Raw genomic sequence first — 43479 nt, forward strand, 5'->3', positions numbered from 1 at the left:
CTGTTGCGCCAGGCGGAGGCGCGCGTCGACAAGATCACCATCGATGCCAGCGGCCAAGCCAACGGCACTGCACCGCTCGACGTGCAGTAAGCGCCGCCGCACAAAAGCCGCCCGTTTTGGGCAATGGCCGCCTGCAATTTTTCATGATCGCACGCTGCTCTTCCCTTCAAGGGCCAAATGGCTGGGCCCATGAAGATTGGGGAACTGCCCCGCGAGGGAACCTCCGGCCTCTCGAATCCATCCGAAAAAGCCTCGCGCTTGCCCAAAATCCTGCCAAGGAACTGGGCAAGGCTGGAACCGTCCGCCGGCGCCAGGATTAACCACCCTGGCCCACGGGTTGCACGGGCATGCCCGTAATCGGTCGGGCCGGGTTGGCTTTGGCCCAAGCTTTGGTGTAAAGCTGCGCAGAGTGTGGCTTTTTGTTAGCTTTGACGTGGGGACCGATTTCCGACGACAAGCGCTTCAAATCGCTAATGAAATTGGCTGGGACGGACGAAGCCGATCTACGTGACAAGGATCACAGAGACTGAACCGGAGCGCACTTAAGCTCACCTAAGCTTGAAGACGGGGCTTTTGCCCCATGCAGGTGGCTCCGACGGTTTAAGGACTCGCGCTGCGCCGACATTGTGCAAACCCATCGCGCACCGGAACGATCTTCCGGCGCTGACAAATTGGAAATCGCCGTGAACGCATATAGTAAAACGCCGCTTCTCGACACCATCCGGACGCCGGACGACCTTCGCAAGCTCAAGGTGGAACAGGTTCGCCAGGTTGCCGACGAGCTGCGTCAGGAGACCATCGACGCCGTCTCGGTGACCGGCGGTCACTTCGGCGCGGGCCTCGGCGTGGTCGAGCTCACCACCGCGATCCACTACGTCTTCGACACGCCGCGCGATCGGCTGATCTGGGACGTCGGCCATCAGGCCTATCCGCACAAGATCCTCACCGGACGCCGCGACCGCATCCGCACGCTGCGCACCGGCGGCGGCCTCTCCGGCTTCACCAAGCGCAGCGAGAGCGATTACGATCCGTTCGGCGCCGCGCATTCCTCGACCTCGATTTCCGCCGGCCTCGGCATGGCCGTCGCACGCGACCTCGCCGGCGGCAAGAACAACGTCATCGCAGTGATCGGTGACGGCGCGATGTCGGCGGGCATGGCCTACGAGGCCATGAACAACGCAGGCGCCATGAACTCGCGCCTGATCGTCATCCTCAACGACAACGACATGTCGATTGCGCCGCCGGTCGGCGCCATGAGCGCCTATCTGTCGCGGCTCTACTCCGGCAAGACCTATCGCACGCTGCGCGAGGCGGCCAAGCAGATCAACAAGCGCCTGCCGAAGATCCTCGCCAACCGTGCCAACCGCGTCGAGGAATATTCCCGTGGCTTCATGATGGATGGCGGCACGCTTTTCGAGGAGCTCGGCTTCTATTACGTCGGCCCGATCGACGGTCATAACCTCGATCACCTGCTGCCCGTACTGAAGAACGTGCGCGACATGGAGACCGGCCCGATCCTGGTCCACGTCGTGACGCAAAAGGGCAAGGGCTACGGCCCGGCGGAAGCTTCCGCCGACAAGTACCACGCCGTCGTCAAGTTCGACGTCGCGACTGGCACCCAGGCGAAAGCCAAGCCGAACGCGCCGGCCTACCAGAACGTGTTCGGCCAGAGCCTGGTCAAGGAAGCCGAGAAGGACGACAAGATCGTCGCCATCACCGCGGCGATGCCGTCCGGCACCGGCGTCGACATCTTCAACAAGGCTTTCCCCGACCGCACCTTCGACGTCGGCATCGCCGAGCAGCACGCGGTGACGTTTGCCGCCGGTCTTGCGACGGAAGGCTACAAGCCGTTCTGCGCGATCTACTCGACCTTCCTGCAGCGCGGCTACGATCAGATCGTCCATGACGTCGCAATCCAGAACCTGCCCGTCCGCTTCGCCATCGACCGTGCGGGCCTCGTCGGCGCCGACGGCGCGACGCATGCCGGCTCGTTCGACAATGCCTATCTCGGCTGTCTGCCGAACATGGTGATCATGGCGGCGGCAGATGAAGCCGAGCTGGTGCACATGGTCGCCACTCAGGTTGCGATCAACGACCGCCCGAGCGCGCTGCGCTATCCGCGCGGTGAAGGCCGCGGCATCGAGATGCCCGAAATTGGCGTTCCCCTCGAGATCGGCAAGGGCCGCATGATCCGCCAGGGCAGCAAGATCGCTCTGCTCTCCTTCGGCACGCGTCTGGCCGAGTGCGAGAAGGCAGCCGACGAGCTCGCCGCGCATGGCCTCTCGACCTCGATCGCGGATGCGCGCTTCATGAAGCCGCTCGACACCGAGCTGGTGCTCAAGCTCGCCCGTGACCACGACGTCCTGATCACGGTCGAGGAAGGCTCGGTCGGCGGCTTCGGCTCGCATGTCGCGCAGTTCCTGACCGACCAGGGCGTGCTCGACACCGGGATGGTCAAGTTCCGCACGATGGTCCTGCCCGACGTGTTCCTGGACCACGACACGCCGAACGCGATGTACGCCCGCGCCGGTCTCGACGCCAAGGGCATCGTCGCCAAGGTGTTCGAGGCGCTCGGCAAGGACGTCAAGACCGAGACGGTCAAGCTCGCCTGAGGGCGAGCTTCGGCCTGACGCGAAGCAGTGCGACGTTCATGAAAATCTATCTGGCAGGTCCCGACGTGTTCCTGCCGGATGCGGTCGAGATCGGCCGGCAGAAGGCCGCGATCTGCGCTGCCCATGGCCTCACCGGCCTGTATCCGCTCGACAACGCCATCGACCTCGCCACGCCTGACGCTTCGCGGCAGATCTTTGCCGGCAACGAGGCCATGATGGACGATGCCGACGCTATCATTGCCAATCTGACGCCGTTCCGCGGCGCCGGCGCCGATCCGGGCACTGTCTACGAGCTCGGCTACATGGCCGGCCGCCGCAAGTTTTGCATGGCCTATTCCAACGATGGCACCACCTACGCCGACCGTGTCGGCCGCTTCATGCACGTCGCCTCCGAGGACGGGCGGCTGGTCGACGCACAGGGGCTGACGGTCGAGGATTTTGGCCTCGTCGACAATCTCATGATGATCCATGCGCTGGAGCTGCACGGCTGCCCGCTGGTGACGCCGGCCAAGCAGCCCGTCGACGTTTGGCACGATCTCGCCACGTTCGAGACTTGCGTCCGGATGGCAGCCGCGCGATTGATCGCTAGATAAGCGCTTCAGTCGTCTTTGGAGAACCGATGTCCCCTGCCCGCAAGCGCGCGGATGTTCTGCTGGTCGAGCGCGGCCTGTTCGAGAGCCGGGCGCGGGCGCGCGCGGCGATCGAGGCCGGCCTCGTCAGGGCTAACGACAAGCAGGTCGCAAAGCCCTCGGAGACGATCGCCGAGGACGCGGTGATCCAGGCCGAGCCTGCGCACCCTTACGTCTCGCGCGGCGGCGTCAAGCTCGCGGGCGCACTGGAGCGCTACCCAATCGACATCGAGGACCATGTCTGCCTCGACGTCGGCGCCTCCACCGGCGGCTTTACCGAGGTGCTACTGGCCAACGGCGCGAGCCTGGTGTTCGCCATCGACGTCGGCACCAGCCAGCTGCATGCCTCGCTGCGCGATCATCCCAAGATCGTGTCGATAGAGGGGACCGATATCCGCAGCTATGAGGGCAAGCGACTACCGGCGCGGCCCGATGTCGTCGTCATCGACGTCAGCTTTATTTCGCTCAAGGCGGTGCTGCCCGTGGCGCTGTCGCTCGCGGCTGCGCCGATGAGCCTGCTCGCCCTGATCAAGCCGCAGTTCGAGGCGGATCGGAAGCACAACAAGAAAGGCATCATCCGCCACGCCGCGGTGCATCAGGAGATCTGCGACGACATCGCGGCCTTTGCCGCGTCGCTCGGCTGCACCGACATCGAGGTGTTTCCCTCCCCGATTGCGGGCGGGGACGGCAACATCGAATTCTTCCTGGGCGCGCGCCGTGGTTGAACGCGTCACGATCGATCATGTCGGCCATCGCGGCGATGGCGTCTCGCTGACGACCGGCGATGCGGTCTACGTGCCCTACACGCTTGGCGGCGAGAGTGTCGAGGCAGACCATGTCGCGGGCCATCCTGACCGCCGCAAGCTGCTCGCGGTCGACGTCGCAAGTCCCGAGCGTGTTGAGCCGTTCTGCCCGCATTTCGGCATCTGCGGCGGCTGCGCGATCCAGCATTGGGCGGCCGAGCCCTATCATGCCTGGAAGCGCAACATCGTGATCGAGACGCTGGCGCAGGCCGGCATCGATTGCGAGGTGGCGCCGCTGGTCGATGCCCATGGCGTTGGCCGCCGGCGCGTGACGCTGCACGGAAGGTTCGGCACGCATGACGTGCTGAAGGTCGGGTTCTCGGCGGCAAGCTCGCACGACGTGATCCCGATCCATCGCTGCCCGATCCTCGATCCCGCGCTCGATGGCGCGCTCGATGCCGCCTGGGCGCTCGCGGAACCGCTGACGTCAAAAATGCCAGTGACGAAGCCGCTCGATATCCAGGTCACCGCGACCGCCAGCGGCCTCGATGTCGACGTGCGCGGCTCCGGCCCGCTGCCGACGCCGCTGGTCACGGCGCTGTCGCGCGTCGCCGAGCAGCATCGCCTGGCGCGGCTGACGCGGCATGGCGAGCTGGTGCTGCAACGCGTGCCGCCGACATTGCAGATGGGCCGCGCCGAGGTGACGCTGCCGCCGGGCTCGTTCCTGCAGGCGACGGTGGCGGGGGAAGAGACCCTCGCTGCACTCGTTGCCGAGCGCGTTGGCAAGGCAAAGGAGGTTCTCGACCTCTTCTGCGGCGTCGGCCCGTTCGCTCTGAGGCTCGCCGAGAAGGCGCGTGTCACGGCTTACGACAACGACGCCGGCGCGATTGCCGCGCTCGCGAAGGCCGCGCGCACGCCGGGGCTCAAGCCGATCAAGGCCGAGCCACGCGACCTGTTCCGCCGTCCGCTGGTGCCGCCGGAGCTGCGCGATTTCGATGCCGTGGTGTTCGATCCGCCGCGCCAGGGCGCACAGGCGCAGGCGCTCAAGCTTGCCGCGAGCAAGGTGCCCGTCGTGATTGCGGTATCCTGCAATGCCGCAACCTTTGGCCGCGACGCGCGGCTCTTGATCGACGGCGGCTACAGGATCGACACGGTGGTGCCCGTCGACCAATTCCGCCACACGCCCCATGTGGAGCTAGTGGCGAAGTTTACGCGTTAGCGCCGAAGCGCGCCCAACGCCGGGGACTCGCCCGGCAGCATGTTCGACCTGATGTCGCTATCCATGCGGCCCGAGTCCCGCTGGGTGAACCCGGCCCCGAACGACAGGCTTAGGTTGGATGTCGGCTTGAATTCGACACCCCCGAATGCGCCATAACCGGGTGCAGCGCTGGAGGTCAGCGGCGCAACCGAACTGCCAATGCCGTTGCCATATTTCAGCGTGTCGAAACCGGCAAAGAACGTCACGGGCATATCGCCCGCGCTCTTCGTGTTGTAGCCGAACTGCGTGCTGTCGTAGGACAGCGCGCTGAGATTGCCGGCCAGTCCCGCCTGGCTGAAACCGCTCAGACCGAGATTGCCGCTCTGGCTTCCGATAAAGAAACCGGGGCGAAAGCCATAGTCCCCACGGGCATCGCCGGCACCGAAGCTTGGAAAGTTGCCGTAGCTGTCGGCGCTGCTGCCAACGCCGAAAGCCCCGCCCGGAATCCAATACTGCAGGGGTGCGACCTGCGCATGAGCGGGCACCCCGCCAAGGCAAAGCACGGCGAACAAGGCTGCAAAACCACAGGAGCGAGCGAGGCTGGACATTCCGGCTACCGTCAAAAGTTCTCCGGTTATATCCTCCAAACATCGCGAATGCCAGCGGAGCGGCGCCGGCTGTCGCGTCATCAAGTTCCGGGATTACGTCTTGCCGACACGTTGAACCTCGCCCTCGCCGGATTGACCCACATAGAGGACGCACATGCTCAGGCCGCGGCTTTGACCGCGAAAGCCTGCGCAGTCTTGCAGCGCGCAATTGCGCAGACCCTTGAAAATGCCCAACGTTGGTATGGAGGCTGTCATGGAGGTCAATTCCGACAGGTTGAATGCCTTTATGGGAAAGATGATCACCGAGGTTGGGGCCGCGATCAACGCGTCGCTGGTCCTGCTGGGCGACAAGCTCGGTCTCTACCGCGTCCTTGCCGCCAAGGGACCTATGAATTCCGCTGAGCTGGCAAGCGCCACCGGAACGAACGAACGCTACGTCCGCGAGTGGCTGGCGAGCCAGGCGGCTTCCGGTTACGTGGAATACGACTCCGTTTCCGGCAAGTTCTCGATGCTGCCGGAACAAGCAATGGCGCTTGCCGACGAGGACAGCCCGGTGTTTCTCGGCGCAGTCGGCAATGTCATCGCCGCGGCGTTTCTCGACGAGCCGAAGATTACGGATGCATTCAAGTCCGGTAAGGGCGTCGGCTGGAACCGGCGCAGCGAGTGCCTGTTCTGCGGCACCGCCCGCTTCTTCCGCACCGGCTACATGCATCATCTGGTGCAAGAATGGTTGCCCGCGCTCGACGGTGTCGTGGACAAACTGAAGCGCGGCGCCAAGGTCGCCGATGTCGGCTGCGGCCACGGCGTCTCGACGCGGCTGATGGCGGAAGCCTTTCCGAACTCGCGCTTCTATGGCTTCGACTATCACGAGGGCTCGATCGAGGCGGCGCGCAAGGCGGCAGCCGAGGCCAAGCTCGGCGATCGCGTCAACTTCGCGGTTCACTCGGCCAAGACCTATCCGGCCGAGGGCTACGATCTCGTCTGCTTCTTCGATTGCCTGCACGACATGGGCGATCCCGTCGGCGCCATCAGCCACGTGCGTCAAACCATGGCGAAGGACGGCACCTGCATGCTGGTCGAGCCGTTCGCGGGCGACCGCCTCGAGGATAATCTCAACCCGGTCGGGCGCGTCTACTATGCGGCGTCGACCATGATCTGCACGCCGGCCTCGCTCGATCAGGAGGTGGGCCTCGCGCTCGGCGCGCAAGCCGGCGAGGCAAGGCTGCGCAAGGTCGCCAGCGAAGGCGGCCTGTCGCGCTTCCGTCGCGCCGCCGAAACACCCTTCAACCTGATCCTGGAGGCACGGATCTGATCCGGGCGCCGCGGTCGACCTTGTCAGGCCGCGGCGTCCGTCCCCATCCCACGCAACCTAGCATGCGCACCAAGGCCTTGAATGGGTCACGCCGCGCCGTAAGCTGACGATCGAACAGGGCGGCGCTGATCACGATGCAGGCGGAAGCCCCAAATGATAGCGTCTCGCCGCTACCGTCGCTTGCGGCGAAATAGAAGCAGTACACGTCGTTCATGACGCAAGATCCCTTGCTCACGCGCCTGACATCCGCTTTTGCCGAAGTGCCGGGCGTCGAGGCCATTGTGCTCGGCGGCTCGCGTGCGCGGGGCAGCGCGCATACGACGTCCGACTACGATATCGGCCTCTATTTCACGGCGGCCGCTCCGCTGGATATGGAACGGCTGCTGGCCGCCGCGAAGGCGGTCGCCGAAAACCCGGCGGCCGCTTCAGTGACGCCGATCGGCGAGTGGGGACCGTGGATCGTCGGCGGCGCGTGGCTGTCGGTTGAGGGATACAAGGTCGATCTGCTCTACCGTAACGCCGATGCCGTCGAAGCTGTGATGGAAGCCTGCCGCGCCGGGACCGTCACCATGGACTACCAGCCCGGTCATCCGCACGGCTTCTGCTCGGCCATCTGGATGGGCGAGATCGCCTATTGCCAGCCGATGCACGATCCGCGAGCCCTGATCGCGCGACTGAAATCTATTGCGCTGCCCTATCCGCGATCCCTGCGCGATGCTTTGATCCGGCGCTTTCAATGGGAGGTGCTGTTTGGCGTCGAAAATGCCGAGCTTGCCATCGCGCGCGACGAGCGGACCCACATTGCCGGATGCATCTACCGATCGCTCGTCTGCGTCGCACAGGTCCTGTTCGCGCTGAACGAGCGCTATCTCATCAATGAAAAGGGCGCGCTGCCGGAAGCAGCGCACTTGCCGCTGACGATTCCGCATCTGGCCGAACAGGCAAAGGAGGTCTGGCAGCTGATTGGCGACGGCGTCCTCGCGCCCGCCTGCAATGTTGTGCGGGAAATCGACCGGCAATTGCAGGCGCTGACGCCGTCGAGCGGCAAGCAACCGTGAGAGCGGCTACGCCGTCACATCGACCGAGGACGATGAATCCGCCGGCGGATATTTGGTCACCGGCACCATGAAGGACTTCATGCCGACCTGTTAGATGATCTTGCCATTCTTCCCGTCATCCGTCGCGATCTGGGATTGCCCGAACATGATGACGTTCTTGTAGACGATGCCGGTGCCCTGGCGGGTGATGCCGTCGGTGGTGACGCTGACCTGCGCTTCGTTGCCGTTGGCGCCTCCCGCGGAGAACAACAGCACGAGGTTCTTGCCGTCCTTGGTGCCGACCGTCACCGAGCCGAAGGTGATAAGCGAGCCGGTGATCTGGGCAAAACCACGCTCGGTGTGCCCGTTATGGGTGTACTCGACCTGTGCACGGCTGCCGCGGATGTTCACGACCTTGAAGCCGACGGGCTGGTTATTGCCTGCCCAATTGCCCTTCCATTCACCGAGCAGAGCGCTCTGGTGATACATCCGCTCATTGGCGGGCGAAATCTGGCTGGTGCTTTGCGTGACGATGGCCATGAATCTGCTCGGAAGCAGCGTCAGAAACATTCAGAAACACATCGAATAGGCCACGCCGCAGTCAACCAACGGTTAATCCAACCGTCGCGCGCGGCGAGACAATTGGCCTCACCGGGGGTGGGACTTTAGCGGCCCCAGCGGTCCGACCAGATTTTCTCGCCGATCAGGCAGTTCACGCGCGGCTCCTTGTCCTTCTCCGCAACGTGCACGACCGGATGCTCGGGTGTGCGGCCTGCAACTTCCATCAGCAGCTTGGTGCGGATCGCTTCCTTGAACTTTTCGCGATCCTTGATCGAGATCACGAAGGAGCCGGGACCGCCAATGACGCAATCCTCGTAATAGTAATCGAGGTTGTCGATATCCATGGTCGAATAGGATGGCTCCTTCACCATGATCGGCAGGCCGTTGATGATGATGCCTTTCTCGAGCGCAGCATCCCGCGCCAAGGTGACCGGGCTGCCATTGTTGTTGGGGCCGTCGCCGGAGATGTCGATGACGCGGCGAATTCCGCGATAGGGATCCTCATCGAACAGCGGCATCGCAAATCCGATCGCGCCGGAGATCGAGGTGCGTGAGGCGCGCCGGATTGGCGTCTTCATGATCTCGGTTGCGACCGCGTCCGCCGTCTCCGGTCCGTCGATGAGACGCCACGGGATGATGATCTTCTGATCGGAGGACGCGGCCCATTCGAAATAGGTCACCGCGATCCTGCCGTTGGGGCCGACCTTCAGCGCCTGCAAAAACTCCTTGGACTGGATCGCCTGCGCATAACCCTCGCGCTGAATCGCGAGTTCGTCCATGTCCATGGAGTAGGAGACGTCGACCGCGAGGATCAGCTCGACATCGACCGACTGCGCGTCACCGTCGGCCGCCTGTCGCTGATGTCTTGACGGTTCAAATTTCGGCGGTTCAAATTTAGGACTTGGTGCCGCGATGCCCGCGACATCCCCTCCGGCAAGCACGCCGGCCACCAGCACAGCCCCGATCGAGAACAGCAAGCGCATCGCAGCCTCCCGTCGTATGACGCGATGGTGACATGCAAACGGCTTGCCGCAAAGTGCGAAGATCGCTTGTGCTTCACATTCAGGTTAGAGATTTGCAGGTTAGATATTTGCCAGGTTAGAGATTTGCGCGTTGGGATTTTCGTGCGTTGCGCGAAACCGCCGCCATATAGCCACGCTGGCGCCGCCATGGGACAGAGCGCCCGCCTACTTGTTCCCTGTGATTTCCATGCTAGGCTGACCATGCAGATGGGGATGGAGTCCCCCGACAACCGCCCGGCGGCCGAACGACCGTAGTGGGCTGATGACTCCTGCTTGAGGTGAGGCATTCATGAGCCTCTGCCTTAGGCGGGAGCATGGACAAGCCCGCCGCTGGCGGGTTTTTTGTTGTCTGAATACGAAGGTCAGGACGTGACGACGACCACACCGAATGCTGCGCGCACCAGGCTGCCCAGGGGAATCTGGGTGCTCGGCTTCGTCTCGATGCTGATGGACATCTCCTCCGAGATGATCCACGCGCTGCTGCCGGTCTATCTCGTCACCGTGCTCGGCGCCTCCACGCTCACCGTCGGCTTCATCGAGGGTATCGCGGAGGCAACCGCTTCGATCACGAAAATCTTCTCCGGCGCGTTGTCGGACTGGCTCGGCCGGCGCAAGCTGCTCGCCGCCCTCGGCTATGGCCTGGCCGCCCTGACCAAGCCACTGTTCCCGCTCGCCCCCAGCGTCGGCTGGCTGGTCGCGGCGCGCTTCATCGACCGCGTCGGCAAGGGCATCCGCGGCGCCCCCCGCGATGCGCTGATCGCCGATATCTCGCCGGCGGGCCTGCGCGGCGCGAGCTTCGGCCTGCGACAATCGCTCGATACGGTCGGCGCCTTCGTAGGACCACTCGCCGCGATCGGCCTGATGTGGTGGACGGCGGATCATTTTGCCGCGGTGTTCTGGGTGGCCGTCGTACCGGCGTTTTTGTCCTTTGGCCTGATCGCATTCGCGGTCAATGAGCCGGAGCCGGACGCAAGTCGAAAGCCTGCCAAGAACCCTCTCAACACCGCCGCCATGCGGCAGCTGGGGCCCGTATACTGGCGCGTCGTCGCGGTCGGCGTCGTCTTCACGCTCGCCCGCTTCAGCGAGGCCTTCCTGATCCTGCGTGCGCAGAACATCGGCCTCAATGCGATGTGGGTGCCGGCGGTGCTGGTGCTCATGAACATCACCTACGCGCTCTCGGCCTATCCGGCCGGTGTGCTGTCGGACCGGATCAACCGGACTGCCCTGCTCGCGCTCGGCCTCGTTTTTCTCGCCGGCGCCGACCTCGCACTCGCACTGCTGCCGAGCCTCCCCGGCCTCGCACTTGGCGTCGTGCTCTGGGGTCTGCACATGGGACTGACGCAAGGCTTGCTCTCGGCCCTCGTCGCCGATACTGCACCATCAGTGCTGCGCGGCACCGCCTTCGGCTATTTCAACCTGTTCACTGGGCTTGCCTTGCTGGCCGCGAGCGTGATCGCCGGCGCGCTGTGGGACGCCTATGGTCCGGTCAGCACCTTCCTAGCAGGGCTTGGCTTCGCGCTGGCCGCGCTCGCGGGACTGCTTGCCGTCGGCAACGACTTGAGAACGGAGAGCAAGGAATGACGGGAGACGGTTCATCGTGCTGAGCGGAGTGATCGCAATCATGGTCGGCTGCGTGCTGGGCGGCTGCGCCCGCTATTTTGTTTCCGGCGTGATCGCGCGGCGAATGGGGGAGACCTTTCCCTGGGGCACCATGACGATCAACGTCACTGGCGCCTTCCTGATCGGCATCTTCGGCGCGCTCGCGACCCATCCCGGCTCGGTGTTCGCCGCGCCCAATCCGTGGCTGTTTGCCGTGACGGGGTTCCTCGGCTGCTACACCACGGTGTCTTCGTTCAGCCTGCAAACGCTGACACTCGCCCGTAACGGTGAGCCGGCGCACGCACTCGGCAATGTCGTGTTCTCGGTTGGACTGTGCCTCCTCGCCGTCAGTTGCGGCTTCTTCCTCGCCGACGGCTTTGGGGGCTAGAGGCGGATGAAATTGCCCTCTTTCACCGACCGCTGGCCCAGCGCGATGCTTTATGCCTGGGTTTCCTTCGGGAGCATCCTTGGCGGGCTGGCGCGCTATTTCGTCTCGCTCGTGCTCGAGACCGGCCCGGGTTTTCCGTTTGCGACGCTGTTCATCAACGCCACGGGATCCATGATCATCGGCTTTTATGCGACGTTGACCGGTCCTGACGGCCGCGTGCTGGCGCGGCCCGAGCACCGGCAGCTCGTCATGACCGGGTTCTGCGGCGGCTACACCACGTTCTCGGCCTTCAGCCTGGAAACCTTCCGCCTGTTCCATGGCGGCATGAAATTGACCGCGCTCGCCTATGTCGCGGCGTCCATCGTCTGCTGGCTGGTGTCGGTCTGGCTCGGCCATATGATGGCGAGCCGCTACAACCGCTTGAAAAGGAGTTGACCATGCAGATCCCCAATCAGGCTGTTTCACTCCGCATTTTCATCGGCGAGAGCGACTATTGCGAGGGCAAGCCGCTCTATGAAGCAATCGTGCTGAAGGCGCGCGAGCTGCACCTTGCCGGTGCCACCGTGCTGCGCGGCCCCATGGGCTTCGGCAAGTCGAGCCGGCTACACACCTCGAAGATCCTGCGGCTGTCGGAGGATCTGCCGTTGCTGATCGAGATCGTCGACAGCGAGGACAACATCAACGCATTCCTGCCCATCCTGGATGGCATGATGTCGAGCGGGCTGATCACCTTGGAGAAGGTGCAGGTCCTGCAATATGGTAAGAAGGCCGCGAGCTGATCGCCGGCAGGAACCCAAGCCCGCCGTTTCCGGGAGGCGGAATGAACGACACTGTCACCACGCCGAAAACCAGGACCAGGACCAAGGTCGAGCGGCCAAAGCTACACAAGGTCATCCTGATCAACGACGACTACACCCCGCGTGAGTTCGTAACCATGATCCTGAAGGCCGAATTCCGCATGACCGAGGATCAGGCCTACAAGGTCATGATCACCGCGCACAAGTTGGGCGCCTGTGTGGTCGCCGTGTTCACCAAGGACGTCGCTGAAACCAAGGCCACCCGCGCCACCGACGCCGCCCGCACCAAAGGCTATCCGCTGCTGTTCACGACGGAGCCGGAGGAATAGGGCTTTAGCCCCGGCTCCGACGCACGCGAGGCGCCTTGCGCGGGCTGCTCGGGGGCGGATGCTCCTGAACGTGCGTCCAGAACGCTTCGGCCGCCGGCGTCAGTCGCGATCGCGGGCGGAACACGCGGATCTCGATCGGTATCTCCCACTCCTGTCCGCCGGCCTTCACCAGCGCGCCCGATGCGAGCTGATCCACGATGAGGCTCTCGGGAAGCCAGGCCATGCCGCGGCCGGCCTGGACCATGGTGACGAGAAGCTTTGCAAGATGCGACGTGAACGCCGGTTTCAGATGCGCGCCAAGCGGCGAGGTCGAACGTACCGCGTCGAGGATTTTTCCCATTCCGGACTCCTGACGGTAGCTCAGGACCGGCACCGGTGCCGCTTCCGTTCCAGGAAGCCTGAAGCGCGCGGCCCTGCCTGATCGCGATGCCGGCAGGGATGCCGGGATCAGGCAGTCGTCGCCGACATGAGCCGAGCGGAACTGCGAGGTCGTCAGCGCTGTGACGACGGCGGGATGATGGTGGCAAAGCAAAAAGTGCACCTCGCCCGCAAGCAGCATGCGCTCGCACGCCTCCATGTGGTTGGCGACCAGCTGGACGTTCGGCACGAATGACAGCATCGTTTCGATTCCGCGCAGCCAGTCCGGAAAGAACGTCAGCGACAGCGCATTGGTCGATGCGAATTTCAACACGTCGGAAGCGCCGCGCGCGAGCTCCTGCGCCTCCAGGCGGCCGGCGGACAGGCGGCGGATGATGTCCTCGGCGGTCAGGCGGAATGCATCACCGGCGGGCGTGAGGCTGACCGCGTGGGTCGTGCGCTCGAACAGCGCCGCCCCGGCCCACACTTCCAGCGCCTTGATCCTGCGGCTCAGAGCCGGCTGCGACGAATTCCGCTGCTCGGCCGCGCGCGAAAAGCTGCGGGCCGATGCCACCGCGATGAAATCGTGCAGCCAGTTGATCTCCATGGCACCGCCTTGCTTATGCAAATACCGCATAATCATATCACGAGGTGACATTGGATTTCCAGAAGGCCGGCCTGCACCCTCGAAGAAAGTCAGATTTCTCTGGAGAGGCCGAATGTCCGGGCGCACGCTCTACGACAAGCTGATCGATACGCATATGGTTCGGCGCCTCGACGATGACGGGCTGGTGCTGCTCTATGTCGATCGTACCGTGCTCAACGAATATACCAGCCCGCAGGCCTTTGCCGGCCTGCGCGCCGCCGGACTCAAGGTCTGGAATCCGTCCGCAGCGCTGATGGTGGTCGATCACGTCAATCCGACCGCGGCTCGCCGCACACGACAGATGCCGGATGCCGACGCCGCGCGTCAGGTCGATTATTTCGCCGACAACGCCCGCGACTTCGGCATCGAATATTTCGACATCCTCGATCCGCGCCAGGGCATCGAGCATGTCGTCGCCCCCGAGCAAGGGTTGGTCATGCCGGGCATGGTCATCGCCGCCGGAGACAGCCACACCACCGCGTACGGCGCCTTCGGCGCGCTCGGCTACGGCATCGGCACCTCCGACATCGAGCATTATCTGGCGACGTCGACGGTGTGCTACCGCCGACTGAAGACGATGCGCATCCATGTGACCGGGCATCCGCCGCTCGGGGTGACGCCGAAGGACATCGTCATGGAGATCATCCGCCGCATCGGCGCCGATGGGGCCACCGGCTATGCGGTCGAATTCGCCGGCCCTGCCGTGACCGAGATGAGCGTCGAGGGACGCATCGTGATGTCGATCATGATCGTCGAAGCCGGCGCACGCGGCGTCGTCATCGCGCCCGACCAGAAGGTGCTCGATTATCTCAAGGGGCGGCCACGTGCGCCGAAGGGCGATATGTGGGACCGCGCCGCAAAGACCTGGTTGCAGCTTCGTTCCGATTCCGACGCCCGCTTCGACCGGGAGATGACGATCGATGCCGGCGCTGTCGCCCCGCTGGTGACGTGGGGCACGAGCCCGGACCAGGCGATCGCCGTGACCGATCGCGTGCCGGATCCCAACAGCAATGTCACGGCGGAGCGCAAGACGGCGGACACACGTGCGCTCGCCTATATGGGCCTGACGGCCGGAACGCCGATCCAGTCGGTGCCGATCGATTTCGCCTTCATCGGCTCATGCACCAATTCGCGCATCGAGGATCTGCGCGATGCGGCGCGCATCTTCAGGGGCCGTCACGTCGCAACCGGCGTCCGCGCCATCGTCGTTCCCGGATCGACACAAGTCCGCGCGCAGGCCGAAGCGGAGGGGATCGCGCAGATCCTGATCGACGCGGGCGTGGACTGGCGGCAATCGGGCTGCTCGATGTGCCTTGCGATGAACGACGACATTCTCGCGCCGGGGCAGCGCTCGGCCTCCTCGACCAACCGTAATTTCGAGGGCCGCCAGGGGCCCGGCGCGCGCACGCACCTGATGAGTCCGGCGATGGTCGCGGCCGCCGCAGTCACCGGCCGCATCACCGATGTGCGCGACCTGATCGGAGGAGATTTGCAATGACGCCGTTCCATCGCGTCTCCGGCGCTGCTGCACCGATGACGACGCCCAATATCGACACCGACGTGATCATGCCAAAGATGTTCCTGAAGGGTGTCGACCGCAGCGGTCTCGGCGACGGCGCCTTCAACCTGCTTCGGTTCATCGCGGGAAAGCCCAATCCAGATTTCGTGCTGAATAGGGACGGCTATCGTGACGCCAGCTTCCTGATCGTCGGATCGAATTTCGGCTGCGGGTCGAGCCGCGAGCACGCCGTATGGGGCCTCCAGCAACTCGGCATTCGCGCCCTGATCGGCACCACCTTCGCCGGCATCTTCAACGACAATTGCGCCAATAACGGCCTGCTGACGATCAGCCTCGATGCCGCCACGGTCGGCACCCTCGCCGGCATCGTCGCGAGCCCTGCAAGCAACAGGCTCACTGTCGACCTCGAGCAGCAGACCATCCGCAGCGACGGCGGCACCATTCTCTTCGCGATCGAGTCGGCGCGGAAGGAGGCGTTCCTCACGGGGCGCGATGCGATCAGCTCGACGTTGGTCTTTTCCGATGACATCCGCGCCTTCGAGGCGCGGCACCGGGCGGACAATCCCTGGTTCTGAGCGCGAGCGGAGCGCGCAGACCGGCAACCAAACAAACATAAAACGACAGAGGGAGGCATTGTTGACCGACACCACCATCAAGCTCACGGAGACGACGCAACCATCCGCGCTCACCGCGTTGAAAATCGGTCCGCTCCCGATCACCGTCTATTTTCCCGCAGCGCTCGTCTGCGCCGCCGCGGTCTATTCCGGAAAACTGCCAAATGATGTGATCGGCGGGCTCTCGGTGCTGATGCTGCTCGGCTTCCTGCTCGGCAAGCTCGGCCAGACCATTCCCGTCGTGAAGCGGATCGGCGGCACCGCGATCATGTGCCTGTTCGTGCCGGCCGCGATGGTTGCCTACGGCTTGATGCCGGAGACGGCGCTCAAGGCGATCACCACGACGTTCCGCACCGCGAACTTGCAGTATTTCTTCATCGCCTGTCTCGTCGCCGGCTCGATCCTCGGCATGCCGCATCGCGTCCTGGTGCAGGGGTTTCTCCGGATGTTCGTTCCGCTGCTGGTCGGCACAATCAGCGCCATCACCATCGGCATCACGGTCGGACTGCTGTTCGGTCATAGCCCGAGGGAGACGTTCTTCTTCGTGATCATGCCGATCATCGGCGGCGGCCTCGCCGAAGGTGTGCTGCCGCTATCCATTGCCTATTCTGAAATGCTGCACCGGCCGCAGGCCGAGCTCGTGGCGCAGATGGTGCCTGCGGCGCTGCTCGGCAACGTCGTCGCCATCGTCGCGGCCGGACTTCTCGCCCGTCTCGGCGAAAAACGGCGCGACCTCAACGGCCAGGGCATGCTGGTGAAAACAGGCGATGACGACATTCTGGGCCCGGCGCGATCCGACCACCCGATCGATCTCAGCCTGTTAGGTGCCGGCATTGTGCTGTCCTGCGTACTGTTCGTGCTCGGCATGGTGCTCGCGCCCTATACCGGCATTCCCGGCCCGATCCTCATGATCATCGCCGCGGTCGCGCTCAAGCTGACAAAGCTGTTGCCGGCCGAGATGGAGCTCGGCGCCTACCAGATCAACAAGTTCATGTCGACCAGCCTCACCTTCGCGATCCTGGTGGCGATGGGAACGCTGCTGGTGTCGTGGCAGCAGCTCGTGGCGTCGTTCAATCCCGGCTACATCGCGATCTGCACGACGACGGTGCTGGCGATGGTCGCATCCGGCTTCTTCGTCGGAAAATGGCTGAACATGTATCCGGTCGAGGCGGCGATCGTGACGGCCTGTCATTCCGGGCTCGGCGGCACCGGCGACGTCGCCATTCTCGGCGCCGCGGACCGCATGGGACTGATGGCCTTTGCCCAGATCGCGACCCGCGTCGGCGGCGCCATCATGATCGTGATCGCAACGCTGGCGATGAAGATCGCGTACTAGGGTCTTCACGCGACGGCCGGCATTGCCGCGCAACGCCGGCTAGCCCTTGAGGCGCGCCATGATGATTTCGTCGTGATAGGTGCCGTCGATCACGATCGCCATCCGCTTGATGCCCTCCTCGACGAACCCAACCTTGCGATAGAGGGCGGCAGCGGCGGTGTTGGTCGCGAAGACGCCGAGCTCGATACGCCTGAAGCCGAACACATCTGCCGCCTCAATGGCTTGCCGCAACAGCCGTTCGCCAAAGCCTTTGCCACGGAACTCCGGTACAAGCCCCATGAAGAGATCGCCGACATGCGCCGAGACCGCGCGACTGGCCGGCGGCACGTTGCACCATCCGACCACGGCGCCGTCGACGACGGCGACGATTTGCGGATAGCCGCGCTCGACATTGCGTGCGACGAAGGCGCTGACCTGCTCGATCGGCGGCGCCTCCACCAGCGCGATGTATTTGCGCTCGCGGGCGACAATGTCGACGGCCGCACGAAAGGCGTCGGTGTCAGCGATCTCGATCTGGCGGAATTCGACATTCATGGGCGGCTTCGGTGCCTCACGCCATCACCACCGGCGTCTCCTCGGCGAGCCCGTACACGCGCTGCGCCTTGGAAAATCCTGCGATCGGAAAATCGCCGAGATCGCGCCAGTCATGCTGGCAGACATTGGCGAAGCCCTCTGACGCCACGACGGTGCGTCCCAAGCGGCCGGCGATTTTCTCCATTCTTGCCGCGAGATTGACGGCTGGGCCAATGCAGGTGAAGTCGAGCCGGTTTCCACCGCCGATATTGCCATAGAGGATGGTGCCGACATGCAGTGCGACGCCGAAGCGGAAGCGTTCGATGACGTCGCCAACCGGAAAAGCGAGCGCCTCGACGCTGGCGCGGGATTCGCGGGCGGCTTCCAGCACGCGCGTGCAGACATGCGCGGTATCGCCGACATATTCGTCGATCGGGAACACAGCGAGCAGACCGTCACCCATGAACTTCAAGACTTCGCCGCCGTGGCCGCGGATCGCCGTGACCTGGCAATCGAAATAATGGTTGAGGATCTCGACCACGGTCTCGGCCGGCAGCCGGTCAGATAGCGCGGTGAAGCCGCGCAGATCCGACAGCCAGATCGCAGCCTGCATGGTGTCGTTGTGACCGCGGCGGATCTGGCCTCCCAGGATACGTGCGCCGGCGCGATTGCCGACATAGGTGTCGAGCAGCATCTCGGCGGTGCGGCGCAAGCTGATGATCTCGCTGACGCGCGCGAGCGGCGCCACGAGGGTCCGGATCGCGGCGATGTCGTCTTCGCTGAAACCGCCGGGACGTCGCGTGACCCAGCTCGTCGCGTGGATCGAACCGTCGAGATATGGCATCGGCATCGCGAAATAGTCGGTCACGCCTTCGGCGCGCATGTCGTCGAGGAACGGAAACCGCTTGCTGTCCGGATCGTCCATCCGTCCCCGGACCTCCAGCCCCTCCTCGAACACGATCCGGAGCGGGCTCCTGGCGAATTCGGGCGTGTCCAGAATCTTGAAATCAACGGTGCCGATCTCGACCTTCTGGCCTTCCCGCCAGATGAAATTGCGGCCGAAGATTTCCGGATGCAGCGTGCGGATGAAGATGCCGAACCGCCACAGCGGCAGCCCGGCCTCGACCAGATGCTCGCAGACCTCGGCGATCATCTCGGAAGGGGCCCCGGACGACCTCGCGCCGTCGATCAGCCAATTGGTGATGCGCTGGATCTCGGAGTTTTGCATGTCCGCATTTGCGGACGAAGTTTTGGCGACGTCAAGCTGCGCGGTGGCTAGTACCGCGACACGAACGCCTCGCCCTGCTCTATCGCCCGACCTGCCCGCGATCGCGCAAGAAGTGATCGGCCAGCACGCAGGCCATCATGGCTTCGCCAACGGGGACGGCGCGAATGCCGACGCAGGGGTCGTGGCGGCCCTTGGTCATGATCTCGGTGTCGGCGCCCTGCCGATCGACAGTGAGACGCGGCTGCAGGATCGACGAGGTCGGCTTCACCGCAAAGCGCACCACGATCGGCTGTCCGGTGGAGATGCCGCCCAGAACGCCGCCGGCGTGATTGGACAAAAAGCGCGTGCCATCATTGCCGGTGCGCATCTCATCGGCGTTCTCTTCGCCGGTGAGCTCGGCCGCGCCAAAGCCGGCGCCGATCTCGACGCCCTTCACGGCGTTGATGGTCATCATCGCACCCGCCAGATCAGAGTCGAGTTTTGCGTAGATCGGGGCACCAAGGCCGGGCGGCACGCCTTCGGCGACGATCTCGAGCACGGCACCGATCGAGGAGCCGCTCTTGCGGATGCCGTCGAGATAGGTCTCGAAGAACGCTGCCTTGTCCTTGTCCGGACAGAAGAACGGATTTTTGGCGATCTCGTCCCAGTCCCACTTGTCGCGGTCGACCTTGTGCGGGCCCATCTGCACCAGCGCGCCACGCACCTTGATGTCAGGCAGCACTTTTCGCGCGATCGCACCGGCGGCGACGCGCGTCGCCGTCTCTCGCGCCGAGGAGCGCCCGCCGCCGCGATAGTCGCGCAGGCCGTACTTCGCCTCGTAGGTGAAGTCGGCATGGCCGGGACGAAACTTGTCCTTGATTTCCGAGTAGTCCTTCGAGCGCTGGTCGGTGTTCTCGATCAGAAGCCCGATCGGCGTGCCCGTCGTCACCTGCACGCCGGTCTCCGGATGCGCCATCACGCCGGACAGGATCTTGACCTGGTCCGGCTCCTGGCGCTGGGTGGTGAAGCGCGACTGGCCCGGCTTGCGGCGGTCGAGGTCGCCCTGGATGTCGGCTTCGGTGAGCGGGATCATCGGCGGGCAGCCGTCGACCACGCAGCCAATTGCCCCCCCATGGCTCTCGCCAAAGGTGGTGACGCGGAACATGTGGCCGAAGGTGTTGAAGGACATCGCTGCTCGCTGGCTGGTAAGTCAGTGCTGACTTAGCTCGCCCTGAAATATGGGTCAAATATACCGACGGCCGTCATGGCCGGGCTTGTCCCGGCCATCCACGTTCTTGGTCACAACGAGAAAGTCCGTGGATGCCCGGGACAGGCCCGGGCATGACGGCGGAGGGCGGGGCGACGAGCCGGGCTAACTATACTTGTCCAGCCGGCCATCGCGGAACACGTAGACGGCGCCCTGCTCGATATAGAGCTCGGCGGCGCTGGCCGGCGTCTCCAGGCCGAGCGAAACCATCAGGGCCCGGCAGGTGCCGCCGTGGGCGACCGCGACGGTGTCGGTCCGGAGCTCGTCGTACCAGGCGCGCACGCGGACCTGCACATCGGCGTAGGTCTCCCCGCCCGCGGGCCCTACGGTCCATTTGTCGGCGAGGCGCCTGGCATAGATGTCGGGATCGGTCGCCTCACTCTCCGCCAGCGTCAGCCCTTCCCAGACGCCGTAGCCGATCTCGCGCAGGCGATCGTCCAGCGCGTAGTCGGCAGGCGGCAATTCGAGCTTGCCGCGCACGAGTTCCATGGTCATGCGCGAACGCCCGAGCGGGCTCGACACGTAGGGCAACGCGGCCTTGTCGCGGCCGTCGCGCTTGAAGAGATCGGCGAGAATGCCACCGGCTTGCACCACCTGATCGCGCCCGCGCGCGTTCAGCGGAATGTCCTTGGTGCCCTGGAGCCTGCCGAGCGCATTCCACTCGGTCTCGCCGTGGCGAAGGTAATAGATCGTGGGCACGGGCATTGCTGGTCGTGGTCAGTCCTTCGGCGCATCGGGTCGCATCATGCCCAGCACGTTGTAGCCGGAATCGACATGGTGGACTTCGCCGGTAACGCCGCGCGACATGTCCGACAGGAAATACACTGCGCTGTCGCCGACCTCCTCGATCGTCACGTTCCGCCGCAGCGGCGCGTTGACCTCGTTATATTTCAAGAGCAGGCGTGAATCGGCGATGCCGGCGAATGCCAGCGTCTTGATCGGGCCGGCCGAGATCGCGTTGACGCGGATCGCCTTCTCGCCGAGATCGGCCGCAAGATAGCGCACGCTGGCTTCGAGCGCGGCCTTTGCCACGCCCATCACGTTGTAGCGCGGCATCCACTTCTCGGCACCGTAATAAGAGAGCGTGACGATCGAGCCGCCGTCGGTCATCAGCTTCTCGGCGCGCTGCGCGAGCGCGGTGAGCGAGTAGCAGGAGATCAGCATCGACTTGGAGAAGTTTTCCGGCGTGGTGTCGACATAGCGGCCGTCGAGCTGTTCGCCATAGGCGATCGCGTGCACGACGAAGTCGATCTTGCCCCATTTTTCCTTGAGGGCGTCGAAGGCAGCATCGATGGTCGCGGCATCGGTGACGTCGCAATGGCCGAGCACGAGCGCGCCGAGTTCGGCGGCGAGCGGCTCGACGCGCTTTTTCAGCGCATCGCCCTGATAGGTGAGTGCGATGTCGGCGCCGGCCGCTTGGCATGCCTTGGCGATGCCCCAGGCGATCGAGCGGTTGTTGGCAACGCCGAGGATCACCCCGCGCTTGCCTTGCATCAGTCCTTGCATCAGTCCTGAATTCTGCGCCATTTGCTAACGTCCTGTAGCTCTCGTTAGCGTCTGGAGGTACACCAGCCCTCCCCTGCGGTACAGTCCTAATACGCGGCGTTAACGCTGTTTCGAGCGCCGGAATAGCCGTTCCGTTCGGGTGTTATGATCGTTGAGGCGCTCGCGCCTGATGTGAAGGACGTCTAGACGGCAATGAGTGCGTTTCGCCAGAGCGTGGAAGCCATGATCCCGGCGTTGCGCCGCTACGCCCGCGCGCTCACGCGCGATGCGGATGCGGCCGACGATCTGGTGCAGGATACGCTGGTGCGTGCGTTGCGTTCGGAGCGATTGTTTCTCGGAGGCGACGTCAGGAGCTGGCTCTACACGATCCTGACCAACCTCAACAAGAACCGGCGGCGCTCGCTGGCAAGGCGGCCGCAATTCATGCAGCTGACGGAGAACAACCCGGATGCCAGCGGGACGGAGGCGGAAGGACGTGACATCGAACGTGCACTCTCGACGTTGGTCGAGGAGCAACGCTCGGTGCTGCTCCTGGTAATGCTGGAGGGCATGAGCTACCGCGAGGTCGCCGACATCCAGGGCGTGCCGATCGGCACCGTCATGTCCCGCCTGGCACGCGCCCGCGCACACGTTAAAGCGTCGCTGGAGGGCGAGCGCCCGGCGCTCAGGCGGGTGAAATGATGGCAGGATTGATGCATCGCGCATGCCACGTCCGCTGCACGGAGAGAGAAGCAGCGCAGTTGAACCGCGTCAGATATTTTGGGCCGCAGAGCCAGAGACGACCGATATGAACGACCGCAATATTCCCGTAACCGAAGACGAGCTACACGCCCTTGTCGATGGCGAGTTGCCGACCGAGCGCCGCGCCGACGTCGAGGCCTGGCTTGCCGCACATCCTGAGGATGCCGAGCGGGTGCAATCCTGGCGCGCCATGGCCGAGATGCTGCATGCCCGCTACGACAACGTCGCCCAGGAGCCGGTGCCGGTCCGGCTGGAGCTCGAGCGGCTGGAGCGCCGTCCGCGGCAATGGCTCTACGGCGCGGTCGCCGCCACGCTGGTTGCCTTCATCGCCGGCGGCGCGGCCGGCTGGGTGGCGCATGGCGCCGCCAATGCACCCTCGACCTTCCAGAGCTTTACGACGGATGCGCTCGATGCCCACCGCCTTTATGTCGTCGAGGTCCGCCATCCCGTCGAGGTCGGCGGCAACGAGCGCGACCACCTCCAGGCCTGGCTGACCCGGCGCTGCGGCTGGACCGTGTTCGCCCCCAATCTGGAGGGGAGCGGGCTGAAGCTCGTTGGCGGCCGGCTGCTGCCGGGGCCGAACGGGCCGGCGTCCTTCCTGATGTATGAGGGCGCCTCGGGCGAGCGCTACACGATCTACACCGCCAAGACCGAGAGCGGCGCAACGCAGATGCGTTACGCCAAGGCGGACAAGGATGGCGCGCTGTTCTGGGCCGAGCGCGGCGTCGGCTACGTCGTCAGCGGCGGCGGCGCCGACCGCGATCGCCTGACCAAGGTGGCGCAGGCGGTGTACGACCAAGCCGAGAAAACCGGCGGCTGAACAACCCGCCATATCTCAAGCTTCGCTTGGGCGTCCTTCAAACCGCGCCGTGCCTCGATTCCGTCATTGAAAATTTCGAATCAAGACATGTGTGCGTCTCATTATCGCACCGGGTGTTCACGCGAATATGAGCAGCGTTCGATCCGCCGATCGACGCGGGCGGCCTCGATTGGGGTTTTTGGTACCGCGCTGGTCCCCCTCTCGAGGCCGCACCTTTTTATCGGCTGCCCCGCCGGACATCCGACACGTCGAGCATACGAGCCGAGAAGCGCTACCGCGCCTCAGGCGTATGATGAGCATCATCTGCTGGAAGATGCGCTAGACCGTAGGAGAACCCCTCCGGTTGGATCTCGCCCTAACCAAGCCCGCTACGTGGATTGTAGGGGTGTTGGTCCCGCCACTTCTCCATCAATGCTTCAAGCTCGGCGTCGTTCCCGTCCGGTAGCATAATCCTGATGGTAACGAAGAGATCCCCGGTTCCGCCAGATTTCGGCAGGCCCTTACCTTTGAGTCGGAAGGTCCGGCCGCTGGAGGTGTTTTTCGGGACCGACAGTTCCACGGCATTGCCGAGTGTGGGCACGCGGACCTTACCGCCGAGCACAGCTTCGTAGAGCGTGACCGGCAGGTCGATCCTGAGGTCGGCACCCTCGATCTTGAAGAACGGGTGCGGGGCGATGCTGATGGTGATCAGGAGATCGCCGGGCGGATGGCCTTGGGCGGTCTCGCCCTGGCCGCGCAGCCGGATCTGCTGACCCTCGACGACGCCCGCCGGAATCTTGACGTTGAGTTCCTTGCCATTCGGCAGCCGGACGCGCTTCTCGCCACCCTTGACCGATTCTTCCAGCGAGACGGACATGGCGACGTTGACGTCGAGATCGAGCCCGATCCCGCCGGTGTCGAATTCGAACTGGGCACCGCCGCCGGCCCCAGGGCGCGCACCGCGCATCCCGCCGCCGAACATGCTGTTGAGGATGTCCTCGAACGCGCCCGCGCCTTGGCCGGGGCCTGCCCCGCCGCCACGGAAATTGTAGCTCTCGAACCCGCCGGGACCCGCGCGACCGCGCGGTCCGCCGCCGCCCGGAAAGCCCTGGAAGCGCGGCTTGCCCTCGGCATCGATCTCGCCGCGGTCGAACTGCTTGCGCTTGTCCTCGTCGCCGATGATCTCGTTGGCCGAATTGATCTCGGAGAAGCGCTCGGCGGCCTTGGGATCATCCTTGTTGCTGTCGGGATGATGCTTCTTGGCCAGCTTGCGATAGGCGCTCTTGATCGCGGCAGCGCTAGCGCTCCGCGGCACCCCCAAGATCTCATAGGGGTCGCGCATCCGTCACGTCTCCTCTTGGGAATACGAAATGTCGAAAGGGGCTGCCCGCCCCCATCTGAGCCACATGTGGGGGCGAGTGGCATTTTTGCAACTAGTCAGTCGAGCCGAATCTCTAAGTTTGGAGCATGATCTTATCGGAAAACCGGCCTCCACTTTTCCGGATCATGCTCAGCTCCGCCACGGCTTTAGCGTATGAATCTCCCAACGGCCACGGCTGCTTTGGCAGCCGGCACCCTGGAGCCAGCTTTCGGTCGTCCCGTTGACGTAGCTCGCCAGGAAATCGCGGCACTTGCGACCGTCCTCGGCGGCGTAGGATTGCGCGATCGGCGTCACCGAGCCGCGCGCGCCGGTTTCAGGATTCTCCCAGTGTTGGGATGCATCCTTGTCGCCCTTGCTCAACACGTCGGAGGCTGCATTGCGGGCGAAGGCGAGATCGGTCTCGGTCGGAGGGGCGTCCTTGGCCGGCCGTGCGATCGAGCCGGTGAGGTCGTTGTCGTCGGCCTTGGCGTAGGCATTGGTGTCAGTTCGGGGCAGACTGCAGCCGCCGGCGCCGAGCCCGATCAAAATCATCGTCATGGCAAGGCCCGACGGCCGCATCGCCGATAGGCCAACGCGTCCCCATGCCCTATATAGGGCAGTAGCAGACAACAGCGCGCTTTGGGCCGCGGGACGCAATTCGGACTCCAGACATGACCGACACGACCTCGATGAAACACCAGACACCCTTAACATCCGGTGATTTCACCGCCGCCGACGAGCCTTTTGCGCTGTTCGAAGCCTGGCTGAACGAGGCGATCAAGAGCGAGCCGAACGATCCGAACGCCATGGCGCTCGCAACCGTCGATCCCGACGGCCTGCCCGACGTGCGCATGGTGCTGATGAAGGGCTTCGATACCGAAGGTTTTGTCTTCTACAGTCACATCGCAAGCCAAAAAGGCCGCGAACTCGCCGCAAATCCTAAGGCGGCTTTACTTTTTCACTGGAAGTCGCTGCGCCGTCAGGTCCGCATCCGCGGCAACGTGACGCCGGTGACCGACGCCGAGGCCGACGCCTATTTCGCGACGCGACCGAAGCAGGCGCAGATCGGCGCCTGGGCCAGCAAGCAGTCGCAAGAGCTGGAGAGCCGCTTCGCCTTCGAGCGGGCCATCGCCACGGTCGCCGCCAAACATGTCATCGGCGAAGTGCCGCGGCCACCGGGTTGGAGCGGCTGGCGCGTCACGCCGGTGCGCATCGAGTTCTGGCACGATCGCCCATTCCGTCTGCATGACCGCATCGAATTTCGCCGTGACGTGGCCGGCCAGAAGTGGTCCAAGACGCGGATGTATCCTTGAGCCTTGTCTCGAATCTTGTCTCGAATCTTGGGCCGACCTGAAAGATGTCCATGCCGCATTCGTCCAATGCGCCGCGCCGCACGCTACTTCTGACCGGAGCTAGCCGCGGTATCGGCCACGCCACCGTGATCCGCTTCTCGTCGGCGGGATGGCGCGTCATCACCTGCTCGCGGCATCCCTTCCCCGAAGATTGCCCGTGGGATGCGGGCCCCGAGGACCACATCCAGGTCGATCTCGGCAATCCCCAGGACACCACGCGCGCGATCTCCGACATCCGCGACCGCCTCGAGGGCGGCATGCTGCACGCGCTGGTCAACAACGCCGCGATCTCGCCGAAAGGTCCAGGCGGCTCCAGGCTCGGTTCGGTCGACACCGACCTCGACACCTGGACGCACGTCTTCCACGTCAACTTCTTCGCGCCGATCATGATCGCGCGGGGCTTGATCGACGAATTGAAGGCGGCCAAGGGCTCGGTCGTGAATGTCACCTCGATCGCAGGCTCGCGCGTGCATCCCTTCGCGGGCGCTGCGTACGCGACCTCCAAGGCCGCACTCGCGTCCCTGACGCGCGAGATGGCCTCGGACTTCGGCCGCGTCGGCGTGCGCGTCAACGCGATTGCGCCGGGCGAGATCGACACCTCGATCCTGTCGCCGGGCACCGAGAAGATCGTCGAGCAGCAGATTCCGATGCACCGCCTCGGCACACCGGACGAGGTCGCCAAGATCATCTACGTGCTGTGCACGGAGACCAGTTCTTACGTCAACGGCGCCGAGATCCACATCAACGGCGGCCAGCACGTCTAGGCCAGGTAACGCATGGGCCGGTTTGCGAGCACGGCGTCAACTTACGAGCACTTGCGGCCGCCCTACCCGGGCGCGTTCTTTCGCAGCGTCGCGCAGAAGCTCGGCCTCTCCGAACGATGCGCCTTGATCGATCTGGGTACCGGCCCCGGGTTGCTCGCGCTGGGCTTCGCACCCTATGTCGGCCGTATCGTCGGCGTCGACCCTGAAATCGCGATGCTCGAGGCTGCGCGACAAGCGGCGGCGCGCGCAGGGCAAGAGCTCACGCTGCTCGCAGGCAAGGCCGAGACGCTCGCCTCCGAGATCGGCACGTTCGACATCGTCACGATCGGCCGCGCGCTACATTGGATGGATCGCGACGCGACGCTCGCGCGGCTGGATGGACTGGTCGCGCGCGACGGCGCGATCGTGATCTGCGCCTCGTTCTCGGTCACCGACGGCCGCAACCCATGGCTTGATGGCTACAACGAGATCCGCCGCCGCTGGTCACCCGCGAATCTCTGGGAGGCAGCCGGCCGGGGCACGCGGACCCATCGCGACCTTCCCGCGTTCTTCCGCGGCAGCGCCTTTGCACCCACCGAGCTCGTCACGGTCGAGATCCGCCACACGGTCAGCATGCAGGACCTGGCGCAACGCACCCTCACCTATTCGTCGTCCTCACCGGAAGCGTTGGGCGACAACGTCGAAGCGATGTTGCACGACGTCGAGAGCCATCTGGCATCGTTCAGCCGCGACGGCGCGATCGCCGAGACCATCGTCTCGACGGCGCAAATCGTGAAGCGCTAGATGATTTGCCGCGAAAGGCGGGAAGCCAGGCGATCCAGACAACGCCGCCGCAAGACTGGATCGCCCGCCCTTCCCTTCCACTCCTCAATCCAGGCGAATCCGACGCGACCGTTCGCGCAGCCGCGGAGCGGCGGCTGCGTTGAATGCGGTCGAGCAATCGTCATCGTTCTCGCCATCGAGCAGCGGAGCACCACAGTGCCGGCACATGCGTGCCGACAACGACGGCGCCTTGCCGCTCGCCACGGCCTGACGATAGCTCGTCAGGTCGATGACGTTGCGGGGCGTCGTTATCTGTTTTTCAACCATGGCTGTTCCTCGCGGCTAACCCGTTGCTTATCGCAGACAAGTTTCGCGCAAACGTTCAGCCCACTGCTCAAATTTTACCGGAGGAATTGGGGCACAGCACACGCATCACCGCATAGCCGCAATGACGCTCTATTCTGCGACACCATCAGCCCCGTCTCTACGACCGGCGTAAGGTCTCGGTCACTATTTTCGGAGCGCAGGCCGGCTCAGAGCCACTTCTTCCACTTGAAGATCCAGTACGGAACGATCGCTGCGAACAGCATCAGCACCAGCGCAAACGGATAGCCGTGCGTCCATTCGAGTTCCGGCATCGACTTGAAGTTCATGCCGTAGATCGAGGCGATCAGCGTCGGCGGCATCAGGACAACGGCCATGACCGAAAACAGCTTGATGATGTTGTTCTGCTCGAGATTGACGACACCGAGCATGGCGTCGAGCACGAAGGTGATCTTGCTGGAGAGATAGGAGGCGTGGTCGGTCAACGAGACGACGTCGCGCTGCATGGTCTTGAGCTGCTCGCGCATGTCCTTTGACCATTTCACGCCCTCCACCACCGCGGACAGGAACGTGACGACGCGGCCGATCGACACCAGGCTCTCGCGTACCTTGGAGGTCAAATCGCCCTTGCGGCCGATCGAGATCAGGATCTGCGAATATTGCTTGGCGTGGCCGTGACGCTCGCTCTCGGGCTCGAAGATGTCGTGCGAGACCTGGTCGATCTCGGCGCCGCAGCGTTCCAGAATGTCGGCGCAGCGGTCGATGACGGCATCCAGCAGTTCCATCAGCACCATCTCGCCGGTGATCCCCGGGGTGCAGGACCGCGCCAGCTTGGCCTCGACCAGGGCGAACGGCTTGGGCTGGTCGTAGCGCACCGTGACCAGGCGATGGTCGCCGAGGATGAAAGTCACTGCCGTGGTCCGGGGCATGTCGGTATCGGAATGGCACATCAGCGTCGCGGTCATGTAGCGGGCGCTGTTCTCGATATAGAGGCGGCTGGAGATCTCGATCTCCTGCATGTCCTCCCGGGTGGGGATCGCGATCCCGGACAGCTTCTCGACGGCCTTGTCCTCGGCTGCGGTCGGATTGACCAGATCGATCCACACCGCGTGCTCCGGTACCGCCGCGAGGTCATCGACAACGGCCTTCTTCAGGGAGGAGTCGGTCGGAACGAACACAGAAAACATCAACAACTCCAGCGAAGCCTGCGACAGATTGACGGCGCTTAGCGCGATTCTGACAAGTTCATGATGACAAGCACATTAACGGAGCGTTTGCATTTGTGGCGCCGACGCGGCTCGACCGTGGCATGGAATCGACAATTCGGCATTTCCTGCCCAAAAACCGGCCCAAGGGCGCAAAACTTGCGGCAAAAAAGCCACAGGTTGGGTCTCGCAGCGCGGGAAAAGCCCCTAAACGCTGGAATTGTGGCAGATTTCAACGATAATGAAATCAACGGAGTCGAAGGCCCTGGGTACTACGCTCAGGACCTGCGCGGTATTGTTCGATTGGAACCAAACCATGTCGTCGCTGAGAGTTATGTTGGGAATTTTGGCTGCCGGCTTCATGCTATCGGGCTGCATGCAGGCCACGCATTTCGAAGCCACCAACACCCAGAATTTCAAGCCGAAGGACAAGGAGCTCCTTGCCAAGATCCGGTACGAGAATACGCCGGTGGCAGAGCCGTTCCGTCGCGCCATCGTCGACTATCACCGCAAGGAGTCCCCGGGCTCGATCGTGGTCGATTCCGACAACCATTACCTCTATTACGTGATGGATGGCGGCAAGGCGATCCGCTACGGCATCACCGTCGGCGAAGAGGCCATGGCCTGGTCCGGCATCGCCAAGGTCGGCAGCATGACGGAATGGCCGGCCTGGCACCCGACGCCCGGCGAGATCTCGCGTCTTGGCGTACCGACCTTCGTCGCTCCGGGCCCGGACAATCCGATGGGCTCGCGCGCCATGTACCTCTACTCGGGTGGCAAGGACACGCTGTTCCGCATTCACGGCACCAACCAGCCTGAATATATCGGCGCCTCCATCTCGTCGGGCTGTATCCGCCTGACCAACGAGGACGCAATCGACCTCTACAGCCGCGTCAAGATCGGCACCATCGTCGTGGTGCTCGAGCCGAAGCACGGCGACTCGCCGTACAACTCGCGGCTCGCATTGCAGGGCGGCGGTTATCAGACCAGCAACTAATTGTGATCTGAAGGTTTTTGAAAAGCGCCGGTTTTACCGGCGCTTTTTTGTTCGCGGCTTGCTCTTGCCGGAGTCGGCTGCCGGCTTGTCCGGCGGCGCGGCAGGTTTCGCGCTCTCCTGATCGTCAGCCTCATCCTTGACGCCATCCTTGGTACCCTCAGACTTGGCCGCGACTTCGCGTGGCGGAGCCTCCTCGGGGCGCTCGGCGGGCAGCTGGGGCGCGACCTGGGGCAAGGGGTCCCAGACGTTCCACTGGCAGATCCGGTAGTCGTTGCGCCGCTGCGCGAGATCGAGGTGGATGTGGTCCTCGTGGTACCAGTCCGAGCCCGGGCCGAGCACCGTGGAAAAGCGCGAGCAGACCGAATGCAGCACGCGCTCGCGCACGTCGCGCGACAGCGTGCGGTCGGTCAGGCCGATCGACTGGCCGTTGGCAAGCTTGAGCGAGCGCACGTCGAGCGCGTTGGCCTTGCCGTGCTCGGACAGCATAGCGCCGACGATGCGGTTGCGACCGCGGCACTCAAAACTGTCGAAATTGTCGAGGTCGGTGATGGTCGAGCCGAGGCTCGCGGCCAGCGGCACCATGTCGGCGCGGACCCAATCGGCGATCGCTGATGCCATGGTGCAGCGGAGGATTGCCGCCGGCTTGACTGCGATCTTGCGCCTGTCCGGCAGCACGATCGCTTCCAGCCGCACCAGATCCTCGCCGCCGCAGGCGCCGGGGCCATGGATATCGGGAATGGACGGCGCGACCGCGATCTCCTCGGTCAGCGCAATACGGCAGGCCGAGAGCTGCTTCTCGGGTGGCGGCGCGGCCTCGGCCGGTTTGGTGGGTTTATCCGGGGAAGGCTTGCCGTCGGCCTCCGGCGCGGCCTCGTCCGTCGCTTTGGGTGCCTCCGCGGGACGAGGCTTTGGTAGCGGTATCTTGGCGGAATGGACGCTCCGGCGCGGCCGAGGTGTACCAAAACCAAAGATATCGAGCGGCGCAGCATAGTTTCGCGCCTCCGCCCGATCCGCGAGCACAAGCGTTAGCCCGAGCGCGGCGGTAACCATTGCCGCGCGGGCGGACATATTGCCGCGACAAGACCATTTGCGGCGAAAGTCCGGCAGGCTAAAACTCATGACAATTCTTTGGCCCTGCGCTGAGAGCGAAAACGCGCCCAGCGACTTCTCGGAGGAACGCCTGAATGCTCGGCTTGATGCAAGATTGGCCCCTGCTCTGCCACCGGATCATCGAACACGCCGCCAGGATTCATGGCAAGCAGGAGGTCGTAACGCGATCGGTCGAGGGACCGATCCATCGCACCACCTACGCCGAAATCCACAAGCGCGCGCTCAAGGTCTCGCAGGTGCTGGAGCGCGACGGCATCAAGCTCGGCGACCGCGTCGCCACGATCGCCTGGAACACCTGGCGCCACCTCGAGGTCTGGTACGGCATCATGGGCATCGGCGCCATCTGCCATACCGTCAATCCCCGGCTTTTCCCCGAGCAGATCGCCTGGATCATCAACCATGCGCAGGATCGCATCGTGATGGTCGACCTCACCTTTGTGCCGGTCGTCGAGAAGCTCGCCGACAAGCTGCCGAGCGTCGAGCGCTACGTTATCCTCACCGACAAGGCGCATATGCCGCAGACCACGTTGAAGAACGTCGTGGCCTACGAGGACTGGATCGCCGAGGCCGACGGCAAATTCAAATGGAAGGACTTTGACGAGAACACGGCGGCCGCAATGTGTTACACGTCTGGCACGACCGGCGATCCGAAGGGCGTGCTGTATTCGCATCGTTCCAACGTGCTGCACGCGCTGATGGCCAACAATGTCGACGCGCTCGGCACCAGTGCCTCTGAGACGATGCTGCCGGTGGTTCCGCTGTTCCATGCCAACAGCTGGGGCATCGCCTTCTCCGCACCCTCGCAGGGCACCAAGCTGGTGATGCCCGGGCCCAAGCTCGACGGCGCCTCGGTCTACGAGCTGCTCTCCACCGAGAAGGTGACGCACACCGCCGGCGTGCCGACGGTGTGGCTGATGCTGCTCCAGCACATGACCGCCAATAATCTGAAGCTGCCGGACCTGAAGATGGTGATCTGCGGCGGCTCGGCGATGCCGCGCTCGATGATCAAGGCCTTCCTCGACATGGGCTCGAACGTCCGTCACGCCTGGGGCATGACCGAGATGAGCCCGATCGGCAGCGTCTCGGCGCTGAAGCCACCGTTCCACAACGCGATCGGCGATGCGCGGCTCGACGTGCTTCAGATGCAGGGCTATGCGCCCTTCGCGGTCGAAATGAAGATCACCGATGATGCCGGCAAGGAACTGCCTTGGGACGGCAAGACCTTTGGCCGCCTCAAAGTCTCGGGCCCGGCGGTGGCCAAGGCCTACTTCCGTCTCGATGCCAACATCCTCGACGAGGAAGGCTTCTTCGACACCGGCGACGTCGCGACCATCGACGAGGGCGGCTATATGCGGATCACCGACCGTTCCAAGGACGTGATCAAGTCCGGCGGCGAGTGGATCTCCTCGATCGACCTCGAGAACCTCGCGGTCGGCCACCCGGCCGTGGCGGAGGCTGCGGTGATCGGCGTCTTCCACCCCAAATGGGACGAGCGGCCGCTGCTGATCGTGCAGCTCAAGCAGGGCCAGCAGGCCACGCGTGACGACATCCTGAAGTACATGGACGGCAAGATCGCCAAATGGTGGATGCCGGACGACGTCGCGTTCGTCGACGGCATCCCGCATACCGCGACCGGCAAGATCCTGAAGACCGCGCTGCGCGACCAGTTCAAGGACTATCGCTTCCCGAACGCGGCGGCGTAAATCGCGATCACCGTCATGCCCGGGCTTTTCCCCGGGCGTCGACGTCCAGGCGGCAAGAAAGGCGTGGATGGTCGGGTCAAGCCCGGGCACGACCATGCAAGAGCCTGCGGAACTCTTGAATTTGCCACCGGGCCGTGGTCTCAACGGCTCGACGTCGCGCCAAATCGGCCGGCAAGCCCCAAGACCCCGGCAGAGCTCACCCGATGGCCCGCAGGTTTTCCGCTCCCTATCAGTCGGAGCCCGTGTCCAGCCTCGCGAGCTGGGCGCGCAATCTGGCCGTGTTCGCGGTGGTGACGGTGGTGGTGTCGACCATCATCGTCCGTTTCGACTTCCTGGAGATGAAGCCGGCGCTGGCCACGTTCTTCGGCGGCCTCGCGATTGCCGGGCTTTCCATCCTGTTCGGCCTCGCCGGCTTTGCCGCGATCTGGCAGAACGGCTCGCGCGGCATGGCGCGCATCCTGCTCGCCTTCCTGATCGACGGGGCGATCCTCGCCTATCCCGCGTATCAAGCTCTGCTGTACCGCAAGCTGCCGCCGATCCACGACATCACCACCGACCCGATCGACCCGCCGCGCTTCGACGCGCTGTCGCGCCTGCGCACCGGCGATGGCACCAACACCGCCGTTTATGCCGGTCTCTATTCGGCCGAGCAGCAGCGCCAGTTCTATCCCGACATCGAGCCGATCGAGCTCGAGATCCCCGTTGACCGCGCCTATGCGATCGCGCGCCAGCTCGTCATCAAGCGCAAATGGACCGTCATCGACGAACGCGAGCCGCAGCCACCGCGCCGCATGGGCCGCATCGAGGCGGTGGCGCGCACGCCGATCATGGGCTTTCGCGAGGACGTCTCGATCAGGGTCGTGCCTGACGGCGACGATTCACGCGTCGATATCCGCTCCGCCTCGCGCTATTTCGAGAGCGATCTCGGCAGCAACGCCGCGCGCGTGACGAAATTCATCGACGACCTCAACACCGCAGCCGACGCCGACGCGCTGAAGCCGGTGAAGAAGACCCCGGTCGCGCCGCCGAAGGCGCCGGCGAAGACGGTGAAGAAGTGAGATCGGCGAATGGGGAGTAGCGAATAGCGAATGGGACGGCTGCCTATTTGCTACTCGCCATTCGCTATTCGCCCTTAGGCCATCCGATACGTCCCGCCGATCACGGGATCGCCGTCCGTCGCGACAATGCCGCGTGCGACGAGGTCCTCCAGATGCGCCAGCACGGAATAGCCGGCGGCCGTCGTCAGCCGCGGATCGATGCCGATATAGATCGCGCGCACCATGGTCGGGATATCCGTCTCGCCCTTGGCGAGGCGGTGCAGGATCGAGGCCTCGCGCGCCTTGCGGTGGCGGATCAGGAAACGCACGTAGCGCTGGCCCTCCGGGATCTCCGGACCGTGGCCGGAGAAATACAGATCCTCCTCGCGCGCAGCGAGCCGGTCGAGCGACGCCATGTAGTCGATCATCGAGCCGTCGGGCGGGGCCACGATCGAAGTCGACCAGCCCATGACGTGATCGCCGACGAAGTTGAACTTTCGCTCGGGCCAGGCGAAGGCGAGATGGTTGGCAGTATGGCCGGGCGTCGCCACTGCCTCGAGCCGCCAGCCGGCGCCTTCGACGACGTCACCATGGGCGATCCTGATATCGGGGACAAAGTCGCGATCGGAGCCGGATTCCGGATTGTGCTTCTCGCTCTCGAAGCGCGGGCGCGAGGCGCGGTGCGGGCCCTCGGCATAAACCGGCGCGCCGGTTGCCTGCTTGACGCGCGGTGTATTGGGCGAGTGGTCGCGGTGGGTGTGGGTGACGAAGATATGGCTCACCGTCTCGCCGCGCACGGCGTCGAGCAGCGCAGCCGCATGAGCCTCATCGTCGGGACCGGGATCAATGATCGCGACGTTGCCGGTGCCTACGATGTAGCTGACGGTACCGGTGAAGGTGAACGGGCTCGGATTGTTACAGAGCACCCGCCGCACGCCGGGGCGGACTTCCTCGACGACACCGGCTTTAAGCGGAAAGTCGCGGTTGAACGGAACATCGTCGTTGTCGGACATGGCACTTCCTGTACGTACCCCATACTCTCGTCATACCCCGCGAAAGCGGGGTATCCAGTACGCCGCGGCGCCCGAGGCGAAGGCGAGGTCCCTGGGATACTGGAGCGTCCGCTATCGCGAACGATGACAGCGGAGCAAGGCAACCACCACGGAATACAGGGCGCTTAGAAAAACGCCTGAATGCCCGTGATCGCGCGACCCAGGATCAGGGCGTGCACGTCGTGGGTGCCCTCGTAGGTGTTGACCGTCTCGAGGTTATGGACATGACGCATCACGTGGTATTCGGCCGAGATACCGTTGCCGCCGTGCATGTCGCGGGCGACGCGGGCGATGTCGAGGGCCTTGCCGCAATTGTTGCGCTTCATGATCGAGATCATCTCGGGCGCGAACTTGCCCTCGTCCATCAGGCGACCGACTCGCAACGAGCCCTGGAGGCCGAGCGCGATCTCGGTTTCCATGTCGGCGAGCTTCTTCTGCACCAGCTGGGTCGCGGCGAGCGGCTTGCCGAACTGCTTGCGGTCGAGCGTGTACTGGCGGGCGCGATGCATGCAGTCCTCCGCGGCGCCGAGCGCGCCCCAGGAGATGCCGTAGCGGGCACGGTTGAGGCAGCCGAACGGACCCTTCAGGCCGGAGACGTTGGGCAGCAGCGCGCTTTCCGGCACCACGACGCCGTCCATCACGACCTCGCCTGTGATGGAAGCGCGCAAGCTGAGCTTGCTTCCGATCTTCGGCGCAGAGAGGCCCTTCATGCCCTTCTCCAGCACGAAGCCGCGGATTTGGTTGTCGTGCTCGGCCGATTTGGCCCAGATCACGAACACGTCGGCGATCGGCGCGTTCGAAATCCACATCTTGCTGCCGGTCAGGCGATAGCCGTCGGAGACCTTCTCGGCGCGGGTCTTCATGCCGCCGGGGTCGGAGCCGGCATCGGGCTCGGTCAGGCCGAAGCAGCCGACCCACTCGCCGCTGGCGAGCTTCGGGAGGTACTTCTTGCGCTGGTTCTCGTCGCCATAGGCGTAGATCGGGTACATCACCAGGGAGGACTGCACCGAATTCATCGAACGATAGCCGGAATCGACCCGCTCGATCTCGCGCGCGACGAGGCCATAAGCCACGTAGCTCGCGTTGGCGCAGCCATATTCCTCCGGCAGCGTGATGCCGATCAGGCCGAGCTCGCCCATCTCGTTGAAGATCTCGCGGTCGGTCGTCTCTTCGAGATAGGCCTTGGTGATGCGCGGCAGCAGCTTGTCCTGGGCGTAGGCACGCGCCGTGTCACGCACCATGCGCTCGTCTTCGGTCAGCTGCTCATCGAGCAGGAACGGATCGTCCCACTGGAAGGAAGCCGCAGCCGGCTTGTCCTTGGTCTGAGGGCGCACGCTCATGAGACGTCCTTTCGGTCTGGTTCCGTCTAAAAATTGCCGGACAAACTAGTGCGCCGCGGCAACAAGTGCAATTGCGTTGCAGAAATACGGGTCTGCGTGAATCCCGGGGATGCGTGTCGCGCCTGTCGGAATGACAGCGCTAGCTTTCAAGCTGCTCGTTGGCGACGATCTCGATGCCGAAGCCCGAGAGGCCCTTGTAGTCATGCACCGACGAGGTGAGATGACGGATCGAGGTGACGCCGAGATCGCGCAGGATCTGCGCTCCGACGCCGACTTCGCGCCACTGGCGGTTGCGATCGGCCTCAGTCGCGCTCTCATCGGGTAGCGGGGCCACTGGGACACCGGCCGCGCCGTCGCGCAGATAAACCAGCACGCCGCGGCCGGACTTCTTGAAGTGCTCGAGCACGGCCGCCATGCGCTTGTGGCCGGTAAAGGTGTCCTTGACGATGTTCGGCTTGTGAAAGCGCGTCAGCACGTTCTTGCCATCGCCGACGCCATTGTAGACGAAGGCGACATGGGCGATGGAATCGAACGGCGAGCGGTAGGCATAGCCCTGGAGCGGCCCAATCGGGCTTTCGGTGGTGAAGGTCGAGACCCGTTCGATCAGCTTTTCGCGCGCCTGGCGATAGGCGATCATGTCGGCAATGGTGACGTGCTTGAGCTTATGCTTAGCGGCGAACTGGGCGACCTGTTCGCCCTTCATCACGCTGCCGTCGTCGTTCATCAATTCGCTGATGACGCCGACCGGCGGCAGGCCCGAGAGCTTGCAGAGATCGACCGCGGCCTCGGTATGGCCGGAGCGCAGCAGCACGCCACCATCCTTGGCGATCAGCGGGAAGATGTGGCCCGGACGGGCGAAGTCGTTGGCTCCGGCATTGGGATTGGACAGCGCACGACAGCAAGAGGCGCGCTCCTCGGCCGAGATGCCGGTGCCGCCGTCGGGCTTGTAGTCGATCGAGACCGTGAAGGCTGTGGTGTGGGCGGAATCGTTGTGGGCCACCATCGGATCGAGCCGCAGCCGCCGCGCGTCCTCGGTGGTGATCGGCGCGCAGACGATGCCGGAGGTGTGGCGGATGATGAAGGCCATCTTTTCCGCTGTGCAGAACGAGGCGGCGACGATCAGATCGCCCTCGCCCTCGCGATCCTCGTCGTCGGTCACGACGACGAGCTCGCCCCGGGCAAAGGCCTGCAAAACTTCCTGAACGGTATCGGGCATGTCCCAATCTCTATCGGTTATGGGCCGGAGGCTTAGCCGGACGCCTTAGCTGGACTTGGGCCCCAGCGCTAGTGTCCCGGACGCAACCGCATATGTCCGGAGGCCAGCCTGCTAACGAGGCTTGCACCGAAGATACCAGGGATATAGGCGCCGGCAGCCCGGGCGGAAGGCGGCCAGGCCGTCAGGGTAGCACTTCGCGCCGCTCGCCGAGCCGAGCATCGAGCTCGGCGCGCTTGTCGGCCAACAGGCCGGCCTGGGCCGCCTCAATCACCGTAAACAATTCATGAGCGTCGCTGAGCCGGGTCACGGTGACATAGCTGGCGCCAGCCGCATAGAGCTCGCCGACGTCGGACAGGAGATCGGCGGTGGCGACGATCAGGGCCTTGGGGTTGAGGGTGCGGACGTGGCGAACCAGCTTCTCGTTGCTGGCGCCCTTCAGCAGCGCGTCCGGCACGCTGAGGATAATCATCTCGGACTTGCCGATCCCGGCATGGAGCAGCGTGTCGGCGCTGCTGATGTCGCCATAGATCACGTGCAGGCCGCGCGAAAGCAGGGTCTGGTACACATTGGGGTTGAAGTCGATCACCGTGATCTGCTCCAGCAGCACCGGCGCCTGCCGTTCGATCTCGGCCAGCAGGGCGCTCGCGCTGCGGAAAAAGCCGAGAATGACGATGCGGCGCGCCTCGCCGTGGCCGCCTTCGCCCGCCTCCTCGGCGTGGCCGTTGCCGTGGTCGAGGTCGCGCAAGCCGATCCGCTTGAGCGGGCCGATGGCCCAGCGGGTGATCTCGTCGCTGCGGGTCATGACGAAGGTCGAGAGCACGGCCAGCACCACGAAGGCGAACGAGGCCGCATTCGCCGTCTCGGCTGCGATGTGATTGTCGCCGACGCCAGTCTGGATCACCACCAGCGAGAACTCGGAGATCTGCGCCAGATTGATCGCGGGCAGCAGGCTCGCGCGCAGACCCTGCTTCAGCAGATAGAGCGGCGTGAAGGTGGTGACGAGGCGGCTCACCACCGTGAACGCGGCAATCATCAAGGCCAGCCCGATCACCGAGAGGCCGGGCACGGGAATGGTCATGCCCAGCGCCACGAAGAACAGCGTGATGAAGAAGTCGCGGAGCGTCGTGACCTTGGCCGTGACGTCGAGCGCGTAAGGAAAGGTCGAGAGCGAGACGCCGGCGATCAGCGCGCCCATCTCGCGCGAGAGCGAGAGCTGCTCGGCGGTCTCGGCGACGAGAAAGCACCAGGCCAGCGCCCCGAGCAGGATCAGCTCGGGCCGGCGGGCGATCTGGTGGAACAGGCGCGGCAGCACATAGCGGCTGACCAGCAGCGCGGCGGCGACCAGCACTGCGACGCGACCGATCGACAGCAGGATGACGCCGACTTGCAGGTTTGCGAGACTCGGCTGCACCGCCAGGAACAGGATGGCAAAGATGTCCTGAAGCACCAGCACGCCAAGCGTGATGCGACCGGGCAAGGTGTCGAGCTCCCGCTTCTCGTAGAGCACCTTGACGATGATGACGGTTGAGGAGAGTGCGCAGGCAATGCAGAGATAGAGCGCGTCGAAATGGCCGCCGCCGAGCGAGAGCCCGATGCCGGCAAAGAACAGGATGCCGAGCAGGCAGCCGCCGATCAGCTGGCCGCCGGCCGCGAACAGGATCACCTTGCCCGCCCGCACGATCTTCTTCAGGTCGATCTCGAGCCCGATCATGAACAGCATGAAGATCAGGCCGAGCTCGGAGATGACGCCGATCGATTCCTGCGACTTGACCCAGCCGGCACCGAATGGACCTATGCAGAAGCCGGCGATAAGGTAAGCCAGGATCAGCGGTTGCCGGGAAAAATGGGCGAGCAGGCCCAGCATCCAGGCAAACAGGATACAGAGAGTGATGTCGCGAATGAGCTCGTGCATGCCAGATCGGTCCGTTTTGTCGCACCCTAGAGACCGGCTGCAGCGCGGCAAGCGAGCAATTCGTCACATGCGGGCCAGCCTTGCCACTGCAATGCTGCTATGCCCCCTCGCCTTCGCCGAGCCGGCGGCCGCGCAGCCCAAAGTGAACCTCGAACAGGCCTTCGCCGATTCGCTCACGGCGCTGCCAAAGGAGGAGCTGGCGGTCTCCGGCGGCTTCTACGTGCCGGCCTATTCCAGCGTGGCGATGAGCCAGGGCAAGCTGCGGGTCGATTTCTCGGTGACGCTGAGCGTCCACAACGCCTCCGAGACGCAAGCGCTGGTGGTCCGGCGCATCGCCTATTTCGACACCGCAGGAAAACAGGTCGAGAGCTATCTGAAGGCGCCGGTCGCCGTGAAGCCGCTCGCCACCGTCTCGATCTTCATTCCGACCGACGATGTGCGCGGCGGGACCGGGGCCAATTTCATCGTCGACTGGGCCGCCACGGGCGAAATCGCCGAGCCGGTGGTCGAGGCCTTGATGGTTGGCGGCGTCGCCAATGCGCATTACGCTTTCATCAGCCAGGGCCGCCCGACCCGGACGGCCGGCAAGAAGTGAAGCTCGCATCGAGGGCGGCTACGGCCGCCGCTTCGAGTGAGTGCTGCAGATCGAAAAGTTCGAAAACAACCCCATGCACAGTAGCCGGATCTGCAAAATCAGTGGCTTATTGGTTCGCGCGACACGGATACGGATTTTACGAATTTCGTTTGACGCGTCGGGCAAAACACTGGCATGATGCCATCATCGAAATCGCGGCGCCCGGTCGGCACCAGGCCAGCCGCCCAATAAAAATAACGAGGAACGCTCCCATGACGTCCAGCTTCGATTTCGCGCCCCTGTTCCCCGCAGGGCTGCCGGCGCCCTCTGCGCGCTGGACGGGCCTCGCCAAATACAGCTTTGTCGGCGGCAACAACGATTCCGAGCAGCTGCCGCTCGACGAGCTGATCGAGGCTGCCAATCAGACCCTGCGACGCGAAGGCCGGTCGCTCGCGACTTACGGGCTGGCGCACGGCCCGCAGGGTTACTTGCCCCTGCGCGAATTCCTGGTGACAAAGCTGAAGCGCGATGCCGGCATCAGCTGCACGGTCGACGATCTCATGATCGTCTCCGGCTCGCTCCAGGCGCTCGACCTCGTCAACAACACACTGCTGGCACGCGGCGACACCGTGATTGTCGAGCAGGAAACGTATCAGGGTGCGCTGAACCGCCTGACGCGGCTGGGCGTCAACACCATCGGCATTCCGCTCGACGACGACGGAATGCGCATGGACGCGCTGGCCTCGACGCTGGCCGACCTCAGGGGTCGCGGCATCCGGCCGAAATACATCTACACCATTCCGACCGTGCAGAATCCGACCGGCAGCATCATGCCGGAGACGCGCCGCATCGAGTTGCTGCGGTTGTCGACCGAATATGGCGTGCCTGTCTTCGAGGACGATTGCTATGCCGACCTGGTCTGGTCGGGCCAACGGCCGCCCGCGATCCACGCCTTGAGCAAAAATGGCGGCGTGATCCATATCGGCTCGTTCTCGAAGTCGATCGCGCCGGCATTGCGCGTCGGCTTCATTGTGGCGCCCTGGGATGTGATGTCGCGGATGCTGGCGCTGAAGACCGACGCCGGCTCCGGCGCGCTGGAGCAGATGGTGCTCGCCACCTATTGCCGACCGCATTTTTCGACCCATGTGCCGGCACTGACGAAAGCGCTGCGCACCAAGCTCGACACGCTGATGGAAGCGCTCAACGAACAGTTCGGGACAGCCGCCGAATTCGAAGAGCCTAAGGGCGGCATCTTCCTGTGGGTGAAGCTGCCCGACCAGGTCGATACGCTCAAGCTCTCACAGGCTGCGCTTGCCGCCGGTGTCTCGATCAATCCGGGGCCGGAATGGTCGACCAACAAGAGTCACTCAGGCTCACGCCTGCGGCTGTGCTTCGCGAGCCCTTCGCATCAGCAGATCCGCGAGGGCGTCGCCGTGCTGGCCGAAGTCTGCCACAAGGAGTTTGGCGTGCCGGCCCGCAGCGCCAATGTGGAGAAACGCGCCTGAAAGATTCGCTCAGACCGCCAGGCAAGACCGGCGCGCCGACGCCTCCACAACAGCGCTGCGATTAACGATCGTTCTGATCCTGAATATCCATTCAGAAATCTCTGCGTTCGAAAACCTAGCTTCGAAAACCTCGCCGATAAAACTAATCCCAAGCCGGTGCGAAGCCCGGATTGACGCAACGGCCGTCCTTCGGCAGCGCTGCGATCTTCTTGCGGTCGGCATCATCCAGCTTGATCTTCAGCGCGTCCAGATTGGCCTGCTGGCTCTCGCGGCGCGATGCCTTCGGGATCGCGGCGACACCATCCTGGTCGAGCAGCCATTTCAGCGCCACTTGCGCCGCGCTCGCGTTGTGTTTCGCACCGATCTCGGCGAGCACCGGGTCGGATGCAACGCGCCCCTGCGCGAGCGGGCAATAGGCGACCAGCGGGATCGACCTGGCGTCGAGATAGCACGCGTAGATGGGTTGAGCCCTTGCGAAACCCATCATGCTTCGTCAGCGGCGAACGGATTGACGGATTTCGGTGGCGCTCTACCCATCCTACGGCTTTGCTGATGGGCTAGAAGCGGAAAGTCAGCGGCACACTTCTGCCGTTAGCCTCATTTTTGGCTGGCAACTGCGAGGTCCAACGTTACTTCTTCCGGACTTTTCAGCCGCATGGCGTTGTTCGAATCTGAAATTGAACGCGTTTCCGAGATAGCCCATCAAGTCACTATCGCTGTCCGTGAATTTTGGATCGCGGACGCGCATCTTGTTATCCGCGCTGGACTTGGGGGACGCAGAGATCGCGTAAACCATCCCGCGCGTGCAATTGAATGAGCCGATGCTATCAGACTCGGGACCATCGCGGCAGAATAGGTCCGACTGGATATTCCAGTGCAAAACAGCTATCGACCATTTTCCGTCGCGACAAGCGAAGCGGATGACCTTGCCGTCCGGCGAATAGTACGTTCCCTCCTTCGGGCATGCATTCGCCGCCCGATCTTCCGAGAGATTTGTGACGTCATCGGACAGAAATGTGTTCCCTATCAACAACGAGACCGATCGTGGCCCAGAGATCGGGACTTCTTCGGCACCCGGGCCAACTTCATTGATTTCCTTCTCGAAATGTGCGCGGTCCAATTCGATCGGTTTGCTTCGAATAACATTATCGAATAGCGGGAAATCCGTCCGATTGCCTTTGACAATGTCATAGGCAAAATGATCGAACCAAAGATAGATACCGAGCTTGTCACCCTTTTTTGCGCGACCTAGCGAGAGCGGCGACTTCATAATCTTCGGACGCTCACCGCATGACCCAATTTCAAGGCATACTTGATCGTTTTGGAGGCCCCATGATTTAACATCGCAACCCGCCTCCTTGGCCACCCCACATTCGTACATAGTCTTATCGTTCACGAAGTAGTAAATCTTCTCGTTGATTTCGATGCCATTTCTTTTGTCGATTGGGCCTGAGTTTTGTACCAGCACGGAATTGCCGACCAGAAGATGGACAGCATCCTCACCGAACAACTCGACGTATCCGACCCTCCTCAGTTCTGCACTCCTATTCCAGGAAGATTGCTGCCGAGCGGCTGCTGTGCAGATCACCGTGGTGAGCAACGAAAGCGCCAGCGCCCAGCAACAGAAACAGGCCGCTGCAGCGAGCCAACGACCGATCTTCGTTCTTATGATCGACACCAATAGCACTCCACCAGCCTAGACACGCCTTCTCAAGGACTGTCGTTCTACACCAGATTGAGTAATTCAGGTTTATCAACCAGTCACGTTGAAAATTGCACGAATTTTAGCAATGCAAGAAGGTTTGCTTCGGGTCAAAAGCGATCGATGCAGACCGAGCGGGGCGACTTCCGCTTGGCCTCGGAGACTGACGTTTATGAGTACAAGCCCTAGTCATCTGGAACCCAAGCTGTCTCTTATACACATCT

General features: G+C 63.8%; 43 protein-coding genes, 2 pseudogenes and 1 riboswitch (1 of these 46 only partly in view). Of the genes and pseudogenes, 25 read left to right on the top strand and 20 right to left on the bottom strand.

Translation table 11 applies throughout. The features are described from left to right. From FXB38_RS19395 to FXB38_RS19415, 5 genes are all read left to right on the top strand, one after another. A protein-coding gene (locus FXB38_RS19395; protein WP_148752568.1) for an exodeoxyribonuclease VII small subunit crosses the window boundary here: on the top strand, positions 1-90 show its 3' portion. 162 nt of this gene lie to the left of the window's left edge; the window shows 90 of its 252 coding nt (coding positions 163-252); the start codon falls outside the window, past its left edge; its stop codon occupies positions 88-90. A 593-nt stretch (positions 91-683) separates the two neighbouring features. Then, complete coding sequence (gene dxs / locus FXB38_RS19400; protein ID WP_187434992.1) at positions 684-2612, top strand: 1-deoxy-D-xylulose-5-phosphate synthase; 1929 nt, start codon at positions 684-686, stop codon at positions 2610-2612. 38 nt (positions 2613-2650) lie between these two features. Beyond that, positions 2651-3205: a nucleoside 2-deoxyribosyltransferase gene (locus FXB38_RS19405; protein ID WP_148752570.1), complete on the top strand. Its 555-nt coding sequence runs from the start codon at positions 2651-2653 to the stop codon at positions 3203-3205. A gap of 26 nt (positions 3206-3231) precedes the next feature. Next, positions 3232-3966, top strand: coding sequence for a TlyA family RNA methyltransferase (locus FXB38_RS19410; RefSeq protein WP_148752571.1), 735 nt, complete (start codon positions 3232-3234; stop codon positions 3964-3966). Continuing rightward, the gene (locus tag FXB38_RS19415) at positions 3959-5203 is read left to right on the top strand and encodes a class I SAM-dependent RNA methyltransferase (RefSeq protein WP_148752572.1); all 1245 of its coding nucleotides are present in this window, start codon (positions 3959-3961) and stop codon (positions 5201-5203) included. Before FXB38_RS19410 ends, FXB38_RS19415 begins: the two co-directional genes overlap by 8 nt. Here FXB38_RS19415 and FXB38_RS19420 read toward each other — a convergent pair. After that, positions 5200-5790: a hypothetical protein gene (locus tag FXB38_RS19420; RefSeq protein ID WP_148752573.1), complete on the bottom strand. Its 591-nt coding sequence runs from the start codon at positions 5788-5790 to the stop codon at positions 5200-5202. The two genes, FXB38_RS19415 and FXB38_RS19420, sit on opposite strands and share 4 nt — an antisense overlap. A 253-nt stretch (positions 5791-6043) precedes the next feature. On the opposite strand from FXB38_RS19420, the gene FXB38_RS19425 reads away from it, so the two are divergent. After that, a complete protein-coding gene (locus FXB38_RS19425) occupies positions 6044-7102 on the top strand; it encodes a class I SAM-dependent methyltransferase (protein ID WP_187434993.1) in 1059 nt (352 codons plus the stop codon). Positions 7103-7314: 212 nt separating this feature from the next. Further along, complete coding sequence (locus FXB38_RS19435; protein WP_148752575.1) at positions 7315-8160, top strand: nucleotidyltransferase domain-containing protein; 846 nt, start codon at positions 7315-7317, stop codon at positions 8158-8160. A gap of 6 nt (positions 8161-8166) precedes the next feature. Here the strand turns inward: FXB38_RS19435 and FXB38_RS19440 are convergent. Next, positions 8167-8679, bottom strand: a pseudogene (locus FXB38_RS19440) (hypothetical protein). A 125-nt stretch (positions 8680-8804) separates the two neighbouring features. Beyond that, the gene (locus FXB38_RS19445; protein ID WP_148752576.1) at positions 8805-9683 is read right to left on the bottom strand and encodes a DUF1194 domain-containing protein; all 879 of its coding nucleotides are present in this window, start codon (positions 9681-9683) and stop codon (positions 8805-8807) included. A 239-nt stretch (positions 9684-9922) separates the two neighbouring features. After that, positions 9923-10001, top strand: a riboswitch (Fluoride riboswitch). 90 nt (positions 10002-10091) lie between these two features. On the opposite strand from FXB38_RS19445, the gene FXB38_RS19450 reads away from it, so the two are divergent. The 5 genes from FXB38_RS19450 to clpS are packed head-to-tail and all read left to right on the top strand — an operon-like array spanning position 10092 to position 12835. Next, positions 10092-11303: an MFS transporter gene (locus tag FXB38_RS19450; RefSeq protein ID WP_148752577.1), complete on the top strand. Its 1212-nt coding sequence runs from the start codon at positions 10092-10094 to the stop codon at positions 11301-11303. 16 nt (positions 11304-11319) lie between these two features. Then, positions 11320-11709: a fluoride efflux transporter CrcB gene (crcB, locus tag FXB38_RS19455; protein WP_148752578.1), complete on the top strand. Its 390-nt coding sequence runs from the start codon at positions 11320-11322 to the stop codon at positions 11707-11709. Positions 11710-11715: 6 nt separating this feature from the next. After that, positions 11716-12144 carry a fluoride efflux transporter CrcB gene (crcB, locus tag FXB38_RS19460; protein ID WP_148752579.1) on the top strand — a complete coding sequence of 143 codons (429 nt, stop codon included), beginning with the start codon at positions 11716-11718 and terminating at the stop codon, positions 12142-12144. 2 nt (positions 12145-12146) lie between these two features. After that, positions 12147-12488, top strand: coding sequence for a DUF190 domain-containing protein (locus tag FXB38_RS19465; RefSeq protein WP_148752580.1), 342 nt, complete (start codon positions 12147-12149; stop codon positions 12486-12488). A 41-nt stretch (positions 12489-12529) separates the two neighbouring features. Beyond that, on the top strand, positions 12530-12835 hold the full coding sequence (gene clpS / locus FXB38_RS19470; protein WP_148752581.1) for an ATP-dependent Clp protease adapter ClpS: 306 nt from the start codon (positions 12530-12532) through the stop codon (positions 12833-12835). A 4-nt stretch (positions 12836-12839) separates the two neighbouring features. Here clpS and FXB38_RS19475 read toward each other — a convergent pair whose 3' ends face one another. Further along, positions 12840-13829, bottom strand: a complete 990-nt coding sequence (locus FXB38_RS19475) for a LysR family transcriptional regulator (RefSeq protein ID WP_246229989.1) — start codon at positions 13827-13829, stop codon at positions 12840-12842. Positions 13830-13911: 82 nt separating this feature from the next. On the opposite strand from FXB38_RS19475, the gene leuC reads away from it, so the two are divergent. From leuC to FXB38_RS19490, 3 genes are all read left to right on the top strand, one after another. Then, positions 13912-15336, top strand: coding sequence for a 3-isopropylmalate dehydratase large subunit (gene leuC / locus FXB38_RS19480; protein WP_148752582.1), 1425 nt, complete (start codon positions 13912-13914; stop codon positions 15334-15336). Further along, positions 15333-15932, top strand: coding sequence for a 3-isopropylmalate dehydratase small subunit (gene leuD, locus FXB38_RS19485; RefSeq protein WP_148752583.1), 600 nt, complete (start codon positions 15333-15335; stop codon positions 15930-15932). Before leuC ends, leuD begins: the two co-directional genes overlap by 4 nt. 61 nt (positions 15933-15993) lie before the next feature. After that, entirely contained in the window at positions 15994-17307 is a 1314-nt protein-coding gene (locus FXB38_RS19490; RefSeq protein WP_148752584.1) for a 2-hydroxycarboxylate transporter family protein, read from the top strand. A gap of 39 nt (positions 17308-17346) precedes the next feature. Here FXB38_RS19490 and FXB38_RS19495 read toward each other — a convergent pair whose 3' ends face one another. The 5 genes from FXB38_RS19495 to fabI all read right to left on the bottom strand — a co-directional run bounded on the left by FXB38_RS19495 (position 17347) and on the right by fabI (position 21821). Continuing rightward, the gene (locus FXB38_RS19495; protein WP_148752585.1) at positions 17347-17841 is read right to left on the bottom strand and encodes a GNAT family N-acetyltransferase; all 495 of its coding nucleotides are present in this window, start codon (positions 17839-17841) and stop codon (positions 17347-17349) included. Positions 17842-17857: 16 nt separating this feature from the next. After that, complete coding sequence (locus FXB38_RS19500; RefSeq protein ID WP_187434995.1) at positions 17858-19048, bottom strand: adenylate/guanylate cyclase domain-containing protein; 1191 nt, start codon at positions 19046-19048, stop codon at positions 17858-17860. A gap of 79 nt (positions 19049-19127) precedes the next feature. Next, positions 19128-20216, bottom strand: a complete 1089-nt coding sequence (aroC, locus tag FXB38_RS19505; protein ID WP_148752587.1) for a chorismate synthase — start codon at positions 20214-20216, stop codon at positions 19128-19130. Between the two features lie 183 nt (positions 20217-20399). Next, positions 20400-20999: a histidine phosphatase family protein gene (locus FXB38_RS19510; RefSeq protein ID WP_148752588.1), complete on the bottom strand. Its 600-nt coding sequence runs from the start codon at positions 20997-20999 to the stop codon at positions 20400-20402. A 12-nt stretch (positions 21000-21011) separates the two neighbouring features. Then, the gene (gene fabI / locus FXB38_RS19515) at positions 21012-21821 is read right to left on the bottom strand and encodes an enoyl-ACP reductase FabI (RefSeq protein ID WP_148752589.1); all 810 of its coding nucleotides are present in this window, start codon (positions 21819-21821) and stop codon (positions 21012-21014) included. Between the two features lie 171 nt (positions 21822-21992). Here fabI and FXB38_RS19520 point away from each other — a divergent pair, with 171 nt between their 5' ends. Together FXB38_RS19520 and FXB38_RS19525 are read left to right on the top strand one after the other, a co-directional pair. Further along, entirely contained in the window at positions 21993-22481 is a 489-nt protein-coding gene (locus FXB38_RS19520; protein WP_128953175.1) for a sigma-70 family RNA polymerase sigma factor, read from the top strand. 106 nt (positions 22482-22587) lie between these two features. After that, positions 22588-23361 carry an anti-sigma factor family protein gene (locus tag FXB38_RS19525; RefSeq protein WP_148752590.1) on the top strand — a complete coding sequence of 258 codons (774 nt, stop codon included), beginning with the start codon at positions 22588-22590 and terminating at the stop codon, positions 23359-23361. 355 nt (positions 23362-23716) lie between these two features. Here the strand turns inward: FXB38_RS19525 and FXB38_RS19530 are convergent, their stop codons facing one another. Beyond that, positions 23717-24682 (bottom strand): DnaJ C-terminal domain-containing protein, encoded by a 966-nt coding sequence (locus tag FXB38_RS19530; protein ID WP_148752591.1) that lies wholly within the window; start codon positions 24680-24682, stop codon positions 23717-23719. Positions 24683-24850: 168 nt separating this feature from the next. Further along, positions 24851-25258: an RT0821/Lpp0805 family surface protein gene (locus tag FXB38_RS19535; protein WP_187434996.1), complete on the bottom strand. Its 408-nt coding sequence runs from the start codon at positions 25256-25258 to the stop codon at positions 24851-24853. A gap of 113 nt (positions 25259-25371) precedes the next feature. On the opposite strand from FXB38_RS19535, the gene pdxH reads away from it, so the two are divergent. Genes pdxH through FXB38_RS19550 form a run of 3 tightly spaced genes read left to right on the top strand, consistent with a single transcriptional unit; the run spans position 25372 to position 27599 of the window. Further along, positions 25372-26013, top strand: a complete 642-nt coding sequence (gene pdxH / locus FXB38_RS19540; RefSeq protein WP_148752593.1) for a pyridoxamine 5'-phosphate oxidase — start codon at positions 25372-25374, stop codon at positions 26011-26013. Positions 26014-26063: 50 nt separating this feature from the next. Next, a complete protein-coding gene (locus FXB38_RS19545) occupies positions 26064-26816 on the top strand; it encodes an SDR family NAD(P)-dependent oxidoreductase (protein ID WP_148752594.1) in 753 nt (250 codons plus the stop codon). 51 nt (positions 26817-26867) lie between these two features. Then, positions 26868-27599, top strand: coding sequence for a class I SAM-dependent methyltransferase (locus tag FXB38_RS19550; RefSeq protein WP_246229991.1), 732 nt, complete (start codon positions 26868-26870; stop codon positions 27597-27599). A gap of 84 nt (positions 27600-27683) precedes the next feature. Here FXB38_RS19550 and FXB38_RS19555 read toward each other — a convergent pair whose 3' ends face one another. Together FXB38_RS19555 and FXB38_RS19560 are read right to left on the bottom strand one after the other, a co-directional pair. After that, positions 27684-27905, bottom strand: coding sequence for a hypothetical protein (locus tag FXB38_RS19555; protein ID WP_148752596.1), 222 nt, complete (start codon positions 27903-27905; stop codon positions 27684-27686). A 206-nt stretch (positions 27906-28111) separates the two neighbouring features. Continuing rightward, the gene (locus FXB38_RS19560) at positions 28112-29089 is read right to left on the bottom strand and encodes a magnesium transporter CorA family protein (protein WP_148752597.1); all 978 of its coding nucleotides are present in this window, start codon (positions 29087-29089) and stop codon (positions 28112-28114) included. A 334-nt stretch (positions 29090-29423) separates the two neighbouring features. Here FXB38_RS19560 and FXB38_RS19565 point away from each other — a divergent pair, with 334 nt between their 5' ends. Continuing rightward, positions 29424-30104, top strand: a complete 681-nt coding sequence (locus FXB38_RS19565; protein ID WP_148752598.1) for a L,D-transpeptidase — start codon at positions 29424-29426, stop codon at positions 30102-30104. A gap of 33 nt (positions 30105-30137) precedes the next feature. Here FXB38_RS19565 and FXB38_RS19570 read toward each other — a convergent pair whose 3' ends face one another. Continuing rightward, entirely contained in the window at positions 30138-31223 is a 1086-nt protein-coding gene (locus tag FXB38_RS19570; RefSeq protein ID WP_148752599.1) for an extensin family protein, read from the bottom strand. Between the two features lie 65 nt (positions 31224-31288). On the opposite strand from FXB38_RS19570, the gene FXB38_RS19575 reads away from it, so the two are divergent. Both FXB38_RS19575 and FXB38_RS19580 read left to right on the top strand, forming a co-directional pair. Beyond that, entirely contained in the window at positions 31289-32917 is a 1629-nt protein-coding gene (locus tag FXB38_RS19575) for a fatty-acid--CoA ligase (protein WP_148752600.1), read from the top strand. Positions 32918-33120: 203 nt separating this feature from the next. Next, complete coding sequence (locus FXB38_RS19580; protein WP_148752601.1) at positions 33121-33975, top strand: DUF1499 domain-containing protein; 855 nt, start codon at positions 33121-33123, stop codon at positions 33973-33975. Positions 33976-34049: 74 nt separating this feature from the next. Here FXB38_RS19580 and FXB38_RS19585 read toward each other — a convergent pair whose 3' ends face one another. The 4 genes from FXB38_RS19585 to FXB38_RS19600 all read right to left on the bottom strand — a co-directional run bounded on the left by FXB38_RS19585 (position 34050) and on the right by FXB38_RS19600 (position 39474). Further along, positions 34050-34967, bottom strand: a complete 918-nt coding sequence (locus FXB38_RS19585; RefSeq protein WP_148752602.1) for an MBL fold metallo-hydrolase — start codon at positions 34965-34967, stop codon at positions 34050-34052. 164 nt (positions 34968-35131) lie between these two features. Continuing rightward, positions 35132-36346, bottom strand: a complete 1215-nt coding sequence (locus FXB38_RS19590; protein WP_148752603.1) for an acyl-CoA dehydrogenase — start codon at positions 36344-36346, stop codon at positions 35132-35134. Positions 36347-36485: 139 nt separating this feature from the next. Next, complete coding sequence (gene ribB, locus FXB38_RS19595) at positions 36486-37562, bottom strand: 3,4-dihydroxy-2-butanone-4-phosphate synthase (protein ID WP_148752604.1); 1077 nt, start codon at positions 37560-37562, stop codon at positions 36486-36488. Positions 37563-37743: 181 nt separating this feature from the next. Then, positions 37744-39474: a cation:proton antiporter gene (locus FXB38_RS19600; protein ID WP_148752605.1), complete on the bottom strand. Its 1731-nt coding sequence runs from the start codon at positions 39472-39474 to the stop codon at positions 37744-37746. Between the two features lie 67 nt (positions 39475-39541). Here FXB38_RS19600 and FXB38_RS19605 point away from each other — a divergent pair, with 67 nt between their 5' ends. Further along, positions 39542-40069, top strand: coding sequence for a DUF3124 domain-containing protein (locus FXB38_RS19605; RefSeq protein WP_187434997.1), 528 nt, complete (start codon positions 39542-39544; stop codon positions 40067-40069). Positions 40070-40320: 251 nt separating this feature from the next. Next, positions 40321-41553, top strand: a complete 1233-nt coding sequence (locus tag FXB38_RS19610; protein WP_148752607.1) for an aminotransferase-like domain-containing protein — start codon at positions 40321-40323, stop codon at positions 41551-41553. A 142-nt stretch (positions 41554-41695) separates the two neighbouring features. On the opposite strand, the pseudogene FXB38_RS19615 reads toward FXB38_RS19610, so the two are convergent. Together FXB38_RS19615 and FXB38_RS19620 are read right to left on the bottom strand one after the other, a co-directional pair. Next, positions 41696-42001 (bottom strand): annotated as a pseudogene (locus FXB38_RS19615) (aldo/keto reductase); the annotation flags it as partial. 123 nt (positions 42002-42124) lie between these two features. After that, positions 42125-43231, bottom strand: coding sequence for a hypothetical protein (locus tag FXB38_RS19620; protein ID WP_148752608.1), 1107 nt, complete (start codon positions 43229-43231; stop codon positions 42125-42127). Positions 43232-43479: the final 248 nt, after the last annotated feature.

The sequence above is a fragment of the Bradyrhizobium cytisi genome (assembly GCF_008123515.1).
Lineage (GTDB): Bacteria > Pseudomonadota > Alphaproteobacteria > Rhizobiales > Xanthobacteraceae > Bradyrhizobium > Bradyrhizobium cytisi.

Excerpts from the sequence above, each read along its gene's own strand:
- FXB38_RS19405 (WP_148752570.1), top strand. The coding sequence starts at position 2,651 with ATGAAAATCTATCTGGCAGGTCCCGACGTGTTCCTGCCGGATGCGGTC.
- FXB38_RS19410 (WP_148752571.1), top strand. The coding sequence starts at position 3,232 with ATGTCCCCTGCCCGCAAGCGCGCGGATGTTCTGCTGGTCGAGCGCGGC.
- FXB38_RS19420 (WP_148752573.1), bottom strand. The coding sequence starts at position 5,790 with ATGTCCAGCCTCGCTCGCTCCTGTGGTTTTGCAGCCTTGTTCGCCGTG.
- FXB38_RS19425 (WP_187434993.1), top strand. The coding sequence starts at position 6,044 with ATGGAGGTCAATTCCGACAGGTTGAATGCCTTTATGGGAAAGATGATC.
- FXB38_RS19435 (WP_148752575.1), top strand. The coding sequence starts at position 7,315 with ATGACGCAAGATCCCTTGCTCACGCGCCTGACATCCGCTTTTGCCGAA.
- FXB38_RS19445 (WP_148752576.1), bottom strand. The coding sequence starts at position 9,683 with ATGCGCTTGCTGTTCTCGATCGGGGCTGTGCTGGTGGCCGGCGTGCTT.
- crcB (WP_148752579.1), top strand. The coding sequence starts at position 11,716 with ATGAAATTGCCCTCTTTCACCGACCGCTGGCCCAGCGCGATGCTTTAT.
- FXB38_RS19465 (WP_148752580.1), top strand. The coding sequence starts at position 12,147 with ATGCAGATCCCCAATCAGGCTGTTTCACTCCGCATTTTCATCGGCGAG.
- clpS (WP_148752581.1), top strand. The coding sequence starts at position 12,530 with ATGAACGACACTGTCACCACGCCGAAAACCAGGACCAGGACCAAGGTC.
- FXB38_RS19475 (WP_246229989.1), bottom strand. The coding sequence starts at position 13,829 with ATGCGGTATTTGCATAAGCAAGGCGGTGCCATGGAGATCAACTGGCTG.
- leuC (WP_148752582.1), top strand. The coding sequence starts at position 13,912 with ATGTCCGGGCGCACGCTCTACGACAAGCTGATCGATACGCATATGGTT.
- leuD (WP_148752583.1), top strand. The coding sequence starts at position 15,333 with ATGACGCCGTTCCATCGCGTCTCCGGCGCTGCTGCACCGATGACGACG.
- FXB38_RS19495 (WP_148752585.1), bottom strand. The coding sequence starts at position 17,841 with ATGAATGTCGAATTCCGCCAGATCGAGATCGCTGACACCGACGCCTTT.
- FXB38_RS19500 (WP_187434995.1), bottom strand. The coding sequence starts at position 19,048 with ATGCAAAACTCCGAGATCCAGCGCATCACCAATTGGCTGATCGACGGC.
- aroC (WP_148752587.1), bottom strand. The coding sequence starts at position 20,216 with ATGTCCTTCAACACCTTCGGCCACATGTTCCGCGTCACCACCTTTGGC.
- FXB38_RS19510 (WP_148752588.1), bottom strand. The coding sequence starts at position 20,999 with ATGCCCGTGCCCACGATCTATTACCTTCGCCACGGCGAGACCGAGTGG.
- fabI (WP_148752589.1), bottom strand. The coding sequence starts at position 21,821 with ATGGCGCAGAATTCAGGACTGATGCAAGGACTGATGCAAGGCAAGCGC.
- FXB38_RS19520 (WP_128953175.1), top strand. The coding sequence starts at position 21,993 with ATGAGTGCGTTTCGCCAGAGCGTGGAAGCCATGATCCCGGCGTTGCGC.
- FXB38_RS19525 (WP_148752590.1), top strand. The coding sequence starts at position 22,588 with ATGAACGACCGCAATATTCCCGTAACCGAAGACGAGCTACACGCCCTT.
- FXB38_RS19530 (WP_148752591.1), bottom strand. The coding sequence starts at position 24,682 with ATGCGCGACCCCTATGAGATCTTGGGGGTGCCGCGGAGCGCTAGCGCT.
- FXB38_RS19535 (WP_187434996.1), bottom strand. The coding sequence starts at position 25,258 with ATGACGATGATTTTGATCGGGCTCGGCGCCGGCGGCTGCAGTCTGCCC.
- pdxH (WP_148752593.1), top strand. The coding sequence starts at position 25,372 with ATGACCGACACGACCTCGATGAAACACCAGACACCCTTAACATCCGGT.
- FXB38_RS19545 (WP_148752594.1), top strand. The coding sequence starts at position 26,064 with ATGCCGCATTCGTCCAATGCGCCGCGCCGCACGCTACTTCTGACCGGA.
- FXB38_RS19555 (WP_148752596.1), bottom strand. The coding sequence starts at position 27,905 with ATGGTTGAAAAACAGATAACGACGCCCCGCAACGTCATCGACCTGACG.
- FXB38_RS19560 (WP_148752597.1), bottom strand. The coding sequence starts at position 29,089 with ATGTTTTCTGTGTTCGTTCCGACCGACTCCTCCCTGAAGAAGGCCGTT.
- FXB38_RS19565 (WP_148752598.1), top strand. The coding sequence starts at position 29,424 with ATGTCGTCGCTGAGAGTTATGTTGGGAATTTTGGCTGCCGGCTTCATG.
- FXB38_RS19570 (WP_148752599.1), bottom strand. The coding sequence starts at position 31,223 with ATGAGTTTTAGCCTGCCGGACTTTCGCCGCAAATGGTCTTGTCGCGGC.
- FXB38_RS19575 (WP_148752600.1), top strand. The coding sequence starts at position 31,289 with ATGCTCGGCTTGATGCAAGATTGGCCCCTGCTCTGCCACCGGATCATC.
- FXB38_RS19580 (WP_148752601.1), top strand. The coding sequence starts at position 33,121 with ATGGCCCGCAGGTTTTCCGCTCCCTATCAGTCGGAGCCCGTGTCCAGC.
- FXB38_RS19585 (WP_148752602.1), bottom strand. The coding sequence starts at position 34,967 with ATGTCCGACAACGACGATGTTCCGTTCAACCGCGACTTTCCGCTTAAA.
- FXB38_RS19590 (WP_148752603.1), bottom strand. The coding sequence starts at position 36,346 with ATGAGCGTGCGCCCTCAGACCAAGGACAAGCCGGCTGCGGCTTCCTTC.
- ribB (WP_148752604.1), bottom strand. The coding sequence starts at position 37,562 with ATGCCCGATACCGTTCAGGAAGTTTTGCAGGCCTTTGCCCGGGGCGAG.
- FXB38_RS19600 (WP_148752605.1), bottom strand. The coding sequence starts at position 39,474 with ATGCACGAGCTCATTCGCGACATCACTCTCTGTATCCTGTTTGCCTGG.
- FXB38_RS19605 (WP_187434997.1), top strand. The coding sequence starts at position 39,542 with ATGCGGGCCAGCCTTGCCACTGCAATGCTGCTATGCCCCCTCGCCTTC.
- FXB38_RS19610 (WP_148752607.1), top strand. The coding sequence starts at position 40,321 with ATGACGTCCAGCTTCGATTTCGCGCCCCTGTTCCCCGCAGGGCTGCCG.